The 54,945-nt window shown below is 74.5% G+C and carries 59 protein-coding genes (1 of these 59 only partly in view); 19 read left to right on the plus strand and 40 right to left on the minus strand.

Annotated features, from left to right (window positions below):
• Positions 1-132, plus strand: a 132-nt coding sequence (locus tag ACI8AF_RS21100; RefSeq protein ID WP_456541775.1) for an integrase core domain-containing protein, incomplete at its 5' end; no start/stop codon positions are given.
• Here the strand turns inward: ACI8AF_RS21100 and ACI8AF_RS21105 are convergent.
• Together ACI8AF_RS21105 and ACI8AF_RS21110 are read right to left on the minus strand one after the other, a co-directional pair.
• Complete coding sequence (locus tag ACI8AF_RS21105; protein ID WP_456541717.1) at positions 129-788, minus strand: response regulator transcription factor; 660 nt, start codon at positions 786-788, stop codon at positions 129-131. The genes ACI8AF_RS21100 and ACI8AF_RS21105 overlap by 4 nt on opposite strands.
• Positions 785-1,927, minus strand: a complete 1,143-nt coding sequence (locus tag ACI8AF_RS21110) for a sensor histidine kinase (protein ID WP_456541718.1) — start codon at positions 1,925-1,927, stop codon at positions 785-787. The genes ACI8AF_RS21105 and ACI8AF_RS21110 overlap by 4 nt, the downstream gene beginning before the upstream one ends.
• Positions 1,928-2,114: 187 nt before the next feature.
• Between ACI8AF_RS21110 and ACI8AF_RS21115 the strand changes: the two genes are divergently transcribed.
• Positions 2,115-2,990, plus strand: a complete 876-nt coding sequence (locus ACI8AF_RS21115) for an ABC transporter ATP-binding protein (protein ID WP_456541719.1) — start codon at positions 2,115-2,117, stop codon at positions 2,988-2,990.
• 56 nt (positions 2,991-3,046) lie between these two features.
• The gene (locus tag ACI8AF_RS21120; RefSeq protein ID WP_456541720.1) at positions 3,047-3,823 is read left to right on the plus strand and encodes a hypothetical protein; all 777 of its coding nucleotides are present in this window, start codon (positions 3,047-3,049) and stop codon (positions 3,821-3,823) included.
• A gap of 61 nt (positions 3,824-3,884) precedes the next feature.
• Here the strand turns inward: ACI8AF_RS21120 and ACI8AF_RS21125 are convergent, their stop codons facing one another.
• The 14 genes from ACI8AF_RS21125 to ACI8AF_RS21190 form a co-directional block, all read right to left on the minus strand.
• Positions 3,885-5,558 (minus strand): Na+/H+ antiporter, encoded by a 1,674-nt coding sequence (locus tag ACI8AF_RS21125; protein ID WP_456541721.1) that lies wholly within the window; start codon positions 5,556-5,558, stop codon positions 3,885-3,887.
• A 67-nt stretch (positions 5,559-5,625) separates the two neighbouring features.
• On the minus strand, positions 5,626-6,318 hold the full coding sequence (locus ACI8AF_RS21130) for a TcmI family type II polyketide cyclase (RefSeq protein ID WP_456541722.1): 693 nt from the start codon (positions 6,316-6,318) through the stop codon (positions 5,626-5,628).
• Complete coding sequence (locus tag ACI8AF_RS21135) at positions 6,315-7,256, minus strand: oxidoreductase (protein WP_456541723.1); 942 nt, start codon at positions 7,254-7,256, stop codon at positions 6,315-6,317. Before ACI8AF_RS21135 ends, ACI8AF_RS21130 begins: the two co-directional genes overlap by 4 nt.
• Positions 7,257-7,267: 11 nt before the next feature.
• Positions 7,268-8,527 (minus strand): cytochrome P450 family protein, encoded by a 1,260-nt coding sequence (locus ACI8AF_RS21140; RefSeq protein WP_456541724.1) that lies wholly within the window; start codon positions 8,525-8,527, stop codon positions 7,268-7,270.
• Positions 8,528-8,541: 14 nt separating this feature from the next.
• Positions 8,542-11,088, minus strand: coding sequence for an FAD-dependent monooxygenase (locus ACI8AF_RS21145; protein WP_456541725.1), 2,547 nt, complete (start codon positions 11,086-11,088; stop codon positions 8,542-8,544).
• Positions 11,085-12,320 carry a beta-ketoacyl synthase N-terminal-like domain-containing protein gene (locus tag ACI8AF_RS21150; protein ID WP_456541726.1) on the minus strand — a complete coding sequence of 412 codons (1,236 nt, stop codon included), beginning with the start codon at positions 12,318-12,320 and terminating at the stop codon, positions 11,085-11,087. Before ACI8AF_RS21150 ends, ACI8AF_RS21145 begins: the two co-directional genes overlap by 4 nt.
• Positions 12,317-13,609 carry a beta-ketoacyl-[acyl-carrier-protein] synthase family protein gene (locus tag ACI8AF_RS21155; protein ID WP_456541727.1) on the minus strand — a complete coding sequence of 431 codons (1,293 nt, stop codon included), beginning with the start codon at positions 13,607-13,609 and terminating at the stop codon, positions 12,317-12,319. Before ACI8AF_RS21155 ends, ACI8AF_RS21150 begins: the two co-directional genes overlap by 4 nt.
• Entirely contained in the window at positions 13,606-14,034 is a 429-nt protein-coding gene (locus ACI8AF_RS21160) for a cupin domain-containing protein (RefSeq protein WP_456541728.1), read from the minus strand. The genes ACI8AF_RS21155 and ACI8AF_RS21160 overlap by 4 nt, the downstream gene beginning before the upstream one ends.
• Positions 14,031-14,996 (minus strand): ACP S-malonyltransferase, encoded by a 966-nt coding sequence (locus tag ACI8AF_RS21165; protein ID WP_456541729.1) that lies wholly within the window; start codon positions 14,994-14,996, stop codon positions 14,031-14,033. Before ACI8AF_RS21165 ends, ACI8AF_RS21160 begins: the two co-directional genes overlap by 4 nt.
• Positions 14,993-15,484, minus strand: coding sequence for an SRPBCC family protein (locus ACI8AF_RS21170; protein WP_456541730.1), 492 nt, complete (start codon positions 15,482-15,484; stop codon positions 14,993-14,995). The genes ACI8AF_RS21165 and ACI8AF_RS21170 overlap by 4 nt, the downstream gene beginning before the upstream one ends.
• Before the next feature lies 1 nt (position 15,485).
• Positions 15,486-17,225, minus strand: a complete 1,740-nt coding sequence (locus tag ACI8AF_RS21175; protein WP_456541731.1) for an acetyl-CoA carboxylase biotin carboxylase subunit — start codon at positions 17,223-17,225, stop codon at positions 15,486-15,488.
• 10 nt (positions 17,226-17,235) lie between these two features.
• The gene (gene accB, locus ACI8AF_RS21180; protein WP_456541732.1) at positions 17,236-17,739 is read right to left on the minus strand and encodes an acetyl-CoA carboxylase biotin carboxyl carrier protein; all 504 of its coding nucleotides are present in this window, start codon (positions 17,737-17,739) and stop codon (positions 17,236-17,238) included.
• Between the two features lies 1 nt (position 17,740).
• The gene (locus tag ACI8AF_RS21185; protein WP_456541733.1) at positions 17,741-19,462 is read right to left on the minus strand and encodes an acetyl-CoA carboxylase carboxyltransferase subunit alpha; all 1,722 of its coding nucleotides are present in this window, start codon (positions 19,460-19,462) and stop codon (positions 17,741-17,743) included.
• Positions 19,463-19,498: 36 nt separating this feature from the next.
• A complete protein-coding gene (locus ACI8AF_RS21190) occupies positions 19,499-19,825 on the minus strand; it encodes a TcmI family type II polyketide cyclase (protein WP_456541734.1) in 327 nt (108 codons plus the stop codon).
• A gap of 379 nt (positions 19,826-20,204) precedes the next feature.
• Between ACI8AF_RS21190 and ACI8AF_RS21195 the strand changes: the two genes are divergently transcribed.
• From ACI8AF_RS21195 to ACI8AF_RS21205, 3 genes are all read left to right on the plus strand, one after another.
• Positions 20,205-20,927 carry a LuxR C-terminal-related transcriptional regulator gene (locus tag ACI8AF_RS21195; RefSeq protein ID WP_456541735.1) on the plus strand — a complete coding sequence of 241 codons (723 nt, stop codon included), beginning with the start codon at positions 20,205-20,207 and terminating at the stop codon, positions 20,925-20,927.
• 207 nt (positions 20,928-21,134) lie between these two features.
• The gene (locus tag ACI8AF_RS21200) at positions 21,135-21,893 is read left to right on the plus strand and encodes a response regulator transcription factor (RefSeq protein ID WP_456541736.1); all 759 of its coding nucleotides are present in this window, start codon (positions 21,135-21,137) and stop codon (positions 21,891-21,893) included.
• Positions 21,894-21,954: 61 nt separating this feature from the next.
• On the plus strand, positions 21,955-23,031 hold the full coding sequence (locus tag ACI8AF_RS21205; protein WP_456541737.1) for an alkene reductase: 1,077 nt from the start codon (positions 21,955-21,957) through the stop codon (positions 23,029-23,031).
• A 54-nt stretch (positions 23,032-23,085) separates the two neighbouring features.
• Here ACI8AF_RS21205 and ACI8AF_RS21210 read toward each other — a convergent pair whose 3' ends face one another.
• Genes ACI8AF_RS21210 through ACI8AF_RS21230 form a run of 5 tightly spaced genes read right to left on the minus strand, consistent with a single transcriptional unit; the run spans position 23,086 to position 29,006 of the window.
• Positions 23,086-23,739: an SRPBCC family protein gene (locus ACI8AF_RS21210; RefSeq protein WP_456541738.1), complete on the minus strand. Its 654-nt coding sequence runs from the start codon at positions 23,737-23,739 to the stop codon at positions 23,086-23,088.
• The gene (gene cutA, locus ACI8AF_RS21215; RefSeq protein WP_456541739.1) at positions 23,736-26,159 is read right to left on the minus strand and encodes an aerobic carbon-monoxide dehydrogenase large subunit; all 2,424 of its coding nucleotides are present in this window, start codon (positions 26,157-26,159) and stop codon (positions 23,736-23,738) included. Before cutA ends, ACI8AF_RS21210 begins: the two co-directional genes overlap by 4 nt.
• The gene (locus ACI8AF_RS21220) at positions 26,156-26,671 is read right to left on the minus strand and encodes a (2Fe-2S)-binding protein (protein ID WP_456541740.1); all 516 of its coding nucleotides are present in this window, start codon (positions 26,669-26,671) and stop codon (positions 26,156-26,158) included. Before ACI8AF_RS21220 ends, cutA begins: the two co-directional genes overlap by 4 nt.
• Positions 26,668-27,543 carry an FAD binding domain-containing protein gene (locus ACI8AF_RS21225; RefSeq protein WP_456541741.1) on the minus strand — a complete coding sequence of 292 codons (876 nt, stop codon included), beginning with the start codon at positions 27,541-27,543 and terminating at the stop codon, positions 26,668-26,670. The genes ACI8AF_RS21220 and ACI8AF_RS21225 overlap by 4 nt, the downstream gene beginning before the upstream one ends.
• 14 nt (positions 27,544-27,557) lie before the next feature.
• Positions 27,558-29,006: a uracil-xanthine permease family protein gene (locus tag ACI8AF_RS21230; RefSeq protein WP_456541742.1), complete on the minus strand. Its 1,449-nt coding sequence runs from the start codon at positions 29,004-29,006 to the stop codon at positions 27,558-27,560.
• A 183-nt stretch (positions 29,007-29,189) separates the two neighbouring features.
• Here ACI8AF_RS21230 and ACI8AF_RS21235 point away from each other — a divergent pair, with 183 nt between their 5' ends.
• Positions 29,190-30,689 (plus strand): FdrA family protein, encoded by a 1,500-nt coding sequence (locus ACI8AF_RS21235; RefSeq protein WP_456541743.1) that lies wholly within the window; start codon positions 29,190-29,192, stop codon positions 30,687-30,689.
• Positions 30,686-32,104 (plus strand): DUF1116 domain-containing protein, encoded by a 1,419-nt coding sequence (locus ACI8AF_RS21240; protein ID WP_456541744.1) that lies wholly within the window; start codon positions 30,686-30,688, stop codon positions 32,102-32,104. Before ACI8AF_RS21235 ends, ACI8AF_RS21240 begins: the two co-directional genes overlap by 4 nt.
• Before the next feature lie 85 nt (positions 32,105-32,189).
• Here the strand turns inward: ACI8AF_RS21240 and ACI8AF_RS21245 are convergent, their stop codons facing one another.
• Positions 32,190-32,945, minus strand: a complete 756-nt coding sequence (locus tag ACI8AF_RS21245; RefSeq protein WP_456541745.1) for a DUF2470 domain-containing protein — start codon at positions 32,943-32,945, stop codon at positions 32,190-32,192.
• A 65-nt stretch (positions 32,946-33,010) separates the two neighbouring features.
• Here ACI8AF_RS21245 and rpsD point away from each other — a divergent pair, with 65 nt between their 5' ends.
• Positions 33,011-33,613 (plus strand): 30S ribosomal protein S4, encoded by a 603-nt coding sequence (rpsD, locus tag ACI8AF_RS21250; RefSeq protein WP_456541746.1) that lies wholly within the window; start codon positions 33,011-33,013, stop codon positions 33,611-33,613.
• Between the two features lie 64 nt (positions 33,614-33,677).
• On the opposite strand, the gene ACI8AF_RS21255 is transcribed toward rpsD, so the two are convergent.
• Both ACI8AF_RS21255 and ACI8AF_RS21260 read right to left on the minus strand, forming a co-directional pair.
• Entirely contained in the window at positions 33,678-34,166 is a 489-nt protein-coding gene (locus tag ACI8AF_RS21255; RefSeq protein WP_456541747.1) for a beta-class carbonic anhydrase, read from the minus strand.
• A gap of 83 nt (positions 34,167-34,249) precedes the next feature.
• Positions 34,250-34,393 (minus strand): hypothetical protein, encoded by a 144-nt coding sequence (locus tag ACI8AF_RS21260; protein WP_456541748.1) that lies wholly within the window; start codon positions 34,391-34,393, stop codon positions 34,250-34,252.
• Positions 34,394-34,476: 83 nt separating this feature from the next.
• Here ACI8AF_RS21260 and ACI8AF_RS21265 point away from each other — a divergent pair, with 83 nt between their 5' ends.
• From ACI8AF_RS21265 to ACI8AF_RS21275, 3 genes are read left to right on the plus strand one after another with little or no spacing between them, the layout of a single operon-like run.
• Complete coding sequence (locus ACI8AF_RS21265) at positions 34,477-35,067, plus strand: ArsR/SmtB family transcription factor (RefSeq protein WP_456541749.1); 591 nt, start codon at positions 34,477-34,479, stop codon at positions 35,065-35,067.
• Complete coding sequence (locus tag ACI8AF_RS21270) at positions 35,064-36,302, plus strand: MFS transporter (protein ID WP_456541750.1); 1,239 nt, start codon at positions 35,064-35,066, stop codon at positions 36,300-36,302. Before ACI8AF_RS21265 ends, ACI8AF_RS21270 begins: the two co-directional genes overlap by 4 nt.
• Before the next feature lie 28 nt (positions 36,303-36,330).
• Complete coding sequence (locus tag ACI8AF_RS21275) at positions 36,331-36,885, plus strand: RNA 2'-phosphotransferase (protein ID WP_456541751.1); 555 nt, start codon at positions 36,331-36,333, stop codon at positions 36,883-36,885.
• Between the two features lie 43 nt (positions 36,886-36,928).
• Here ACI8AF_RS21275 and ACI8AF_RS21280 read toward each other — a convergent pair whose 3' ends face one another.
• The 10 genes from ACI8AF_RS21280 to ACI8AF_RS21325 all read right to left on the minus strand — a co-directional run bounded on the left by ACI8AF_RS21280 (position 36,929) and on the right by ACI8AF_RS21325 (position 43,065).
• Complete coding sequence (locus ACI8AF_RS21280; protein WP_456541752.1) at positions 36,929-37,189, minus strand: hypothetical protein; 261 nt, start codon at positions 37,187-37,189, stop codon at positions 36,929-36,931.
• 13 nt (positions 37,190-37,202) lie between these two features.
• The gene (locus ACI8AF_RS21285) at positions 37,203-38,210 is read right to left on the minus strand and encodes an SRPBCC family protein (protein ID WP_456541753.1); all 1,008 of its coding nucleotides are present in this window, start codon (positions 38,208-38,210) and stop codon (positions 37,203-37,205) included.
• The gene (locus ACI8AF_RS21290; protein WP_456541754.1) at positions 38,210-39,676 is read right to left on the minus strand and encodes a hypothetical protein; all 1,467 of its coding nucleotides are present in this window, start codon (positions 39,674-39,676) and stop codon (positions 38,210-38,212) included. Before ACI8AF_RS21290 ends, ACI8AF_RS21285 begins: the two co-directional genes overlap by 1 nt.
• 76 nt (positions 39,677-39,752) lie before the next feature.
• The gene (locus ACI8AF_RS21295; RefSeq protein ID WP_456541755.1) at positions 39,753-40,496 is read right to left on the minus strand and encodes a GvpL/GvpF family gas vesicle protein; all 744 of its coding nucleotides are present in this window, start codon (positions 40,494-40,496) and stop codon (positions 39,753-39,755) included.
• A 2-nt stretch (positions 40,497-40,498) separates the two neighbouring features.
• Complete coding sequence (locus ACI8AF_RS21300) at positions 40,499-40,939, minus strand: gas vesicle structural protein GvpA (protein ID WP_456541756.1); 441 nt, start codon at positions 40,937-40,939, stop codon at positions 40,499-40,501.
• Positions 40,936-41,238, minus strand: a complete 303-nt coding sequence (locus ACI8AF_RS21305; RefSeq protein ID WP_456541757.1) for a gas vesicle protein K — start codon at positions 41,236-41,238, stop codon at positions 40,936-40,938. The genes ACI8AF_RS21300 and ACI8AF_RS21305 overlap by 4 nt, the downstream gene beginning before the upstream one ends.
• Positions 41,235-41,432 (minus strand): gas vesicle protein GvpJ, encoded by a 198-nt coding sequence (gvpJ, locus tag ACI8AF_RS21310; protein WP_456541758.1) that lies wholly within the window; start codon positions 41,430-41,432, stop codon positions 41,235-41,237. Before gvpJ ends, ACI8AF_RS21305 begins: the two co-directional genes overlap by 4 nt.
• Positions 41,425-42,411 carry a GvpL/GvpF family gas vesicle protein gene (locus ACI8AF_RS21315; RefSeq protein WP_456541759.1) on the minus strand — a complete coding sequence of 329 codons (987 nt, stop codon included), beginning with the start codon at positions 42,409-42,411 and terminating at the stop codon, positions 41,425-41,427. Before ACI8AF_RS21315 ends, gvpJ begins: the two co-directional genes overlap by 8 nt.
• Positions 42,404-42,793: a gas vesicle protein gene (locus ACI8AF_RS21320; RefSeq protein WP_456541760.1), complete on the minus strand. Its 390-nt coding sequence runs from the start codon at positions 42,791-42,793 to the stop codon at positions 42,404-42,406. The genes ACI8AF_RS21315 and ACI8AF_RS21320 overlap by 8 nt, the downstream gene beginning before the upstream one ends.
• On the minus strand, positions 42,793-43,065 hold the full coding sequence (locus ACI8AF_RS21325) for a gas vesicle protein GvpO (protein WP_456541761.1): 273 nt from the start codon (positions 43,063-43,065) through the stop codon (positions 42,793-42,795). The genes ACI8AF_RS21320 and ACI8AF_RS21325 overlap by 1 nt, the downstream gene beginning before the upstream one ends.
• Before the next feature lie 261 nt (positions 43,066-43,326).
• Here ACI8AF_RS21325 and ACI8AF_RS21330 point away from each other — a divergent pair, with 261 nt between their 5' ends.
• Together ACI8AF_RS21330 and ACI8AF_RS21335 are read left to right on the plus strand one after the other, a co-directional pair.
• Positions 43,327-43,719 (plus strand): hypothetical protein, encoded by a 393-nt coding sequence (locus tag ACI8AF_RS21330; RefSeq protein ID WP_456541762.1) that lies wholly within the window; start codon positions 43,327-43,329, stop codon positions 43,717-43,719.
• 64 nt (positions 43,720-43,783) lie between these two features.
• Positions 43,784-45,322, plus strand: a complete 1,539-nt coding sequence (locus ACI8AF_RS21335) for a signal peptidase I (RefSeq protein WP_456541763.1) — start codon at positions 43,784-43,786, stop codon at positions 45,320-45,322.
• 1 nt (position 45,323) lies between these two features.
• On the opposite strand, the gene ACI8AF_RS21340 is transcribed toward ACI8AF_RS21335, so the two are convergent.
• Together ACI8AF_RS21340 and ACI8AF_RS21345 are read right to left on the minus strand one after the other, a co-directional pair.
• Positions 45,324-45,914 carry a hypothetical protein gene (locus ACI8AF_RS21340; RefSeq protein ID WP_456541764.1) on the minus strand — a complete coding sequence of 197 codons (591 nt, stop codon included), beginning with the start codon at positions 45,912-45,914 and terminating at the stop codon, positions 45,324-45,326.
• A 112-nt stretch (positions 45,915-46,026) separates the two neighbouring features.
• A complete protein-coding gene (locus ACI8AF_RS21345; protein WP_456541765.1) occupies positions 46,027-46,836 on the minus strand; it encodes a mycofactocin-coupled SDR family oxidoreductase in 810 nt (269 codons plus the stop codon).
• An 87-nt stretch (positions 46,837-46,923) separates the two neighbouring features.
• Here ACI8AF_RS21345 and ACI8AF_RS21350 point away from each other — a divergent pair, with 87 nt between their 5' ends.
• A complete protein-coding gene (locus ACI8AF_RS21350; RefSeq protein ID WP_456541766.1) occupies positions 46,924-47,511 on the plus strand; it encodes a TetR family transcriptional regulator in 588 nt (195 codons plus the stop codon).
• 46 nt (positions 47,512-47,557) lie between these two features.
• Entirely contained in the window at positions 47,558-48,607 is a 1,050-nt protein-coding gene (locus tag ACI8AF_RS21355) for a zinc-binding dehydrogenase (protein WP_456541767.1), read from the plus strand.
• A 60-nt stretch (positions 48,608-48,667) separates the two neighbouring features.
• Here ACI8AF_RS21355 and bar read toward each other — a convergent pair whose 3' ends face one another.
• Positions 48,668-49,771, minus strand: coding sequence for a barbiturase (bar, locus tag ACI8AF_RS21360; protein WP_456541768.1), 1,104 nt, complete (start codon positions 49,769-49,771; stop codon positions 48,668-48,670).
• A gap of 13 nt (positions 49,772-49,784) precedes the next feature.
• A complete protein-coding gene (locus tag ACI8AF_RS21365; protein WP_456541769.1) occupies positions 49,785-50,729 on the minus strand; it encodes a carbamate kinase in 945 nt (314 codons plus the stop codon).
• 187 nt (positions 50,730-50,916) lie between these two features.
• Here ACI8AF_RS21365 and ACI8AF_RS21370 point away from each other — a divergent pair, with 187 nt between their 5' ends.
• Positions 50,917-52,101 carry a sensor domain-containing phosphodiesterase gene (locus ACI8AF_RS21370; RefSeq protein WP_456541770.1) on the plus strand — a complete coding sequence of 395 codons (1,185 nt, stop codon included), beginning with the start codon at positions 50,917-50,919 and terminating at the stop codon, positions 52,099-52,101.
• Positions 52,102-52,110: 9 nt separating this feature from the next.
• Here the strand turns inward: ACI8AF_RS21370 and ACI8AF_RS21375 are convergent, their stop codons facing one another.
• Positions 52,111-52,638 carry an N-acetyltransferase family protein gene (locus ACI8AF_RS21375; protein WP_456541771.1) on the minus strand — a complete coding sequence of 176 codons (528 nt, stop codon included), beginning with the start codon at positions 52,636-52,638 and terminating at the stop codon, positions 52,111-52,113.
• Positions 52,639-52,679: 41 nt separating this feature from the next.
• Here ACI8AF_RS21375 and ACI8AF_RS21380 point away from each other — a divergent pair, with 41 nt between their 5' ends.
• Positions 52,680-53,246, plus strand: a complete 567-nt coding sequence (locus ACI8AF_RS21380) for a helix-turn-helix domain-containing protein (protein ID WP_456541772.1) — start codon at positions 52,680-52,682, stop codon at positions 53,244-53,246.
• Positions 53,247-53,250: 4 nt separating this feature from the next.
• Here ACI8AF_RS21380 and ACI8AF_RS21385 read toward each other — a convergent pair whose 3' ends face one another.
• Entirely contained in the window at positions 53,251-54,069 is an 819-nt protein-coding gene (locus tag ACI8AF_RS21385) for a PHP domain-containing protein (protein ID WP_456541776.1), read from the minus strand.
• An 82-nt stretch (positions 54,070-54,151) separates the two neighbouring features.
• Here ACI8AF_RS21385 and ACI8AF_RS21390 point away from each other — a divergent pair, with 82 nt between their 5' ends.
• Positions 54,152-54,945, plus strand: the 5' portion of a protein-coding gene (locus ACI8AF_RS21390; protein ID WP_456541773.1) for a DEAD/DEAH box helicase. Its footprint extends 1,438 nt past the window's final position; the window shows 794 of its 2,232 coding nt (coding positions 1-794); its start codon is at positions 54,152-54,154; its stop codon lies off the right edge, out of view.

Raw genomic sequence — 54,945 nt, forward strand, 5'->3', positions numbered from 1 at the left:
ACGACCGAGACCAACCGGCGAGCGGCCCTGTCAGGCTGGCTGCACCACTACAACCACCACCGGCCCCACACCGCCCTGGGCAACCTCCCGCCCATCAGCCGGTGCACCAACGTCTCCGAGCAGTACACCTAGCTCTCCAGCAGACCGGCCTCGTGCGCGAGGATCGCCGCCTGCGTGCGATTGGTGAGGTCCAGCTTGGTGAGCAGCCGCGACACGTAGGTCTTCACCGTGGCCTCGCTGACGTAGAGCTTGCGGGCCAGCTCGGCGTTGGAGTCGCCGCTGCCCAGCAGCTGCAGCACCTCGCGCTCGCGGTCGGAGAGGTCGGCGATCCGCCGCAACGCCTCGGCCTTGCGCGGGGCGGCGCGGCGGTCGACGTAGGACTCGATCAGCGCCGCGGTCACCTTGGGCGAGAGCGTCGCCGTCCCGTCGGCGACGGCGCGGACGGCGGCGGCGATCTCCCGCGGCGGGGTGTCCTTGAGCAGGAACCCGGCCGCGCCCGCGGCCAGCGCCGCGTACACGTACTCGTCGACGTGGAAGGTCGTGAGGACGGCGACCTGCGGCGGGTCCGGCAGCGCCAGGATCTGCTTGGTCGCCGCCAGCCCGTCCATGCCCGGCATGCGGATGTCGGTGAGGACGACGTCGGGCCGCAGCTCACGGGCGGCGGCCACCCCAGCGGCGCCGTCCCCCGCCTCGCCCACGACCTCGAAGTCGCCGGCCGCCTCGAGCACCGTGCGCAGCCCGAAGCGCACCAGCTCCTCGTCGTCCACCAGGAGCACCCGGATGGTCACGTCGGCAGCACCGCCTCCACGCAGAAGCCGCCGTCCAGCCTCGGTTCGGCGGTCAGCCGCCCGCCCAGGGTGCGCACCCGCTCACCCAACCCCACCAGGCCGTAGCCGCCGCTGGGCGCCCCGTCGGCCGGTGCCGTCGCCGGCCCGTTGACCACGCGGATCGACAGCGCGCCGGCGCCCCGGTCGACGGTCACCGTGACCAGCGCCCCCGGGGCGTGCTTGCCGGCGTTGGTCAGCGCCTCCTGCACGATCCGGTAGGCGGCCCGGCTCACCACCGGGTCGACCGGCTCCTGCGGCGGGCCGCTCAGCTCGACCGGCACACCGGCCTCCCGCGCCTCGTCGACCAGCCGCGGCAGCTCCGCCAGGCCCGGCTGCGGACCGAGCGGCGCGGCCTCGTCGACCTCGCCCGCCCGCAGCACCCCGACCATCTGGCGCAGCTCGTCGAGCGCCTGCCGGCCGGCGGCCTGCACCTGCCCGGCCAGCTGCTCGACCCGGTCGCGGTCGCCGGCGGCCATCTCGATCGCGCCGGCCTGCAGCACCATGAGGCTCACCCGGTGGCCGACGGCGTCGTGCATCTCGCGGGCGATGCGGGTCCGCTCGGTGAGGACGGCGTCGCGGGCCATGAGCTCCCGCTCGGCCTCGGCGCGGTCCGCCCGCTCACGCAGGGCCTCGAGGAGCAGGGCACGGGTGCGCTGCCAGATGCCGAGCGCCGCGGGCAGCACGATCGCCAGCGCCGTCCCGCCGATGGCCCCCACGGCCTCGTTCGCCGTCCCGATCGTCCAGGGCTGGATGAGCGAGATCGCGCCTACGACGCCGGCGCCGATCCGCAGCGGCCACCGACCCTCGTACCGGCCGACGGCGTACGCGGTGAGGGTCATCCCGAGTGACAGCGGCGGCAGGACGACGGCGAGCACAGCACTCACGGCGAACGGCACGAGCGGCGCCGACCGGCGGAAGAGGAACAGCGTCACCGTGGACAGCAGCCCGAGGACGAGCAGCGGCCCGTCGGGCAGCAGCTGCTCGGTCTCCGGGCTCGCGGCGCCGATGGCCACGGTGGCGGTGCTGAGCAGCGCGAGGACCGCCTCGAACCAGATGCTGCGCGTGGGCAGACCCGGCCAGAAGCGCGCCCGGATCCTCATGCGACGGAGCGTAGGTCGGCGCGGGCGCCCCGCGGATCGCCCGGGAGTGGATGACCGGCATCAACTATCGGATGACCGGATCGGACCGTAGGTGGACCCGGATCTCGGACCGTCGGCCGACGCGGCGACCCCGTCGTCCCCGGCAGATTTCTCGTCGGCAGAACGACGAACTCCCACGGAGGATCCGATGATCACGGTCAGCGGCCTGACCAAGCAGTACGGCACCCGGACCGTCGTCGACGACGTGTCCTTCACCCTGGAGCCCGGCACGGTGACCGGCTTCCTCGGCCCGAACGGCGCCGGCAAGACCACGACGATGCGGATGATGACCGGCCTGGTGCCGGCCACCTCCGGCACGGCGCTGGTCGACGGCAAGCCCTATCCCGACCTGCCCAACCCCGGAGCCGTCATGGGCACGCTGCTCGACGCCTCCGCCGTCCACCCCGGCCGGTCGGGCCGGACGCACCTGCGGCTGCTGGCCGACACCATCGGCGTCCCGGCGACGCGGGTGGACGAGGTGCTGGAGCTCGTCGGCCTGAAGGAGGCGGCCCGCCGACGCGTGGGCGGCTATTCGCTGGGCATGCGGCAGCGGCTCGGCATCGCCGGCGCCCTGCTGGCCGACCCGCCGGTGCTGGTCTTCGACGAGCCGGCCAACGGTCTGGACCCCGAGGGCATCCGCTGGATGCGCGACCTGCTGCGCGGCCACGCCGCGCGCGGCGGCACGGTGCTGCTGTCCTCGCACCTGCTCGGCGAGGTCGAGCACACGGTCGACCGGCTGCTGGTCATCGGCTCCGGCCGGATCGTCGCCGACGGGCCGGTGGCGGCGCTGCTCGGCTCGGAGGGGACGGCGGTGCGTGCCGTCGACGCCGCCGCGCTCGCCCGCGCGCTGCGAGCCGCCGGCTTCGAGGTCCAGGACGGCGGCGACGGCGCCCTGGTGCTGCCCGGCGCCGAGCCGGTCGCCGTCGGCCAGGTGGCCGCGACCGCCGGCATCGCGCTGACCGACCTGCGGCCGCTCGAGCGCGGCCTCGAGGACCTGTTCTTCCAGCTCACGGCGGCGGCGTGATGACGACCCCGCCCGCCCACCACCCGCCCTTCGTCCCCGTCCAGGAGGAACCCGACATGACCGCCACCCTCGAGCGCCGCGCCACCGCCGTCGCTCCCACCCCCGCCCGTCCGCCCGTGCGCCGGACCGGTCCGTCGCTGCCGAAGCTGGTCGGCATCGAGATGCACAAGTCGCTGTCCACCCGCTCGGGCAAGTCGCTGGCCGTGGCCGCGACGCTGCTCGGTCCGGCCGCCGTCGCCCTGATCGCGACCGCCAGCTCCGAGGAGCTCGGCTCCGTGACCGGCCCGATCTCGGTGATGGGCCTGCTCACCGGCTACCTGCTGATCACCCTCGGCGTGCTGTCGACGGCGGGGGAGTGGAGCCACAAGACGGTGCAGACGACGTACCTGCTGGTCCCGCACCGCGGCCGGGTGCTGGCCGCCAAGGCCGCCGCGGTCGGGCTGCTCGGCGCTGTCTTCGCCGCCGTGTCGACGGCGCTGGTCGCCGGCGTCCTGGCCGTGACGGAGAGCGGCATCGAGTGGGACGGCGCCGGCCGGGCCATGGGTGTCGCGGTGGCCGCGGGTGCCGCCTTCGCGGTGGCTGGTGCCGGTGCGGGTGCCGCCTTCGCCAACACCCCGGCGGGGCTGACCTCGATGTACCTGGCGCTGCTGGGGGTCATCCCGATCCTGTCGAGCTTCAAGCCGGAGATCGCGGAGAAGATCGACCCGGCGAACTCGGTGCTCAACCTGGCGCAGGGGCTCGAGCAGCCGCAGTCGATCGCGATCATCGCCGGCTGGGTCGTCGTCCCCGCGGTGGCCGGCTGGATCCTCACCCACCGCCGCGCCGTCCAGTGACCGCTTGACCAACGCACGCCGAGGGCCCTCTCGATCCGTCGAGAGGGCCCTCGGCGTGTGCTCAGCCCGCCGGCCGGGCGGGGAGCAGGTTCTCCTGGTGGTCGAGCTCGCGCTCGAGCACCCGCAGGCCGGCGTCGGGGAGCCGGCCGCTGTCGCGCAGCCGCAGCAGCGCCTCCCGCTCGGCCTCCAGCACCGACCGGGAGATCCGCACCGCCGCCTCGTACTGCGGGTTGTGCGGGATGTCCGTGTCGGCGCTCTCCAGCGCGTCCAGCCGGCCCTGGTAGCGCACCAGCCGGGTCTCCAGCTGGCTGCGCAGGGCGTGGATCGCGCGGTCCTCGACGTCGTCGTGGCGCTCGTGGTCCAGCTCCTCGAGCCGCCGGAGGCCCGCCTCGACCGCCGCGATCCGGCCACGGTTGCGCAGCCGCGCCTGGTCGGCGGCGTTCGCGCGCAGCCCCAGCCGGCGCACCAGCGGCGCGAACGTCACCCCCTGCCCGACCAGCGTCACCAGGACGACGAGCAGCGCGCAGAACTGCAGCAGCTCGCGGTCTGGGAACGGCTCGCCGGCGTCGGTCAGCCGCGGCAGCGTGAAGATCGCCGCCAGGCTGATCACCCCGCGCGTCCCCGCCCAGCTCAGCGCCACCAGCTCGCGCCCGGTGAGGCGCTCCTCGGCGTGCCGACGCCGGGCACCGGGCTGCTCCTCCTCGTCCGAGGCGTCCTCCTCCCCGCCGCCCAGCCGCGTGTGCAGCGACCCCGGCAGCACCTGCGTGAGCACCAGCCACACCGGCCGGAGCAGCAGGACGACGCCGGCGCTCACCACCGACGCGATCACGATCGTCGACGTCTCGTACGCCGCCAGCCCTTCGAGCAGCACCGGCAGCTGCTGGCCGATCAGCAGGAACACCAGGCCCTCGAGCAGGAAGTCGACCAGCCGCCACACGGCGTTGACCTGCAGCCGGCTGACCCCCGACACGAACCGCGAGCTGTCGTGCCCGATCACCAGCCCGGCGACCACCACGGCCAGGACGCCGGAGACGTGCAGCTCCTCGCCCAGCAGGTACGCGGCGAACGGCGTCGCCAGCGAGATCGCCGTCAACGACATCGGGTCGGTCCGCCACCGCCGCAGCCACCGGACGGCGTAGGCGACCACGAGCCCGACCACCACCCCGCCGGCCGCCGCGAGCAGGAACTGGCCCACCGCACCCCAGGTGGAGAAGCCGTCACCGGTGGCGGCGGCCACCGCCACGGTGAGGATCGTCAGCGCCGTCGCGTCGTTGAGCAGCCCCTCGCCCTGGATCAGGGTGATCAGCCGCGGCGGCAGGCCGACCCGCCGTCCCACCGCGAGCGCCGCCACCGGGTCGGGCGGCGCCACGGCCGCCCCCAGCGCCACCCCGGCGGCGAACGTCGCCCCGGCGACGAACAGGCTGAAGCCCCAGCCCACCACCAGCGCCGTCGCCAGGACCAGCGACACCGAGAGGCTGACGACGGTCCGCAGGTTGCGCCTGATGCCCAGCAGCGAGGAGTCCAGCGCCGCGCTGTAGAGCAGCGGCGGGATGACCAGCGTCAGGACCACGTGGGGATGGAGCTCGACGTTCGGCCCGGGCAGGAACGCGTAGACGATGCCGGCCACCGTCAGCAGGGCGGCCTCGGGCAGTCCGGTCTTCTCCGCCACCCAGTGCAGGACGACGACCACGGCGACCGCGGCCAGGACGAACAGCAGGACGGCCTCGATCTCCACCCGCCCATCCTCGCGGGGAGGGCGGTGGGGGGCCTCCGGACCGTCCGGAGGCCCCGGGACCTGCCTCTCAGTCCTCCGGGTGCCAGTCGTCGGCCTGCCAGCGGTGGAACACCTTGGCGACGGAGTCGCGCGGGGTCTGCCACTTGGCCGGGTCGTACGGGCCCACGTACGGGCTGAGGTCCTGCATGATCTTGGCGAAGGCCGGGCGGTGCGACTCGTGGTCGGCCCGGACCTGGGCGGCCTTGACCGGGTCCTGCTCCAGCAGGTGCACGAAGACGTCCTCCATCGAGTACAGCCAGCGCCCGGTGACGCCCGTCTCGACCGGCAGCGGCCCGGCGTCGGAGTCGGCGAAGACCCGCGCGATGTCCTCCTCGGCGCCCGGCTTCATCCGCTGCACGATGACGGTCAGCTCGCGCTCGGCCGGCACGTCGCCGTCGGGCACCCAGCGGTAGAACTCCTTGGCCACCGAGTGCGACGGGTTCTCCCAGTAGCTCGGGTAGGGCGTCACGTACGGGGCGATCTTCTCGGCGATCTGCTGGAACGCCGGCAGCCCGCGGCGCTGGCCCGAGATCGCCGGGTCCTCCTTGCGCTCGATGACGTGGATGTAGAGGTCCTCGTACGACAGCAGGTACCGCCCGATGACACCGAGGTCCTGGGGTCTGGTGGTCCGGTCGTAGTACGCGAAGACCGGGCCGACCTGGTCCTCGCTGCCGGGCACCATGCGGCACACGATCACGTTGCGGAACGGTCGGAAGGTCACGGCTCCTCCTCGGGGGTGGGGTTCGGTCGGGCAGCGGCGAGGCCGTCGAGCTCCGCCAGGTCGACGGCGTCCAGCTCGAGCGCGGACGCCGCGGTGTTCTCCTCCAGCTGCGCCACCGACGTGGCGCCCGGGATCAGCAGCAGGTTGGGCGAGCGGGCGAGCAGCCAGGCGATGGCCACCTGCTCGCGGGTGGCCGACGCCCGCTCCGCCACCGCGTCCAGCACCGCCGACTGCGCCGGCGTCAGCTCGCGGACGCGGAACGTCTGCGTGTACGAGAAGCCCTGCATGCTCAGGTAGGCGATCCCGTCCCGCGCCAGCTCGTCGAGCAGGGCGTCGTCCCCGCGGCAGACCAGGTTGTAGTCGTGCTCGACGCACGCGACCGGGGCGATGCGCCGGGCCTCGGCGATCTGCCCTGGGGTCACGTGGGTGACCCCCAGGTGCCGGACCAGCCCTTCCTGCTGCAGCTGGGCCAGCGCCTCGAACGGCTCGGCGAGCGAGCTCTCGGCCGCCCGGTGGTCGGCCCCCGGCATGCGCAGGGCGGCGACGTCGAGCACGTCGACCCCGAGCCGGTCCAGGTCCTCCTGCACCGCCTGCCGGAGCTCGGCCGCCGTCAGCGCCGGCACCCAGCCGCCGTCCGGCGTCCGCCGCGCCCCGACCTTGGTCACGATGACCAGGTCGTCGGGGTAGGGGTGCAGCGCCTCGCGGACCAGCTCGTTGACCACGTGCGGGCCGTAGTGGTCGCTGGTCTCGATGTGCTGCACGCCGAGCTCGACGGCGCGGCGCAGCACGGCCAGCGCGGCCGCCCGGTCGGCCGGCGGGCCGAGCAGCCGGGGTCCGGTCAGCTTCATGGCGCCGAAGCCGAGGCGGTTGACCTCGCGGTCGCCCAGGAGGAACCGCCCGGACAGCTCGGCGCCGGGGAGCTGGGCCAGCTCGGACATTGCGCGCCTCCTCAGCCGGCGGGGGTCGGGGTGAACCGGAGCGGCAGCTCGAGCAGGCCGCGGAAGGCCGACGCGGCAGGCAGCCACTGCAGCTCCTCGACGGGGACGTCGAGCCGCAGGTCGGGCAGGCGGACGAGGACCCGCCGCAGCGCGGTCGTCGCCTCCATGCGGGCCAGCGCGGTGCCCAGGCAGTAGTGGATGCCGTGGCCGAAGGACATGTGCGCCACGTCGCCGCGCGTGACGTCCAGCCGGTCGGGGTCGGCGACCAGGGCCGGGTCGTGGTTGGCCGCGCTGAGCACCACCGTCACGATCGAGCCGGCCGGGATGGGCACGCCGCCGATCTCCATGTCCTCGGTGGCGAACCGGAAGCTCGACACCGGCACCGAGCCGTCGAAGCGCAGCAGCTCCTCGACGGCGTCGGGGATGCGGTCGGGCTCCCGGCGCAGCAGGTCGAGCTGGTCGGGGTTGGTCAGCAGGGCCACGACGGCGTTGCCGAGGAAGTCCGAGGTGGTCTGGTAGCCGGCGAACAGCAGCAGGAAGGCGGTCGACACCAGCTCCGCCTCCGACAGCCGGCCCTGCTCGTCGCGGGCGGCGATCAGCGAGCTGACCAGGTCCGTCCCCGGCTCGCGGCGCTTGGCCGCGACCAGGCCGGTGAAGTAGGCGTGCAGCCGCTGCTGGGCCTCCCCGATCGCCGCCCGGTCCTCCTGCGGGCTGCGCCCGCCGGTGCCCACGGTCCGGATCACCTGGGTGCCGGCCAGGATCGCCTCGTGGTCCTGCCGCGGGATCCCGAGCAGGTCGCCGATGACGGCCAGCGGCAGCCGCAGGGCGAAGTCGTCGACGAAGTCGGTCCGCCCGCGCGGTGCGATCCGGTCGAGCAGGCCCTCGACGATCTCCTCGACCCGGGGGCGCATCGCCTCGATCCGCCGCGGCGTGAACGCCTGCGTCACCAGCCGCCGCAGCCGGCTGTGCTCCGGCTCGTCGGAGTTGAGCATGTTCGTGTTGATCTGCCGGGCCTTCTCGCCGAAGACGGCGAGGTAGGTGTCGCCGGCCCGGTACAGGTCCTTGGACAGCCGCGGGTCCGACAGCGCCGCCCGGGCGTCCTCGTACCGGGTGACCAGGTAGGAGTCGAAGCGCGGCGTCCGCACCTTGACCACCGGGCTGTCGGCGCGCAGCCGGGCGTAGACCGGGTACGGGTCGGCGCGGAACGCGGAGGTGTAGATCTCGGCGCCGGGGACCGGCTCGGTGGCGGGCCGCTCGCTGGTGAGTGACATGGCTTTCCCTCGGGTCAGGGCGCGAACACCCGCGCCAGGTGCTCCTGCAGGGCCCCCTCCACCACGGGGCGGGTCCGGAACCCGACGTGGCCGTCCGGGCGGACGACGTAGGCGGCCGTGGCGGCGTCGGCGATGCCGTACGCCTCCCGGAACGCGCCCGGGTCGCGCAGCACCGGCAGGTCCACCAGCGCCGGGAGCTGCGCGTCGCCGGCGGCGAGCAGGTACGGGTGCACCTGCCCGCGGCTGGCCTGGCGGACCGAGACGGCCAGCTTCTCCAGCGCCAGCACGAGCTCGTCGGACACGTCCGGGCCGACGGCGAGCAGCAGGGTGGTGTGCGTCCCGCGGGTCAGGTCGAACAGCCGCAGGTCGTGGGCGATCCCGAACCGGCGCAGGCCGTGGACGTCAGGCGCCCGGTGCCCCGGCTCCGGCCCGCCGGCGAACCCCGCGGCGTCCTCGGTCTGGCCGACCAGCGGGCTGCCCGCGTAGTTCATCGTCATCTGCATCTCGAGCAGGAACTGCGCCTTCTCGTCGTCCATGTCCATCTCGTCGGTGAACGCGATGGCCACGGCGCGGTCGACGATCGCCTTGCCCGCCGGCCGGCGCTCGGCGTCGTAGCTGTCGAGCAGCCCGGGCGCGGCCAGACCCCGGACCGCCAGGGCGAGCTTCCAGCCGAGGTTCCAGGCGTCCTGGATCCCGGTGTTCATGCCCTGGCCACCGGCCGGCGGGTGCAGGTGCGCCGCGTCGCCGGCCACGAAGACCCGGCCGACGCGGTAGCGGTCGACGATGCCGTGCTTGATCCGGAAGATCGACGACCAGCGCAGGTTGCTCGCCGTCGTCCCGGGCGGGCCGAGGTCGTCGACCGCCGCCTGCAGGTCGGCCAGCGTCGGCGGCTCGTACTCCTGCCAGAACCCGGCCGGGACGACGCCGGAGCCGATGGTCTTCTGCAGTCGCTCCGGGGCCAGCGTGGCGATCCGGTAGCGGTTGCGGCCCTTGAGCGGGACGCAGACCAGCATCCCGGTGAACTCGCCGCCCTCCTCGATGCGCACCCAGCGCAGCAGGTGCCCGGCCGGCATGTCCCAGTCGACGTCGACGTCCCCGAGCATGAACAGCTGCGGGAACATCGACAGCCCGCCGACGAACGAGAGCCCCAGCCCGGAGCGGACGGCGCTGTGCGCGCCGTCGCAGCCGACCAGGTACCGCGCCCGGGTGGTCTCCACCTCGCCGGAGGCACGCCGCAGCTGCGCGGTGACGCCGTCGTCGTCCTGGGCGAAGCCGACCAGCTCCACCCCGCGCTCGACGGCGACCCCCCCGGCGCGCAGGCGGTCGGTGAGCAGCCGCTCGGTCTCGTACTGGGGCAGTCCCAGGTGGGCGTAGGGCAGCTCGTCCAGCCCCGCCCAGTCGACCTGGTGGGTCTGCACGCCGTTGACGAAGACCGTCTGGCCGTGCAGCCAGATCCCGGCGTCCACCGCGTCGGCGACGATCCCCTGGTCCTCCCAGATCTCCATGGTGCGGCAGTGGATGCCGATCGCCTTGTCCGCCTGGGTGGCCGCCTGCTCCCGCTTGTCCACGATCCGGACGGCGATGCCGCGGCGGGCCAGCTCGATGGCGTGCGTCAGCCCGGCCGGGCCGGCGCCCACGACCAGCACCTCGACGTCGGTCGGGCCGTGGGGGACGGGCGGGGTCGGGGACGGCGGCGCCACCGGCCGCGTGGTCTCGGGCTTCGCGACGAACTCCTGCACCGTCGCGCTCGGCACCGGCACGTCCGCTTCCGGCGCCGGAACCGGAGCCGCTTTCGGCGCGGAAAGCAGGGCCGGTTCCGGTGCGGAAAGCGGGGCCGGTTCCGGTGCGGAAAGCGGGGCCGCTTTCGGTGCGGGGAGCGGAGCGGACGGAACGGTCCGGCTCGGCGGCGGGGCCTCGTAGCCGCCGTCGCCGCCGACGTGGTCGGGCGGCCGGTAGCGGATCTCGTACAGCTGCCGCTCGAAGTCGACCGACAGCCAGCGCACCAGCGACGCGGTCTGGTCGGCGTGCGAGGGGTCGTCGACCCAGTTGGTGAAGTCCTGCTCCGACTCCCACTCGGCGAAGATGTGGAACACCGGCGCGTCCGGCTCCTTGAGCAGCTCCTCCCGCACCAGCCCGCGGGTGCCGTGCAGCCGCTCGACCGTCTTGCGGTAGCCGCGCTCGAAGGCCTCCTCCTCGCCCGGCCCGACCACCGTGCGGATGTCGACCCGCACGTGCGGGCCGCGCTCGCCCGGCACGGTGCACAGCACCTCGTAGGTGCTGCGGGAGGCGTCCTCGCGCAGGTCGCGCAGCGCCGCGGTGAGGGTCTCGCGGGCGCTGCTGCGACCGAACGCGTCGACCGACGCGCGGTCGGCCCAGTCGGCCGTGATCAGGAAGGTCCGCGGGTCGTCGGCGTCGCGCACCAGCTCCTGCCGCAGGTTGCCCGGCACCCGGCTGATCTCCGCCGCGGCCCGCCGCCAGGCCTGCTCGAACTGCGCCTCGCACCCCTCCCGCGTGCGCATCCGCAGCAGGGTGCGCACGCCGCCGCCGTCCACCGTCGTCACGCCGCCTCCTCGACCCGGCGCAGCACGAGGCTGCTGTTGAAGCCGCCGAATCCGCGGGCCAGCACCACGACGGTCCCGACGTCCTGCACGCGGGGGTGCCGGAGGAGCTCGACGCCGGGGGCGTCGACCGGGTCGTCGAGGTGCGCGGTCCCGGGCGCGATCCCGTCGCGCATCGCCAGCAGCGCCGTGGCCACGTCGAGCGCCGATCCGCCGGCCATCAGCCGGCCGGTCCAGGACGACGGCGCGGTCACCGGCACCGGCGTCGAGCGGCCGCCGAACACGTCGGCGAGCGCCTGCAGCTCCAGGGCGTCGAGCTCTGGCGTGCCGGCGCCGTCGGCGATCACGAGGTCGACCTCCTCGGGCCGCACGCCGGCGTCGACCAGCGAGAGCCGGATGGCGCGGGCGTACTGCACGGCGTCGGGTGCGGGGTCCTCGTGGTGGTGGGCGTCGTGCGTGGCGCCGTAGCCGGCCACCTCACCCCACACATGACGGACCCCGCGCGCCCGCGCGGCACCGGGCTCCTCGAGCAGCAGGATCGCCCCGCCCTCGCCGATCACCGAGCCGTTGGCCCGCCGGTCGAACGGCCGGTAGGCGTCCTCCGGCCGGGTCGCCGTCGACAGCCGGCCGCTCGTCGCCTGGCAGAGCACCGCGTACGGGCAGATCCCGGCCTCCGTGCCGCCCACCAGCACCGCCGGCGTGCCGCGGCGCACCACGCGCCGCGCCCAGCCGATGCTGTCCAGGCCGCCGGCGCCCTCGCTCACCACGACACCCGACGGGCCCTTCCAGCCGTCGCGGATGGAGATCTGGCCGGTGCTCGCGGCGTAGAACCAGGCGATCGACTGGTAGGCGCCGACCGACCGCGGTCCCTTGGCCCACAGGCCCTGGATCTCGTGCTGGCTGAACTCGTTGCCGCCCGAGCCGGCGGCGAGGAACACCGAGGTGGCGTAGACGTCCTCGGGCGGCTCGTAGCCGGCGTCCTGCACCGCCAGCGTGGCGGCGGCCAGCGACGTCCACGTCCACCGGTCGGTCTGCACCATCAGCTGCGGCGCCACGTGGTCGCCGGGGACGAAGTCGCGGACCTGCCCGGCCAGGGTCACGCCGTAGCGCGCCGCGTCGAAGCCCTCGATCGGCCCGATGGCCGACCGCTCGGCGAGCAGCGAGGACCAGTGCGCCTCGGCGCCGATCCCCGTCGGGGCGACGACGCCGATGCCGGTGACGAGCAGCCCGCTCACGGCATCCGCCGCGAGGGGTGCGCCAGCACGATCGCCGACTGGAACCCGCCGAAGCCGCTGCCGACCGACACCGCGACGTCGACCTTCTGCTCCCGGGCGGTGACGGGCACGTAGTCGAGGTCGCACTCGGGGTCGGGGACCTCGTAGTTGGCGGTGGGCGGGACGACGCCGCGCTGCACGGCCAGCGCCGTCGCGGCGATCTCGATGGACCCGATGGCCCCCAGCGAGTGCCCGACCATCGACTTGATCGAGCTCATGGTGATCCGCCGCGCGGTCTCGCCGAGGCTGAGCTTGACCGCCGCCGTCTCGTGCCGGTCGTTCTGCTTGGTCCCCGAGCCGTGCGCGTTGACGTAGCCGACCTCGTCGGGGTCGGTGCGGCCCTGGTCCAGGGCCTGGCGGATCGCCTCGGCCATCTCGGTGCCGTCGGGCTTCAGGCCGGTCATGTGGAAGGCGTTGCAGCGGTTCGCGTAGCCGGTGATCTCGCAGTAGGGCTCCGCGCCGCGCCGCCGGGCGTGCTCCAGCTCCTCCAGGACCAGGACGGCGGCGCCCTCCCCCATCACGAACCCGTCCCGGCGGGCGTCGAACGGCTTGGCCGCGTGCTCGGGGTCGGCGTTGTTGCCCGTGGTCGCCCGGATGGTGTCGAAGCAGGCCATCGAGATCGGCGAGATGGGGGCGTCGCTGGCCCCGGAGACGACCACGTCGGCGTCGCCGTCCTCGATCAGCTGGCTGCCGTAGCCGACCGCGTCGATCCCCGACGTGCAGCCGGTGGAGACGACGGTGGCCGGCCCGTGGGCGCGGAACCGGACGGCGAGCTCGGTCGCGCCGCAGCTGGGCACCAGCGCGTGGTGGAGGAACCGGGAGGCGTAGCGGGGGTCGACCAGCCAGTGCCGCCCGGCGTCGCTGACCGCGACGTACTCCTGCTCCAGCCGCATGGTGGCCCCGACGGCGCTGCCGAGGGTGACGCCCACGCGCTCGGGGGGCGGCGCGTCGTCGGCGCCCGAGCCCAGCGCCAGCCCGCTGTCGGCGACCGCCTCGTCGGCGGCGACCAGCGCCATCTGCACGAAGCGGTCGTTGCGGTGCACCTCCTGGGCGGTGAGCCCGAGCAGGCGGCCGTCGAAGTCCACCTCCGCCGCCACCTGCGAGCGGAACCGGCTCGGGTCGAAGAACGTGATCCGCCGGGTCGCCGTCCGCCCGGCGGTCAGCATGTCCCAGAAGCCCTCGCGGCCCATCGAGCCGGGCGCGACGACGCCGATCCCGGTGACGACGACCCGGCGCCCGCCCGTGCTCACCGGGCGCCGTTCGACGCGGCGGGGACCTCGGTGTCGACGTGCCCGAGCTCGGGGCGGGGCGCCAGCGGGCCGCAGAGGAAGACGAAGAACGCCGTCGTCGTCCCGTCGTTGACGATCCGGTGGCGCACGCCGATCGGGATGTGCACCGCCGACTCGGCGACCAGCCGCCGCTCCTCGCCGTCCAGGGTGACCAGGACGTCCCCGCGCTCGCAGTAGAGGTACTCCTCCGAGTACGGGTGCCAGTGCTCGGTCACGACCTCGCCCGGCTCGAGGGTCAGCGTGCCCATGAACCCGGCCGTGGCCCCGACGCTCGTGGGGGACAGCAGCACCCGGATGTCGCCGCCGCGGCGCCGGTTGGGGACGACGTCGGCCCGGTGCACGGTCGGGCCGCAGCGGACCGCCGGGGCGGACTGGATGGTGGTCATGTCTCTCCTCGGGTGGGGACCGGGCTGGCGAGGGCGGGCTCCCGGGGTGCGACGGGGACGGGCAGGTGCGGGCCCGAGGCGAGGCAGACCGGGAGGTCGGGGTGGACCTGCCGGACCAGCGGCCCCAGGACGGGCACGCTGCCGACCTCGACGACGGCGGTCGCGCCGGCCGCCACCAGCGCGGTGGACGTGCCCTCCCACTGCACGGGGGAGGTCAGGTGGGCCCGCAGGCAGGTGCCCAGCCGGTCGCCGTCGCGGGTGGGCACCGGATCGGCGTTCGGCACCACGGGCACGGTCGGGTCCGACCAGTCGAGGTCGGCCAGGGCGGCGGCGAGGCGGACGGCGACCGGCCGCATCAGCGGGCCGTGGCAGGCCGCGCGCCCCGGCAGGCGGACCATGTCCAGGCCGGCCGCGAGCACCGCCCGCCGGGCGCGGGCCAGCTCCTCGCGGGTGCCGGAGAGCACGACCTGCCGCGGGCCGTCGACGCACGCGATGGCCAGCGTGCCGGAGCTGCCGGCCTCGGCGACCAGCATCCGGGCGACCGTGCCGGCCGCCGGGCCGATGACGGCGGCCATGCCGGCGCAGGACGGCCGGGGGGACAGGCTCAGCAGGTCGGCCCGCCAGTGCACCAGCTCGACGACCTGGTCCAGCGGCAGGGCGCCGGCGGCCACCAGCGCGGCGTACTCGCCGACCCCGTGCCCGGCCACGACGACCGGGCGCAGGCCCTGCGCCGTGAGGCTGCGGACGGCGGCCACGCCGGTCACCACCACGGCCAGGTGAGCGGCCGCGGCGTCGGCCATGGCCAGCGGGTCCCGCCACCAGTCGACGACGTCGCGGCCGATCACGGAGGAGGCCTCGTCCAGCACCTCGGCGGCCGGGTCGTCGAACCGCCACGGGGTGGCCAGCCCGGCGAAGGCGCCGCTCTCGCCGGGCAGGACGACCGCGACCGGCCCGGTGCTCACGTCTCCTGCTCCCGCGCCCGGGCCGCCGCCTCGACCTTGTCGCGGATGACGGCCATCTGGACCTTGCTGTTGGTGTCGATCCGCCGGGTCATCCCCGCGGTGTCGATCGGTGCCTCCGGGCGCATCCGGAAGTCCTGGACCCACCGCATCCGGGTGCCGGTGCCCTCCGGCGCGTAGGTCCAGCGGATGTCCATGAACTCGAACGGCCCCGGCTCGAGGCGGCGGGCCACGACCTCGTGGGCGGCCTCGTCGAGGGTGCGCTCCGACACCCAGCTCCACACCCGGCCGGACTCGTCGGGGTGCATCTTGAGCCGGAAGCGGAACGTCGACCCGGTCCGGGCGAGGATCTCCACCTCGGCGTACTCGGTGAACAGCTGCGGCCACGACTCCAGGTCGTTCGTCATCCGCCAGACGTGGTCGAGGTCGGCGTCGATGAAGATCGAGTTGTCGGTGTGGCCGATCGTCTCCCGCTCCAGGGTGCTGCTCATGTCAGGCCATCCCGGCCGGCGCGGAGCCGCGGACCGTGGCGACGATCTCGCCGAACGTGTAGCGGCCCGGGCTGTCGTCGGGCATCTCCACGCCGTAGCGGTCGTGCAGCTCGGTCTGCATGGACAGGAAGGCCAGCGAGTCCAGGCCGATGTCCTCGAACCGGGCGTCGGGGTCGTCGGTGCGGTCCGCCGGGGGCAGGCCCGCCTTCTGGGTCAGCAGGTCCATGAGGTCGTCGAGGGTGAAGTCGGGGTGGGGCACGGCAGGGGTCCTTTCGCGGGGAGGGAGCGGCTCCGGTCGGTCCGGGGCCGCGGGACGGACGAGCTGCAGCGAGCCGCGCGCGTCGGGGAGGGCGGGCGCCGGCTCCTCGCCGAGCGCGGCCGTGCGGGCCAGCAGCTCGGGCAGGGTGCGGTCGAGGAACTGGACGTCGTGCCGGTCGGCGAGCACGTCCGGGTGCCGGAGCAGCGCGCGGTGCAGGTCGGCGGTGGTGTGCACCCCCGGGCCCTCGACCCGCAGCTCCGCCAGGGCGCGGTCCATGCGGCGGACCGCCCGGTCGCGGTCGGGGGCCCAGACGACGAGCTTGCCCAGCAGGGAGTCGTAGTGCGGGGGGACGTCGTCCCCCTGGCGGTAGCCGGTGTCGAAGCGGGTCCACGGCCCGTCGGGCACGCGCAGGACCTCCAGCCGGCCGGGCGCCGGGGCGAACCCGCGGGCCGGGTCCTCCGCGTTGATCCGGCACTCGATCGCCGCGCCGCGGGGGACGACGTCCTCCTGGCGCAGCTGGAGCCGGCGGCCGGAGGCGACCAGGATCTGCTCGCGCACCAGGTCCACCCCGGTGAGCAGCTCGGTGACCGGGTGCTCCACCTGGATCCGGGCGTTCATCTCCATGAAGTAGGCGCGCCCGGCGCCGTCGACGAGGAACTCCATCGTCCCGGCGCCGGTGTAGCCCACGGAGAGCGCGCCGTGCACGGCGAGGGCGCCCAGGCCGCTGCGCTGCGCGGGGGAGAGGTGCGCGGCCGGGCCCTCCTCCAGCAGCTTCTGGTGCCGGCGCTGCAGCGAGCAGTCGCGCTCGCCCAGGTAGACGCCGTTGCCGTGGGTGTCGCAGAGCACCTGCACCTCGACGTGCCGGGCGCCGGGCAGGAACCGCTCCACGTAGACGGCCGGGTCGCGGAACACGGCACGGGCGGTGGCCCGGGTGGCGGTGAAGGCCTCGGCGAAGTCGCCGGGCGCCGCCACCACGGTCATGCCACGCCCGCCGCCGCCGGCCGCGGCCTTGATGATCACCGGGTAGCCGATCCGGTCGGCGATCTCCCGGCCCTCGTCGGCCGTGCGGACCGGCTCGACCACGCCCGGCAGCAGCGGCAGGCCGGCGTCGGCCATGAGCCGGCGGGCCGTGGCCTTGTTGCCCATCTGCTGCATCACGGTGGGTGGCGGACCGACGAAGGTGAGCCCCTCGGCGGCGCAGATCTCGGCGAAGTCGGGGTCCTCGGAGAGGAACCCGTAGCCGGGGTGCACGGCGTCGGCGCCGGTGCGCAGCGCCGCCTCGACGATGTTGGGCACGTGCAGGTAGCTGCACCGCGGGGCCGGCGGCCCGATGTGCACAGCCTCGTCGGCCATCTCGACGACGGCGGAGTGCCGGTCGGCGGTCGAGAAGACGGCGACCACCTCGATGCCGAGCTCGCGGCAGGCACGGGCGACGCGGACGGCGATCTCCCCGCGGTTGGCGATGAGCAGGCGGCTGATCACCGGGACCACCTCACGATGGCCGCCGCAGCAGCATGAGCACCTGGTCGTACTCCACCGACTCCGCGTTCTGCACGAGGACCTCGGCGACCACGCCGGCCTCGTCGGCGAGGATCGGGTTCATCAGCTTCATCGCCTCGACGATCGCGAGGGTCTGGCCGACCTCGACCGCCTCGCCGGCGCGGACGAACGGGTCGGCGTCCGGCGACGGGGCCGAGTAGAAGGTGCCGACCAGCGGCGCCCGGACGGCGACGAGGTCCTCGGACTCCTCCTCGGCCGGGGGGTCGGTCCGCTGCGTCGGCGCGGCCGGCGCGGAGGCGGCGGGCGTGCCCGGTGCCCACTCGATCTCGATCGCCCGGTCGCCGCTGCGCACGGTGAGCCGGCGCAGGTCGCCCGGCAGCGCGCGGGCCAGCTCGACGACCTCGTCGCGCAGCGCCCGGGCGGGGTCGGCCTGGGGCGAGGGGTGGCCGGACGCGCCGTTCATCGCCGTCCTCGGGGGCTGCTCGGTGGCGGTCACGTCAGTCACCGCCCGGGACGGCGGGCCGCACGGCCCGCAGGAAGAGGGCGTCGTCCCCGCCGATGCGGGACAGCCGCCGGCAGCGGGACCCGACGAGGGTGTCGGGGTCGAGCAGGGACAGCTCGTCGAGCTCGCGGAGCAGCGCCTCGCGCAGCGCCTGCGCGGTCGCGTCCGGGTCGGTGTGCGCCCCACCGGCGGGCTCCGGCACGACGGCGGTCGCGATGCCCGTGCCGTAGAGGTGCGCGGCGCCCAGCCGCATCGCCCGGGCCGCGGTGGGGGCCGCCGCGGCGGTGCGCCAGAGGATCGCGGCGCACCCCTCGGGGCTGATCACCGACAGGTAGGCGTTCTCGAACACGAGCAGCCGGTCCGACGTGCACAGGGCCAGCGCCCCGCCGCTGCCGCCCTCGCCGGTGACGACGGCGACGACCGGCACGCGCAGCCGGCTGCTGCGCTGGATGATCTCGGCGATCGCGTGCGCCTGCCCGCGCTCCTCGGCCTCCGGCCCCGGGTGCGCCCCCGGGGTGTCGACGAGCGTGACCACCGGGAGGCCGAACGTCTCGGCGTGGCCGAGCAGGCGCAGCGCCTTGCGGTACCCCTCGGGGTGCGGCATGCCGAAGTTGCGGGCGACCCGGTCGCGCACCGAGTGGCCCTTCTCGTGGCCGATCACCACGACCGAACGCCCGCCGATGGAGGCCACGCCCCCGACGATCGCCGGGTCGTCGGCGAAGGCGCGGTCGCCGTGCAGCTCGACGAAGTCGTCGAACGCGGCGTGCAGGTGGTCCAGCGTGGTCGGCCGCTCGGGGACCCGGGCCCGCTGCACGACGTCCCACGGGTCCAGGTCGAGCAGCGCGCCGGGCCCGTGCCCCGGCTCGGGCCTCCGGCGGGCCGGAGGGGACGGCGGACGGCGGCGGTGCAGCGCGATGAGCCGCGCCAGCAGCGGGCGCAGCTCCGCGCGGCTCTCGACCCGGTCGACCAGCCCGTGGGCCAGCAGGAACTCCGCCGTCTGGAAGTCGCCCGGCAGCTCGGCCCGGATCGTCTCCTGGACGACCCGCGGGCCGGCGAAGCCGACGTGCGCGCCCCGCTCGGCGACGAGGACGGAGGCGAGGGTGGCGTACGAGGCGGAGACGCCGCCGTAAGTGGGATCGGTGAGGACGCAGACGCTGAGCAGGCCGGCCTCGCGCAGCCGGGCGAAGGCGGCGCTGGCCCGCGCCATCTGGAACAGGGAGAAGACGCCCTCCTGCATGCGGGCGCCGCCGCTGGCGCAGACGGTGACCAGCGGGAGCCCACGCTCGAGGGCCAGCTCGGCGGCGCCGGAGACCCGCCGACCGACCTCGGTGCCCATGCTGCCGCCGAGGAAGCCGAAGTCCATGACCGCGACGACGGCCGCGTGGCCACCGATCGCGGCGGTGCCGACGACGACGGCCTCCGACTCGCCCGAGCGCCTGGCCGCGTCCTCGAGCCGGTCGGGGTAGGCGCGCAGGTCGGTGAAGGCCAGCGGATCGCGGGGGCCGGGCGGGAAGACCGTCTCGGCGAAGCTGCCGGCGTCCACGAGCTGCCCGATGCGCTCCCGGGCGCCGAGCCGGAGGTGGTGGTCGCACTCGGGGCAGACCGAGAGGTTGCGGTCGAGCCGCTTGCGGTAGAGCAGCCACCCGCAGGCCGGGCAAGGGAGCCAGCCCGCCTGGTCGGCCGGCGTCGCGGGGCTCGCCGGGGCCGTCGTCGTCATCTCGTGCCTCTCAGCCGTGTCCGCCGGGTGCCGGCGTCACTCGGGGCGGGACGTCCAGTGGTAGAAGCGCTGCGCCATCGCGTCCTGCGGGGAGCGCCAGTTCGGGTCGTAGGCCTCGATGTAGGGCCGGAGCTCGTCGCTCACGGCGCGGAAGGCCGGCAGCGACTGGGCGATCCGCATGGCCTCGGGTGCCGGGCGGTCGAAGTCGATGAGGTGCACGTAGAGGCTGTGGAAGCGGAACAGCGACCGGCTGCGCACGCCGATCTCGTGCGGCATCGAGGTGGCGTCGTAGCGGCCGAAGACGGCGGCGACGTCGTCGGCCGAGCCGGGCGCCATCTTCGCGATGATCATGGTCTGGTGCACGGGGTCCTCCGCCGTTCCCCCCGGCCGGATCGGGGATGCTGCGGAACGCTAGGTCGGCGCCGCCGCCGGCCACATCGGCCGGGCGTCGAGTTCGGCGGCGCGCCCCCGGGTGCGTCGCCGGCGGGTCCCGGGGAGCAGGTCGGTCATCCTCGGGGAGCGCGACCCCCCTCCGGAGGAGGCCGTCCCCGACCCGCGCCGGGACCCGGGCGCGCGTCCCGGAGGAGGAGACCCCCTACCCGGGTATGAACCCGGCCGCTGACCGGCCGCGTCGCGCCGAGTCCTGTGGCGGCTCGGCAAGGGCATGGCCTAGCTTCCGGTTCCACCACACTGGCGGCGCCGCTGAACGGGGGCGGCTGGGCCGGGACGGGAGCTGGCGAGCATGGTCGGCGAACCGCACCACGACGTCCCCACGGGAGCCGCGGTTGAAGGCGATGTGCCGTTGCGGGTGCTGATCTGCGACGACGCGGAGGTGCTCCGCCACGGTCTGCGCACGGTGCTGCGGTGGTCCCGCGACCTGCTGGTCGTGGCCGAGGCCGCCGACGCGGAGGAGGCGCTGCGGCTCGCCGCCCTGCTGCAGCCGGAGGTCGCGCTCGTCGGCCTGGGGGCGCGGGGGCCGGCGGTGCACGCCCTGGTCCACGCGCTGACCGGGCTGGGGTGCCGCGTGGTCCTGCTCGGCGAGACGGGTACCGGCAGCGACTACGTCGACGCGCTGCGGGCGGGGGCGCGCGGGTACGTCCACGCGTCGGCGAGCCCGGAGCGCCTGGTCGAGGGCGTGCGCGCGGTCGCCCACGGCGGGACCGTGCTGGACGCCGCCGTCACCGGCGAGCTCCTGCACCAGCTCGACGAGCCGCGGGGAGGGCTGCCGGACGCCGAGCGGCCGGGCACGGGGGCGTTGACCGCGCGGCAGCAGGCGGTCTGCGGACTGGTGGCCGAAGGGCTGACCAACGCCGAGATCGCCGACCGGCTGCAGGTCAGCCGCGCGACGGTGAAGGGCCACGTCACCGTGGCGCTGCGCCGCCTCGGCCTGCGGGACCGGACCCAGCTGGCGATCCACGTCCACCGCCGCGGGCGACCGGGCGACGCCGGTTCGCTGAGTGGCTGAGCCGGTACGGGAGGTGAGGCCGCGTCGGGACGCGCCGATCCGCTGTGGATTGGCTGGGGAACCGGTGGGAGTTCTCTGGACAAGACCGATGGATTGCGCGCTATCGTTTCGCACGGAGCGTCAGGACTGACAGGTGCCGGAACCGACTCGGTCACCGTTCTCGGAGCCGACGGCCGGTGGCCCGAGCCGGGCAGGGGGCTTCTTCCCATGAGCCATGACCACAACGGCACCGGACCCGGGCGCGTCCGCCCGCTCGCCGCGCCGTGCAGCCGGGCGACCAGCAGGCCGGCCCCGCGCCCCGACGCCGTCCGCCCGCCGACTTCCCTGGTGCGGGTGGTGCTCTGCGAGGACCAGGAGGTCTTCCGCGTCGGGTTGCGGGTGGTCCTCGAGGCGGAGCCGGACATGGCGGTGGTCGCCGAGACGGCCCAGCTCCCGGAGGCCCTCGCGGCGACCGACGCGATCGGCACGCAGGTCGTCGTCGTCCGGCAGGGCCTGGTGGGCGGGCCCACCCTGCCCCTCCTGCGCGACCTCTGCCGCCGCGGGACCGCCGTGCTCGTGCTCGCCGAGCCGGGCGGGGAGGCCGCGGAGAGCGAGCTCGTCGAGGTGCTGCAGGCCGGCGTGCGGGGCTACCTCCCGCGGCGGTCGTGCGCCCAGCGCCTGGTCGACGGCGTGCGGGCGCTGGCGCGCGACGAGGCGGCGCTGGACCCCGCCGCCACCAGCCGGCTGGTGCGCTACCTGGCCGAGCCCGACCCGGGCCGGGGCGTGCTCGACCAGCTCACCGAGCGGCAGCGCGACGTCGCCGAGCTGGTGGCGCAGGGGCTGAGCAACGAGGAGATCGCCGGCCGGCTGTTCCTCAGCCTGGCGACGGTCAAGAGCCACCTGACCGCCTCGATGCGCCGCCTCGGCGTCCGCACCCGCACGCAGCTGGCGATCCTGGTGAACAGGGGCCGGTCACCCGCCGCGTGACGCTCGCCGCAGTCGTTCCCGTTCCGGAATCCGGCGCGCGCGAGGGCCGGTTGCCCCTCGCATGGACCTCTTCACGCCCATGACCCTCGGCGACCTGGAGCTGGCCAACCGCGTCGTGATGGCGCCGCTCACGCGGATGCGCGCCGGGCGGTCCGGCGTCCCGAACGAGCTGCTGGTCGAGCACTACCGGCAGCGCGCGGGGGTGGGGCTGGTCATCACGGAGGGCACCTACCCGAACCACGAGTCGCAGGCCTTCGTCGGCCAGCCCGGCATCGTCACCGACGAGCAGGTGGCGGGCTGGCGCCGCGTCGCCGAGGCGGTGCACGACCGCGGCGGCCGCATCGTGATGCAGGTGATGCACGGCGGCCGGGTCACCCACCCCGACGTCAACGGCGGGCGCCGCGTCGTCGCCCCGAGCGCGATCGCCGTCGACGGCGAGGGGCACACCGAGAGGGGCAAGCAGCCCTACCCGGTGCCGCACGCGCTGACCGCCGACGAGGCGCGGGCCGCGCTGCGCGACTTCGTGTCGGCGGCGGAGCGGGCGGTCGAGGCCGGCCTGGACGGCGTGGAGATCCACGGCGCCAACGGCTACCTGCTGCACGAGTTCCTGTCGCCGGCGTCCAACCTGCGCACCGACGAGCACGGCGGCTCGCCCGAGAATCGGGCGCGGTTCGTCGTCGACGTCGTCACGGCCGTCGCCGAGGCGATCGGTCCCGGTCGCGTGGGCCTGCGGATCTCGCCCGAGCACAACATCCAAGGCGCGCTCGAGACCGACCGGGACGACGTCCGCGCCACCTACGGCGCGCTCGTCGACGCGCTGCGGCCGCTCGGGCTGGCGTACCTGTCGGTGTTGCACGTGGAACCAGCGGGGGAGCTGGTGCAGGAGCTGCGCGAGCGCTTCCGCGGCCCGCTGATCGCCAACAGCGGCTTCGGCACCGTGACCACGCGCGCGGAGGCGGTCGCGCTCATCGAGGCCGCGCACGCCGACGCCGTGGCCGTGGGCCGGCCGATCATCGCCAACCCCGACCTGGTCGAGCGCTGGCGGGGCGAGCACCCCGAGAACGAGCCCGAGCCGCGCCTGTTCTACGCCAGCGGCGCCGAGGGCTACACCGACTACCCGACCCTCGAGGCCGGCTGAGTGTGCGCGCGGTGCCCTTTCCCGTGAGCGGAAAGGGCACCGCGCGCACAGCGGTCAGCGGCGGCGGCCGAGCAGGTAGCCGATCGCGACACCGAAGGCGGTGAGCAGGGCGCCGACGCCCGCGCCGAGCAGGAACGTCTGCGTGTCGCTCGGCGCGGCCGCGGCGGCTTTGCCGGTGAACACCTGCGGCGCGGCAGCGGCCGGCGGCGCACCCACCTCGGCCTCGGCCGGCACCCGCGCCGAGGGGGCGGCCGCGATCGGCACCACGCGGCCGGTCAGCTCGTCGTCGATGGCCTTGAAGAACTGGCCCGCCATGCGCTTGGCGACGCCGGTCATCATCCGCTGCCCGACGCCGGCCACCGGCCCGCCGACCACGGCGTCCGCCGAGTAGGTCAGCGTGGTGGCGCCGTCCTCCGACGGCGCCAGGTTGATGGTCACCGTCGCCCGCACCTGACCCGGCGCACCGGCGCCGGACGCGTGCATCACGTAGGACGACGGCCGCTGCTGGTCGGTCAGCCGCACCTCGCCGGCGTAGGTCCCGCGGATCGCCCCGACCCCGACCGAGACGTTCATCCGGTACTCGTCATCGCCGGTCTGCTCCAGCGACTCGCAGCCGGGGATGGTGCGGGCCAGCACCGCGGGGTCGGTGATCACCGACCACACCTTCTCCGGGTCCGCGTGCAGCACCGCCGAGCCGTCGAGGTTCACGCCATCGCTCCTGTTCCCCCGCGGCGGGCGAACGCCGCGGTCGTCTCGGCGGACTCGTTCCGCATCAGGTCGTACAGCTCCGTCGGCGAGATCGGCATCGACGCGATCCGCCGTCCCGTCGCGTCCTCGATCGCCGAGGCGATCGCCGCCGTGCCCGGGATGACCCCGGCCTCGCCGGCGCCCTTGATCCCCAGCGGGTTCAGCGGCGACGGCGTCTCCTGGTGGTCGATCGCGATGTCGGGCACCTCCGACGCGTACGGCATCAGGAAGTCCATGAACGAGGCGTTCTGCAGCTGCCCGTCGCGGTCGTAGGCCATGCGCTCGTACAGCGCCCCGCCGACGCCCTGCGCGACTCCGCCGTGCACCTGTCCCTCGACGATCATCGGGTTCACCACGTTGCCGCAGTCGTGCACCACGGCGTAGTCGACGACCTCGATCTGCCACGTCGCCGGGTCGATCTCCACCACCGCCGCGTGCGCGCCCGACGCGAACGTCGACCGGATCGGCGAGTAGTAGTCCCGGTGCTCCAGCCCCGGCGCGTCCCCGACCGCCACCGGCGGCTCGTCGTCGCGCGAGGAGACCGCGAACTGCGTCGCCTGCTTCGCCGCCTCGTCGAACGCGTACCGCAGCGGGTTGGACAGCACGGCGACCGTGCGCAGCGGCACCGAGGCGCCGGGCGTGCCCTTCACCTGCACCACGCCGTCGGCGATCTCCAGGTCGCCCGGGTCCGCCTCCAGCACGTCGGCCGCGATCCGGATCGCCTTCTCCCGCACCCCGCGGGCGGCCAGCGCGATCGCGTTGCCGCTCATCACCGCCGCGCGCGAGGCGAAGGTGCCCACCGCGTAGCCGAAGCGCCGCGTGTCTCCCGTGGTCACCTCGACGTCCTCGATCGGCACCCCGAGCTCCGAGGCGACGATCTGCGCGAACACCGTCTCGTGCCCCTGGCCCTGCGAGGTCAGGCCGGTCGAGACCAGCACCTTGCCGCTGCCGAGCACCTGCACGTGCCCGCCCTCGTACGGCCCGGGCCCGGTGCCCTCCACGTACAGCGCCATGCCGACGCCGAGCAGCTTGCCCCGCGCCGCGGCCTCGGCCCGGCGGGCCTCCACCGACTCCCAGCCGACCAGGTCCTTGAGCTTGGTCATCAGACCCGGGTAGTCGCCCGAGTCGTAGATGACCGGCCGGCCGTCCTGGAACGTCAGCTGGTGGTCGTAGGGGAACATGTCGGGCTGGATGAGGTTCCGCTCCCGGACGACGGCCCGGTCCAGCCCCAGCGCGTCGGCGATGCGGTCCATCGTCCGCTCCATCGCGTAGCAGCCCTGCGGCCGCCCGGCGCCACGGTACGGCGTCACGATGACGGTGTTGGTGTAGACGCTCTCGACCCTCACCCGGTACACCGGCAGCGCGTACGGCCCCACCAGCTGGGTCGCCGTCACGATCGGCACGATGATCCCGTAGGGCGTGTACGCGCCGTTGTCGTGCCAGATGTGGACGTCGAGCGCGGTCAGCCGGCCCTCGTCGTCGTAGCCTGCGGTGATCTCCTGCCGCTGCTGCCGCTCGTGGGCCGACGAGATGAAGTGCTCCCGGCGGTCCTCGGTCCACTTCACCTCCTGGCCCAGCGCGATCGCGGCCATCGGCACGAGCAGCTCCTCCGGCCACGGGTGCACGATCTTCACGCCGAAGCCGCCGCCGACGTCGGGCGCGATCACCTCGACCTTGTCCAGCGACAGCTCGAGCTTCGCCGCGATCGCCGCGCGCACCGACGTCGCCGCCTGGGTGCTGGAGTAGACGCGCAGCGACCGGTCGTCGGCGTCCCACCGCGCGTGCACGCCCTTGCCCTCCATCGGCGTGCAGGCGCTGCGCTCGATGTACTGGGTGAAGCTCAGCGTGTGCGGCGACGCGGCCAGCGCCGCCTCGACGTCGCCGGTCTCCTGGTGGTGGACGGCGGCCACGTTGTCCGGCACGTCCGCGTGCACGGCGGCCGCCGCCTCGCGGGCCGCGTCGACCCCGACGACGACCGGCAGCTCCTCGTAGGTGACGACGATCTTCTCGGCGGCGTCCTCGGCCAGGTAGCGGTCGGTGGCCACCACCATCGCCACCGGCTCGCCGACGTGGTTGACCACGCCGTCGGCCAGCGGGTAGCCGGTGCGCGGCGCGTGCAGCTGGGGGTGGGGGATGAGCACCGGCAGCGGCTCGGCCATCGGGCCGGTGAGGTCCTCGTAGGTGTAGATCGCCACCAGGCCCTCGACGTCCAGCGCCGCGTCGACGTCGATGCCGGTGATCCGCGCGTGCGCGTGCGGGCTGCGCACGAAGGCCGCCGCCAGCGCGGAGTGCCCGATGTCGTCGAGGTAGCGGCCCCGGCCGGTGATGAGGCGGGCGTCCTCCCGCCGGCGGACGGGCTCGCCGAACAGCTTCGTCGTCACGCGGGGTCCTCCATCGCGGCGGCGGCGTGCCGGACCGCCTTCTTGATGTTGGCGTAGCCGGTGCACCGGCAGAGGTTGCCGCCGACGATCTCCTCGACCTCCTCCTCGGTGATCTCCGCCGTCCGGTCGCGGTCCTCGAGCCCGGCCTTGATCGTCATGAGGAAGCCCGGGGTGCAGAAGCCGCACTGCAGGGCGTGGCACTCGCGGAAGGCCTCCTGGACCGGGTGCAGCACCTGCCCGCCCTGCCCGTCGTCGCGGGCGAGGCCCTCGACGGTCTGCACCTCGTGCCCCTCGGCCTGCACGGCGAGCACCAGGCACGAGCGCATCGGCGTCCCGTCGACCAGCACGGTGCAGGCGCCGCACACGCCGTGCTCGCAGCCGACGTGCGTGCCGGTGAGCCCGAGGTCGTGGCGCAGCGCGTCGGACAGCAGCCGGCGCACCGGCACGGTCACCTCGTGCGGGACGCCGTTCACGGTCAGCGTGATGTCCCGCTCGGTGTCGACGGAGGTCATGCGGTCCTTCCTGCGGCCTCGGCAGCGGCGGAGGCCAACGTCCGCTCGGTCAGGACGCCGACCAGCAGGCGCCGGTAGTCGGCGCTGGCGTGCAGGTCGGTGTCCGGCTCGACCAGGCTCTGCGCCAGCTTGGCGGCGGTGGCCCAGTCGGCGGTGTCGACCGGCGCCCCGGCGACGGCCTCGGTGAGGTCGTGCACGTCGGGCACCAGGCCGACGGAGATGTAGGACGCCCGGACGGCGGACACCCGGCGGTCCGCGTCGAGCGTGACGACGACGCCGGCGCCGCACACCGCGTAGTCGCCCTTGCGGCGGGCCACCTCGGCGAACGCGGTGCCCGAGCGCTCCGGCAGGGCGCCGAAGGTGGCGGCGGTGACCACGGCCGGGCCGTGCACCGAGGTCTCCAGCGGGCCGACGAAGAAGTCCCGCCAGGAGACGGTCTCCACGCCGGAGGGGGTGGCGACGCTGACCGAGCCGTCGGTGAGGGCGAGGACGGAGGTCATCTCGCCCGAGGGGTCGGCGTGCGCGATGGAGCCGACCGTCGTCCCGCGGTTGCGGATCGCGGGGTGGGCGACGTTCGCCGTCGCCCGGGCCAGCAGCGGCTGCACCCGGGCGGCGGCGTCGTCCGTGAGGAGCTGGTTGTGCCGGACGAGCGCACCGACCCGCACGCCGTCCCCGGTGGCCTCGACGGTGTCGAGGCCGGGCACCCGGTTGATGTCGACCAGGGTCGTCGGCGCCGCCAGCCGCATCGACAGCAGCGGCAGCAGCGACTGGCCCCCGGCCAGCACCTTGGCGCCCTCACCCTCGGAGCCGAGGACCGCGAGGGCCTCGTCGAGGGTTCCGGGGTCGGCGTAGCGGAACGGTGCCGGTTTCACTTGTGGAGCATGTCCTATCGCTTGCGCGGGGTGCCGGAGCGGCCCACCTCGTCGACGGACGACGGGTCGGGCGAGACCTCGTCACCGTGCACGTGGCCGAACGTCGTACCGGCGGCGGGGTGCGCGCCCTCGCGGAGCAGCGCTTCCTTCATCTCCGCCGGCGCGAGGACGCGGGCCAGGTGCCAGGCGCCGACCGCGACGATCGAGCCGAGCGCGATGCCGGTCAGGGAGAACGTGTCGGTGAACTCGAGCGTGACGTTGCCGATGCCGATGATGATGCCCGCGGCCAGCGGCACCAGGTTGATCGGGTTGGCGAAGTCGACCCGGTTCTCCTTCCAGATCTTCGCGCCGAGCAGGCCGATCATCCCGTAGAGCACCACGGTGATGCCGCCGAGCACACCGCCGGGGACGATGTTGATCAGCGCGCCGAACTTCGGGATGAGCCCCAGCAGGATCGCCACGATGGCGGCCACGTAGTACGCCGCCGTCGAGTAGACGCGGGTCGCGGCCATGACGCCGATGTTCTCGGCGTAGGTGGTGGTCGGCGAGCCGCCGACGGAGGAGGCCACGACCGTGCCGACGCCGTCGGCGAAGACCGCACGGCCCATGACCGGGTCGAGGTCGCGCTTGGTCATCTCGGCGACCGCCTTGACGTGGCCGGCGTTCTCGGCGACGAGGGCGATGACCGCGGGGAGCACCAGCAGCGAGAAGTTGACCGAGAAGCTGGGCGCGGTGAGGTCGGGGAGCCCGAACCAGTCGGCGTCGCCCACGGAGTCGAAGTTGATCCGTTCCCGCGTCACGACGGCGCCCGTGGCGTCCGGCGAGGTGATGTCACCGGCGGTGGCGTCGAGCAGCACCGACAGCAGGTAGCCGAAGACGAGGCCGAGCAGGATCGAGATGCGGGCCAGGAAGCCGCGCAGCGCCAGCGCGCAGACGATGACGAAGACCATCGTGGCCAGCGCCACCCACTGGTCCTGCGGCCAGTACACGTTCGCCGCGACCGGGGCCAGGTTGAAGCCGATCAGCATGACGACCGCGCCGGTGACCGCCGGCGGCAGCACCTTGTTCACCACCCGCACGCCGGCGAAGTGGATCACCAGGCCGACGAGGGCGAGGACGACGCCGGAGACCAGGATGGCGCCGACGACGTCGCTCGAGTCGCCGCCCTGCGCGCGGACGGCGGCCACGCCGCCGACGAACGAGGCGCTGGTGCCGAGGTAGCTCGGGACCTTCCCCTGCACGATGAGCAGGAAGATGATCGTCGCGATCCCGCTCATCATGATGGCGAGGTTGGGGTCCAGGCCCATCACGATGGGGAAGACGAAGGTGGCGCCGAACATGGCGACCACATGCTGGGCGCCGATGCCCACGGTGCGGGGCCAGGACAGGCGCTCGTCCGGAGCGACCGCCTCGCCCAAGGGCGGCGTCTTGCCGTCCCCGTAGAGCTTCCAACCGAACGCCATGAGTGCCTCCTCGACGTGCACCTACGACACGATCCGGTCCCGGTGACACGGGCCGTTGCCACACCGGGCCGGAGAACTGTGACACCGTGCACGGTTCCGGCGGAAGTACCTCAGTGCTAAATCGTTATTGCCGCAAGATCTCGATACTTCACCGCTGAGACATCTCTCGGTACGGTCGTGCAGGTGGTCGCCACACCGACGAACGCCCCCGAGGGCGTCCGATCCGTCATCCTCCGTTCCGGCGTCTACGCCGACTCCGTGCGGCTCATGCAGGTCAGCCGGGACATCGGCGCCCGGGACGGCGTCACCGCCGTCCTCGTCGCGATGGCCACCCCGCTGAACCTCGAGCTGGCAGCCAACATGGGCCTGGCGCCGGCCGAGGACGCCTCGCCCGAGCAGCTCCTCGTCGCGATCAGGGCCACGGACGACGACGCGCTGGCCGCCGCCACCGCCGCGGTCGACGCCGCGCTGGCCGAGCGGGAGCGCACCAGCACCAGCGCCGCCACCATCCCGCTGCGCACGATCGGCGCGGGGCTCGACGAGGTCCCCGGCGAGACGCTGGCGATCGTCAGCGTCCCCGGGCAGTACGCGGTGGCCGAGGCGGCCGACGCCGTCGCGGCCGGCCGCAGCGTGCTCGTGTTCTCCGACGGCGTCCCGGTCGAGCACGAGGTGCTGCTCAAGCGGGCCGCGCACGACGCGGGCGTGCTCGTGATGGGCCCCGACTGCGGCACCGCGATCGTCTCGGGCGTCGCGCTGGGCTTCGCCAACGTCGTCCGCCCCGGGCCGGTCGGGCTGGTCGCGGCCAGCGGCACCGGCGCCCAGCAGGTGTCCTGCCTGCTCGACATGGCCGGCGTCGGCGTCTCGCACGTCCTGGGCGTCGGCGGCCGCGACCTCAAGGCCGAGGTCGGCGGGCTGGCCACGCTCGACGCGCTCGCCGCCCTCGACGCCGACCCGGCCACCGAGCGGGTGCTGCTGGTCTCCAAGCCGCCGGCGCCGGCGGTGGCCGAGGCGGTGCGGCGCGCGGCCGACGGGCTGTCCGTCCCGGTGCGCTCCGCCGTCCTCTCGCCCGAGGCGCCCGACCTGACCGCCGCGGTCGAGGGGCTGCTGGCCGACATGGGCCTCGACGTCCCGGTCTGGCCCTCGCGGCCCGGCCCGGCCGAGGCCCCGGTGCCCGGCGCGGTGCTCAAGGGCCTCTACTCCGGCGGCACGCTGGCCGACGAGGCGATGCTGCTGGCCTCCCCGGTGCTCGGCGACATCCGGTCCAACATCCCGCTGCGGCCGGAGCTCGACCTCGGGGCGGACCTGTCCGTCCGCGGCCACGTCGTGGTCGACTTCGGGGACGACGCGCTGACCGTCGGCCGCGCGCACCCGATGATCGACCCGACCCTGCGGCTGGAGGCCATCGCCGCCCTCGCCGAGGAGGGCGAGCCGGCGGTGCTGCTGCTCGACGTCGTCCTCGGGTACGGGGCCGATCCCGACCCGGCCGCCGCGCTGGCGCCGGCGCTGACCGCCGCCCGTGCCGCCCGCACGCTGCCGGTCGTCGTCGCCCTGATCGGCACCGAGGCCGACCCGCAGGGCTGGAGCCGGCAGGCCGACGCCCTCGCCGCGGCCGGCGCCGCCGTGTTCGCCTCCAACGCCGCGGCCACGCGGTACGCCCTCGACCTGCTGGGAGCAACCCGATGAGCCTGGGCGATCTCCTCGCCGCGCCGCCGAGCATCGTCGCCGCCGGCGTCGACGTCTTCTCCGACGCGCTGCGCGCGCAGGGCGCCGACGTGCACGACGTCGACTGGCGCCCGCCGGCCTTCGGCGACCCGGCCGACCTCGCCGCGCTGGCGCTCGACGTCCGCCGCGCCGCGGCCAACCGCACGGCGGTCGAGCGGGTGCTGGCCGCCGGCTCGCAGCTGGTCGACGTCCGGCCGGCCCGCGAGGTGCTCGGCCTGCCCGACCGCACCCTGCTGCACGCCGGGCCGCCGATCGAGTGGGCCGACGCCTCCGGTCCGCTGCGCGGGGCGCTGATCGGCGCCTGCCTGTTCGAGGGCTGGGCCGACTCCGTCGAGGACGCCGAGCGGGTCCTCGCCGCCGGGGAGATCACCCTCGACCCCTGCCACCACCACCGCGCCGTCGGCCCGATGGCCGGCGTGACCAGCCCGTCGATGTGGATGTGGTGCCTGGAGGACCCGGTGCAGGGCGGCCGGGCCTTCTGCAACCTCAACGAGGGCCTCGGCAAGGTGCTGCGGATGGGCGCCTTCAACGACGAGGTGCTCACCCGCCTGGCCTGGATGCGCGACGTGCTCGGGCCGGTCCTCTCCGCCGCCGTCCGCGGGGGGCTGGACGCCGGCGGCGAGCCGATCGACGTCAAGGCGATCCTCGCCCAGATGCTGCAGATGGGCGACGAGGGCCACAACCGCAACCGGGCCGGCTCGCTCATGGCCCTGCGCGACCTCTCGCCGCTGATCGTGGCGGTCGACGCCCCGTCGTCGGACATCGCGGCGGTGCTGAAGTTCGCCGGCGGCAACGAGCACTTCTTCCTCAACCTCGGCATGCCGACGGCGAAGCTGGCCATGGACGCCGCCCGCGGGGTCCCCGGCTCCACGATGCTCACCGTCATGGCCCGCAACGGCACCGAGTTCGGCATCCAGACCGCCGGCACCGGCGACCGCTGGTTCACCGGCCCCGCGCAGACCCCGGTCGGCCTCTTCCTCGGCGACTACGGCCCCGAGGACGCCAACCCCGACATCGGCGACTCCGCGATCATGGAGACCTACGGCGTCGGCGGGTTCTCCATGGCCGCGGCCCCGGCGATCGTGCGGTTCGTCGGCGGCACCGTGCCCGATGCCCTGGCCACGACCGAGCGGATGTACCAGGTGACGCTGTCGGAGAACCCGGCGATGGCCATCCCGATCCTCGGCTTCCGCGGCTCGCCGACCGGCATCGACGTCCTCGCCGTCGCCCGCACCGGCTGGCTGCCGCAGATCAACACCGGCATGGCCGGGCGGGTCGCCGGCACCGGCCAGGTGGGCGCGGGCCTCGTGCAGCCGCCGCAGGACTGCTTCGAGAAGGCCCTCGCCGCCCTGGCCGACGAGGCCCGCGCCTCCTGAGGGCCCCTCCCCTCGCGCCGAGATCCCGTGATCTCGGCGCGTGAGGGGTCCCTCGGCGTCGAGATCCCGCGATCTCGGCGGGGGGTCAGCCGACGCAGGCCAGCAGGGCGGTCAGCGCCGGGCCGACGTCGGCCCGGCCGCTGACCGGGGCTGGGAACGGCATGCGGACGTCGTAGCAGCTCGCCGGGCACTCGACCCGGAACAGGACGCCGAACCGGTCGACGGCGAGCACGTGCACGCGGTCGTCGGTGCCCGCCCACAGCCGCACCCTGCCGCAGAGCACGCCCAGGTCGTCGGCGTGGTCGCGGAGCAGCTCGTCGGCGTCCAGCGGGTCGGGCCGGGCGGCGGCGTAGTCCTCCGGCTCGACGTCAGCGCTCGACCCGGCCTCCTCGAGCTGGATCTCGGCCACGTCCAGCCGCAGCAGCGTCGCGGTCAGCCCGACGTCGAGCAGCACGTCGTCGGGGCAGGACTCGGCGAAGGCCAGCGCCAGGTCGAGCTCCTCGTGGGCGGCCACCGGGGTGAGCCAGCCGACCACCTCCAGCCGGCCGCGCACCGGGTTGCGCAGGGGGAGCGGGGCGCGGTCGGTGACGGTCACCCGCACCGGCAGGTCGCCGAGCGGCGAGCTGCGCACCGCCGTCACCAGCCCGCCGTCCCGGGGGACGACGAGGAGCACGTCGCCGTCCGCGGTCGTGGTGGCCGCCAGCAGGCGGCTGCTGCCCATGCCCGGGACGTGCACGTACGCGGTGCCGCGACAGGCGATCGTGCGGGCCCGCTCGGCCGCGGTGGCCTCGGCGGCGATCGAGTGGCTGACCGTCGGCTCGGTGCTTCTGGGAAGGGGCATCGCGTCACCTCGGCGTGGGATCGTAGAGTGGAACTAAGGTAAGCCTTACCAAATACGGAGGCTCGGTGAACACCCCTCGTCCCAAGATCCGGCTCAGCCGCAGGCTGGGTCTCCCGCTCACGCCGAAGGCCGTCCAGTACTTCGAGCGGCGGCCGTACCCGCCCGGCGTCCACGGCCGCAAGCGCCGCACGCCCAGCGATTACTCGACCCGGTTGCTGGAGAAGCAGCGGCTGCGCGCCCAGTACGACATCAGCGAGACCCAGCTGCGCCGGGCCTTCGACCGCGCCCGCCGCACCGGCGGCAAGACCGGCGAGGCGCTGATCCAGGACCTCGAGTCGCGCCTCGACGCGACCGTGCTGCGCGCCGGCTTCGCGCGGACCGTCTACCAGGCGCGGCAGTTCGTCACCCACCAGCACGTGCTGGTCAACGGCAGGCGCGTCGACCGCCCGTCCTACCGGCTGCGCCCGGGCGACTTCGTGCAGATCGCCGAGAAGTCGCGGACCAAGGAGCCCTTCGTCGTCGCCGCCTCCGGTGCGCACGCCACGCCGCCGGCCTACCTCACGGTGACGCTGGCCGACCTGGTCTGCCGGGTCGAGCGGACGCCGGCCCGCGACGAGGTGCCGGTCGTCTGCGAGGAGCAGCTGGTCGTGGAGTACTACTCCCGCTGACCGCTCTCCCCCCGCTTTCGTCGCCGAAAGCAGGACCGCTTTCGGCGCCGAAAGCGGGAGAGGCTCAGACCACCTCGTCCAGCTTCCCCGTGGCGACGTCGAAGACGAAGCCGCGGACGCTGCCCTTCTCGGGGATGAACGGGCTGTCGGTGATCCGCCGGATCGACGCCCGGACGTCGTCCTCCAGCTCGGGGAACGCCTCGGAGTGCCAGTGCGGCCGCACCCCCGTGTCCTCCTCGATCGCGGCGCGGAAGTCCTCGTCGGAGAAGGTGAGCATCCCGCAGTCGGTGTGGTGGACCAGGATGATCTCCCTGGTCCCGAGCAGGCGCTGGCTGATCGCCAGCGAGCGGATCTCGTCGTCGGTGACGACGCCGCCGGCGTTGCGGATGACGTGCGCCTCGCCCTCCTGCAGGCCCAGGGCCCGGTAGACGTCGATGCGGGCGTCCATGCAGGCCAGGACGGCGACCTGCTTCGCCGGCGGCAGCGGCAGCGGGCCGGAGAAGGTCTCGGCGTAGCGGGCGTTGTTCTCGAGCAGCTCGTCGGTGACGGACACGGAGGTCTCCTGATCTGATCGGTGAAGTAGGGATTCCATCCGGGGCGGCCGCGACCGCGCGGCCCCGCCACCGGGGAGACTGATCAGGGACGACGGGATCGGCTCGGACCGCCGGCGGCGCGCAGCGGCGCGGCCGGTCGACAGAGCCCGTCGAACGCGTAGAGCCGGCGGCTAGGCCAGAAGCCCTCGAGCTCGGCGGCGCGCACGTGGCCAGCTTGCACCGCCATTTCCGTCCTGACCAGTGGCCCCGGCGGACAACGGTTTCCCGAAAGTTGTTTGCAAAGAAGCCTTGGAGAAGTAGGCTCACGTCGTGCCCGTCCGCCGCCTGGAGCTCGACGCTCCGACCCTCAAGGCCCTCGCGCACCCGTTGCGGGTGCGGATCCTCCAGGCCCTCGAGCTCCGGGGGCAGGTGAGCGTGACCGGCCTGGCGGAGGAGCTGGGGGAGTCGACCGCGGCCGTCAGCTACCACCTCCGGCAGCTGGCGCGGCACGGGTTCGTGGAGGAGACGGGCGGCGAGGCCCCCGGGCGGGTCCGGGCCGTCGGGCGGCGCCGCAAGAACTGGCGGATGGCCGTCGACGAGGTCCACATGACCGGCACGACCCTGCTCCGGGACGCCGACACCCGGGAGGCGGCGGGCTTCCTGCTGCGCGAGCTGCAGTCGAGCCGCAGCCGCCGGCTGGCGCACTGGTTCGAGACCTCCACGACCTGGCCGGAGGAGTGGCAGCGGGCCGCCAGCGACATGGACGGCTACCTGACCCTCGACCCCGCGCAGACCCGCGCGCTGGCCGACGAGCTCAAGGCCGTGATCGACCGCTACCGCGAGCAGCCGCCGGGCAGCGGGGCCCGCCGGGTCGACGTCCAGTACGCCGTCTTCCCCGCCGCCGGGTCGGAGACCCCGTGAGCGCGCTCGGCTCGCGGTTCTGGCGGTTGTTCGCCAGCAGCGCGACGTCCAACCTCGCCGACGGCATCGGGCGGACGGCGCTGCCGCTGCTGGCCGCCTCCTACACGCGCGACCCGGTCCTGGTCTCCGGGCTGGCCACGTTCGCCTTCCTGCCCTGGCTGCTGTTCGCCCTGCTCAGCGGCGCGCTGGTGGACCGCGTCGACCGGCGGTACGCGATGTCGGCGGCCAACGCCGTCCGGGCGCTCTCCCTGGGCGTGCTCGCCCTGCTGGCCGCGTTCGACGCCGGATCGGTCCTGGTGCTCTACGTCGTCGCCTTCCTGCTGGGCACCGCGGAGACGGTGTACGACAGCGCCACCCGCGCGCTGCTGCCCCAGGTCGTCGACCGCCGCCGGCTCGACCGCGCCAACAGCCTGCTCACCGCCGAGGAGTCGCTCGGGCAGCAGTTCCTCGGGTCGCCGCTCGGCGCGGCCCTCTTCGCGCTGGCGATCGCGCTGCCGCTCGCGGTGAACTCGGTCGGGTTCGCCGTCGCGGCACTGCTGGTGCTCACGATCCGCGGCGTGCGCCGCCCCGAGCACCCGGTCGGCCGGCGGTCGGTCCGCACCGACGTCGCCGAGGGCGTCCGGTGGCTGTGGCGGCACCGGCTGCTGCGCGGGTTCACCCTGGTCGCCGGCGCCACCTGCCTGACCAACAGCATGATCGACGGCGTCCTGGTGCTCTACGTCCTCGAGGTGCTCGACCTGCCCGAGGCCGGCTTCGGCCTGGTCGTGCTCACGGCCGGCGTGGGCGCCCTGCTGGGCGGCCTGGTCGCGCCCACCGTCGGGCGCCGGCTCGGACGGGCCCGCGCGCTGACCGCCGGTGCGGTGCTGAGCGCCCTCGCCATCGGCGCGATGGGGTTGGTGCACCACGGGGTGGTGGCCGCCGCGCTGTTCGCCCTCTCCGCCGTCGGCGTGATGATCTGGAACGTCCTCACCATGTCGGTGCGCCAGGCGCTCATCCCCGAGCACATGTTCGGCCGCGTCCAGGGCGCCTACCGCACCGTCGTGTGGGGCGCGATCCCGCTCGGCGCGCTGACCGGCGGCGTGGTCGCCCGGCTCTTCGGCGTGCCCGCGGTGTTCCTCGTCAGCGGGACCGGGCTCTTCGTCCTGGCCGGGGTGCTGTGGCTCCTGCTGCGCGCGCACGCCGGCGCGCTGACCGACGAGGCGCTCGCCGAGCAGCCGCCCGCGGTGCCCGTCTGAAGCGCCGCCGTCCGGGTACCGGGGGGCCGTGGACACCGTCCGGGTGAGCAAGCGCCTGTCCTACGTGCTCCGGCACCGGCCCGAGAGCGTCGGCCTCCGGCTGGACCCGTGCGGCTGGGCCGACGTCGACGCCCTGCTGCGGGGCCTGGCCGCGCACGGTCTGGCGCTCGACCGGGCGGACCTGAAGCACGTGGTGGACACCGACGGCAAGCAGCGGTTCGCCTTCGACGCCCCCGGCACCCGGATCCGCGCCTGCCAGGGGCACAGCGTGGCGGTGGAGCTCGGCTACCGGCCGGTGCCGCCACCGCCGGAGCTGTTCCACGGCACGGTCGAGCGCGCGCTGGCGGCGATCGGCCGCGAAGGCCTGCGGCCCGGCGGCCGGCACGCCGTCCACCTGAGCCCCGACCGGGAGACGGCACGCGCGGTGGGCGCCCGGCGCGGGGATCCGGTGGTGCTGCGGGTGGACGCCGCCGGCATGGCCGACGCCGGCTACCTGTTCAGCCGGTCGACGAACGGCGTCTGGCTGGTCGACGCCGTCCCGCCCGGCTACCTGACGGTCGAGAGCGGGGAAGTCGGGCCCTGAGCGTCCGCCCGGAGCCCGACCTCCCCGATCTCACCTCCGCCGATCAGCTCGACAGGCGGAGCACCCGCTCGATCAGGTGCCGGCTCGGGTACCGGTCACCCCGGATCTTGTCCATCAGGACGTCGGCGTAGTCCTGCCGCCGCCACGGCGTGAGGATCCGCTCGATGTCGTCGAGCATCGCCGAGGACGGGTAGCGGTCGTTCTCGACCTTCTCCAGCAGGAGGTCGAGCACCTGCTCCCGGACGGTGAGCGTGCGCTCGAACTCCGACTCCGGTGACAGGAGGTCGCCGTCGGTCTGGGTCATGTCTCAGCTCCTCTCACCGCGCGCCGGCGGGTTCGGGTTCGGGTTCCTCTTCTTCCTGCTCCGCCGGCTCCTCCTCGGCCTCCTCGCCGGGCTCCTCCTCGCCTTCCTCCTCGTACTCCTCGTAGTCCTCGTCGACCCGGCCGTCGCCGGCCTGCCGCTCGCTGCCCTCGAGCTCGCGGGGCTCCTGCTCCTGGCCCTCTTCCTCGTCGGGACCGCGGACGACCTCGCCGTCGCGGATCTCACCGCGCCAGCTCCCGGTGGCCTCGCCGCGCATCATGATGAAGCGGCGGAAGTGCTTGAGGTCCAGCCGGGTGCGACGGCCCTGGGCCCGCCAGATGTTGCCGGTCTTCTCGAACAGGCCCTGCGGGTAGTACTCCATCACCAGCAGGATCTGGGTCAGGTCGTCGGCGAGCGGGTGGAACGTGACGACGCCCTTGACCGTGCCCTTCGCACCCTCGGTGGTCCAGGCGATCTTCCGGTCGGGGATCTGCTCGGTCACCGTCGCCTTGAAGTTGCGACGGGACTTCGCCACCTTGACCCGCCAGTTGCTGCTGACGTCGTCGGACTGGTCGACCGAGTCGACGCCCTTCATGAAGCTGGCGAACTCCTGGAACTGGGTCCACTGGTCGTACGCGACGTTCACCGGCACACCGACCGAGATGTCCTCGACGATGTTCATGAACTTCTTGTTGCCGCTCCCCCCGCTCTTCTTGCGGCCGAAGAGCCCGGAGACCTTCTCCTTGATCCCGGCGCCGACGCCGCCGAGTGCCGCCTTGACCGGGCTGTCGCCCGAGACCAGGCGCTGCACGGCCGTGCCGGCGGCGGCGGCCTTGAACCCGCCCCCGTCGGCGGTGTCGTTGAGGGACCCGGTCACGCCGGTGACCTTCTCGCCGACCTTCCGGGCGGCGTCCTGCCCGCGGGCGACGGCGTAACCCTTGGCCGCCTCCCCGAGCTTGGAGACCGCCCCACCGAGGAGGCCGCCACCACCCTGCTGGTTCTCCTGCTCACCGCTGCTGGTCATCAGCGGGCTCCTTCCTCGACGGAACGACGGGGGCTGCGTCCGGCCGGTGCCGCCCGCTTGCTGGGAGCCGGGACGGCCGTCGGGTCGGGCACGCGCTTGCGCGGCGCCTGGCCCTGCCCGGCGCCGGCCCGCTGGGGCTCGGCCTTCCGCGGCGCGGCCTTCTTCGCCGCCTTCTTGCCGGCCTTCTTCGCAGCCTTGCGGGGCGGGGCCTCGGCGCGCGCCGGTTCACCGCCGCCGGCCTCGGCCTCGTCGCCCTCGGGCTGCTCCTCGGCCTGGTCGGTCTCGGCGGTCGCGCCTTCCTCCGCCTCGGCCTCGGCTCCGTCGCCCTCGGGCTCCTCCTCCGCCTCGTCGGCCTCGGCCTCGGCGCCCTCGGGCTCCTCCTCGGCGGTGTCGGCCTCGGCGGTGTCGGCCTCGGCGGTGTCGGACTCGTCCTCCTCGTCCTCGTAGTCCGCGTCGGCGTCCTCGTCCTCGTCCTCGTAGTCCTCGGCCTCGTCGGTGTCGGACTCGTCGGTGTCGGACTCGTCCGCTTCGGCGGTGTCGGCCTCGTCGGTCTCGCCCTCGGCCTCCTCGCCCTCCGGCTCCTCCTCGGCCTCGCCGGCTTCGGCGGTGTCGGCCTCGTCGGTCTCGCCCTCGGCCTCCTCGCCCTCCGGCTCCTCCTCGGCCTCGCCGGCTTCGGCGGTGTCGGCCTCGTCGGTCTCGCCCTCGGCCTCCTCGCCCTCCGGCTCCTCCTCGGCCTCGCCCTCGTCGGTCTCGGCGGTGTCGGCCTCGTCGGTCTCGCCCTCGGCCTCCTCGCCCTCCGGCTCCTCCTCGGCCTCGCCCTCGTCGGTCTCGGCGGTCGCGCCCTGGGGCTCGTCCGCCTCGCTCTCGAAGGTCTCGTCCTCGGCCCGCGCCGACTCCTCGTCCGCCTCACCGGAGTCCTCGGCGGGGGCCTCCTCCTCCGGCTGGGCCTTGGACTTCTTGCCCCTGCCCAGCAGGCCGGTGACCTTGCCGACGCCGCTGGACAGAGACGACGCCTTCTTCCCGGTCTCGCCCGCCGCGCCCTGGGCGGTCTTGCCGGCCTGCGCGGCGGCTTCCTGCGCGGTGTCGGCCGCCTCCTTCGCGCTGTCCGCGGCCTTCTCCGCGGCCTGGCCGGCCTGCTGGACGCCGGCCGCGAGCGCGGCCGTGCGCTTCTCCAGCGCCGAGGTGAGAGCGGCCACCTGGCTCTCGATGGTGGCACCCGCGGCCTTCTTGCCGGCCTCGAGCATCGGTCCGCGGAGCTGCGTCAGCAGCTCCTTGCCCTCGTTGGAATTGGCGATGGACAGCAGCCCCTGGCGGAGCAGCTCCTTCGGGTCCATCTTCACGCCGGCGGCCCACATGGCCAGGCCCACCGCCGCCTTGCCCTTCTTCATGCGCCCGAGCAGATAGGCGGCCAGGGCCACACCACCGAGCTTGAGCACCCCTGGGTTGGGGATGGGGCTTTCGGTCATTGCACTCCTCCTCTGGAGTTCGGGTACGTCCGTGTTCCCGTGACGACGTCGGCCCCCGTGCCGACGGTGTGGCTGCTCACCACCCCCATCTCGACCGCGGCTCGGGCTCCGGGCCCGCCGGCAGGTCGTCCAGGAAGCTGTAGATCGGTAGCGGGCCCACGTACTCGACCTCGGCGCGGCCGGCGGCCGCCTCGCGCAGCCGCGCCACGGCGGCGTCGGCGTCGGCGATGCGGTCGCGCCGCACGCACCACGCCGTGCGTCGCGCCTGCTCGTCGGCGGAGAGGACGGCGGAGCGCTCGGCGACGCCGGCCAGCTCCGCGGTCCACTCCTCGGTGAGCGCGGCCTGGGCGTCGGCGACCCGGGCGGCCACCGCCTCGCCCAGGGCCATCCGCTCGCCGAACCCGGCGCCCGGGGCGCGGCTGCGCGCGGCGAGGTGCTCGATCTCCGGGTCGTCGGCGGCGATGTCGGCGACGAGGGCGTCGGTGTCGAACAGGAGGTCCAGCCGCAGCTCCACCAGGTCGGCGACCGCGGCCAGCTGCTGCTCGAGCTGGTCGGCGGCGGGCGTGAGCACCTCCTCCCGGACGGCGTCGTCGTCCGGAGCCGTGGTGCCGAGCGGCAGCGGCAGCACCGGGACGTCGGCGGCCAGGGCCACCAGCAGGTCCAGGTGGGCGACCGCGTCGTCGGCCGTGAGGCCCGACTCGGGCGCCTCCGAGACGGCGGCGGCGAGCCCACCGGCGGCGACGACCCGCACGGGGCCGGCCTCCACCCGCTCGAGCACGTCCCGGTCGTGCTCGCGCAGGAGTCCGTGGACGAGCAGCACGATCAGCCCCGCGACGGCGCACGCCGCGATGCCGGGGCCCCGCGCTCCTCGCGCCGCCCGCCGCCGCCACCGCCCTCGTCCTCCTCGTCGTCCCCGCGCCCGGTGATCGACCCGATGACCTCCCGGGCCTTCTCGCCGGCGCCCGACAGCGCGCCACGGGTCTTGGCCTTGGAGCCGCCCTCGGACAGCTCGCGCATGAGGCCGGGCAGGCCGGCGACCTGGTCCTGCGGCTGCAGGTCGAGCCGGTTCACGGCCTCGGCGAAGCGCAGGTAGGTGTCGACGCTGGCGATCACGATGCGGGCGTCGATGGTCAGCAGCTCGATGCCGACGAGGGCCACGCGCACGTACGCGTCGATGACGATGCCCTTGTCGAGGACGACGTCGAGGACGTCGGCCAGGCTGCTGGGCCGGGGAGCGCGGTTGACGCTGCTGGCCATGGTCATGGGGTTCTCCTCATCGGATCGGTGCGGGCGAGGCTTGCCAGGTCGAGCGGCAGGTACAGGTCGTTCGGGACGACGCCGAAGTGGTCGATCAGCTCGTCGAAGGTGTCCTCCAGTTGCATCAGGGCCTGTCCCAGGCGCTCCACCTGCTCATCGGAGAGGTCGCCGGACTCCACCCGGCGCAGCGCCTGGCGCTCCACCACCTGGCGCACCGCCTCGAGGAGGGTCACGACGAGCCGGCCGAGGCTGCGGCCGACGTCCTCGCCCGTGCCGGAGAGCCGGGTGCTGCGGGGACCGGTCACGACCGCACCTCCCCGGCCGAGTCGGCGACGGCGGTGAGCAGCAGGCGCAGGTCGAGGCGGACGAGGTCGATGCCGGCGAGGCAGATGGTCACGTCGCCGCTGACGTACGCGCCGCGGTGCACGACGCGGTCGAGCAGCTCCACCAGGCTGGTGCCGCCGGAGTCGCCGCCGAGGATGCCGGGCTGCTCACGCATCGCCGTCCTCCAGCGCGGCGAAGGAGTACGGCGGCCAGGGTCCGCTCACCTCGACCTCCAGGCCGTCGGGCTCCAGCCGCTCCCGCAGCTCCGCCGCTGCCGCGAGGAACGCGGTCTCGCCCTGCGGCGGGACGAGGAAGGCCATGTCGAGGAGGAGCGAGGAGCCGGGGGCGCCGCCCCGGCGGAGGGACTCGGTGACGTGCGGTCGCAGCGCCTCCTCGAGCAGCTCGGCGGCCTGCTCGGCGGCGACCTCCGCCTCGTCGTGCCGCCGCAGCGCCTGGCGGCGGCGGGCCAGGTACTCGGTGCCGGTGACCCCTGACCGGTCGGCCGGCCGGGGCCCGGCCGGCACCGGCTCCGCGTCGAGCCGGCGGACCAGCTTGACGCCCCACTCACGGGTGTCGCCGATGCGCCCCAGCTGCGCCCGGGCGGCCGGGCCGTGCGCCTCGAGCAGCCGGTGGGCGCCGGTCTCGTCGGGGACGACGGTCCCGAACCGCAGCGGCAGCACCGGCCCCACTCCGGCGGCGGCCCGGACGACGGCGTCGTGGCCGCGGGCGAGCGTGGCCAGCCGGCCGCTCTCGGACAGGTCGTCCTCGTCGATCCGCAGCTGGTCGGGTGTGACCCGGCTGACCAGCAGGGCCAGGTCCCCGTCGGTCACCCGCTCCAGCGGCGCCCCGGTGAGCGCCGGCACCTCGGCCGGCAGCGGCAGGGCGGCGAGGGTGATGCCGTACGCGTACAGCGCCTCGCGGGGCCCGTCGTCCACCCGGTCGTCCGGAAGGGAGGCCGGTCCCGGGGGCGGTGCCTCCGGCGGCCGGGGCGCCGGGGTGGCCGTGGGGACCGCCCCGGCCAGGGCCTGGGCGACGATCGCGTCGGTCAGCAGGTCGGCCAGCCGGGCGACCGCCCGCTCGCGGGCGCGCTCGAGCGCCGCCGCCAGCACGTCGGGGACGGCGTCGCAGGCCAGCCGCTCGAGCTCGTCACCCACGGTCGCCCTCCTCGGGGAGGGCCTTCGGGGCGGCGGCGTCCTCCAGGCCGGCGCGGCGCACGAGCTCCTCGAGCTGCGCGACCCGCTCGCGCAGCGCGCGGGTCTCCTCGTCGTCCCGCTGCTCGACCGCGGCCTGCCCGGAGAAGAACGGGTCGCGGCTCCACCAGTCCATGCCCATCTCGCGGGCGGTCTCCGCGGAGGAGACGAACAGCCGCAGCTTGAGCGTGAGCAGCTCGATGTCCAGGACGTTCACGACGATGTCGCCGGCGATGACGATGCCCTTGTCGAGCACGCGCTCGAGCACGTCGGCGAGCGAGTCGGGCTGCCGGCCCAGGGCGCCGGAGCCGATCCCGCCGGCGCGGCGGAGGGCGGGTTCGCTCATCACTGGTCCACCGATCCGCGCACGAAGCGGCGCAGCCGCTCGTACCCGCAGAGGTCGCCGTTGCCGTCGAGGTCCACCCGGTAGGTGGCCATGACGCTGGTGGTGGACGGGATCCGCTCCAGCTCGACGACGTCGACGAGCACGGACCAGCCGTCCTTCTCCCGGCGCACACCTGTGGCCGCCGCCGGCTCCAGCTGAGTGAGCTCGGCGAACTGTTCCAGCGCACTGCGGACCGCGCTGACGATCCCCCCGTTGTCTCTGCTCTCCGCCACGAGACAACCCATTTCCGGTCGGCTTCCGAATCGTGGGGTCGCCTACCCGGAGCGACGTGCGGGCCAAACGAGCAGGTCGCCCGAAAGTGCGACCGGTACGGAGCAGCACCGTCCGCTACCCCTCCGCGACGTCCCCTGTGGTCACTCAAGTACCACCCGCACCGTGCCGATGACGGTGTGTCAGCACAGGAGCGCAGGCGTCACCGGACCGGGTGAAGGACCCGGCCAGCCGTGCGCGACATCCCACGGAAGGGAACCCCCATGATGCGCACGTCCAAGCTCGTGCTCGCGGGCGCCGGCATCGCCGCCGCCACCGCGGCCGGCTCGGCCTTCACCGCCAGCAACACCGTGCCGGCCAGCGTCGCCGGTTACGGCCAGGGCACCGTCACCGGTGCGACCGTGACCGACATCGACTACACGCCGCTGTCCTCGGACAACTCGAAGCTGGACGTCATCGTGTTCACGACGAGCACGAACGTCACCGGCCGGGTCGCCACCCTGACGCTGAAGAGCGGCAGCACCCTGGTCGGGTCGCCGCACACCTGCACGCTGGGCACCTACACGACCGACATGACGATCACCTGCGACGTCGTCGGCGACCCGCTGTTCACCGCCTTCGACGCGGTCGGCCTGACCGTCGTCGACAACGACTGATCCCATCCCGCCTCCGGGGCGGGCGGTCCGCCGCCCGCCCCGGACCTTCCCTACGGAGCCTCTCGTGCGCAGGATCGTCGGCCTCGGCCTCGGGGCCGTGCTGCTGGCGGCCGCCTGGCTGTTCTGGCCGGCGGCGCTCGGCGGGAGCACCAGCTACCTGAGCACGCACGGCGAGAGCATGGCGCCGCGCTTCGAGACCGGTGACCTGGCGGTGCTGCGGGCCACCGGCGACTACCAGGTCGGCGACGTCGTCGCCTACGACAGCCCCTCGCTCGGCACCACCGTCATGCACCGCATCGTCGAGCTCGACGGCGCCGGATTCGTGACCAAGGGCGACAGCAACGACTGGCTCGACCCCGACCACCCCACCGCCGCCGACGTGATCGGCGAGCTGTGGCTGCACGTCCCGCAGGGCGGCGAGGCGCTCAACCTGGTCCGCTCACCGTGGGTCCTCGCGCTCGCCGCGCTCGCCGCGGTCGGCGTGCTGTGGCCGACCCGCCGTCCCCGTGGGCGGCACCGGGGCGCCCGGCGCCCGGCGCGCAGCCCGCGCCAGGTGGCGTCCTCCCTCTCCCTGTCCCCGGCCGCCCGCGCGCACCTGCACCGCGCCGCGGCCGGCGCCGGCGCCGTGACCGCCCTCGCCGCGGTCGGCTCCGCGGTCCTGTTCGCCCTGCCGTCCACCGCGACCGAGACGTGGTCGCTGCCGGTCACCCAGCAGGGCACCTTCGACTACGCGGGCACGGCGGCCCGCAGCACCACCTACCCGGACGGGACCGTCGGCACCGGTGACCCGGTCTTCGTGCGCCTCGCCGGCCCGCTCACCGTCACCTTCGCCCACACCGTCAGCGGCGAGGCCCTGGCCGCCACCACCGGCAGCCTCCGGCTCGACCTCGCCCTCACGGCGCCCGACGGCTGGAGCGCCCCGCTCGCCTCCGGTGCGGCCGTCCCGCTCCAGGACGGCGCGGGCACCGCCACCGTCGTCCTCGACCCCGCGGCTGCGGCGACGCTGCTCGACCGGCACAACGACGAGATCGGTGCGGGGAGCGCGGGCGCGACCCTCACCGTCACGCCGGTCGTCGAGGCGACAGCGGTGGTGGCCGGCGCCGACGTCCCCCTGGCCCCGCTGCCGGCCCTGTCCTTCTCCCTCGACGGCACCGCGCTGCGCGTGTCCGGCGACGCCGCCCTGCTCGCCCCGTCGACCCAGGCGTCGGCGCCCGCCGAGCGGGTGGTGCCGCGCGCCTTCGACGTCTTCGGCGTGGTCGTCCCCCTGCGCACGGCCCGCATGGCCGCCCTCGGCCTGCTGGCCGCCGCCGCGGCGGTGACCGCCCTGGCGCTCTGGTCCGGCCGCGCGCCGTCCGCTCTCGCCGGCCTCGACGAGCGCCTGGTGCCGGTCGGCTCGTTCACCCCCACCGGCACCGTCGTCGACGTCGCCGACCTCGCCGCCCTGCGGCGGCTGGCCGAGCGGTTCGACACCGTGGTGCTGCACGGCAGCGGTCCGGACGGCGAGACCTTCGCCGTCCAGGACGGCGGGACCACCTACCGCTGCACCGTGGCCGCCCCGGTCGCCCCGGTGGCCGCGCCGCGGGCGCGGCTGCGGGTCGCCTGACCTACCAGAGGTCGTAGGTCACCTGCACGTGCGCCGGGGCGACGGTGAGCCGGTAGACGACGTCGAGGGCGAACTCCTCGCCGAACCCGCCGACCGCGCGCAGCACGTGCTCGCCCAGCGGCAGGCCGGGCACCAGCCCCCACAGCCCCCAGACGCGCATCTCCACCGGCTTGGTCCGCGACGTGATCGCGTTGAGCGCCTTGCCGGCGACGGGGAACGGCACCGGCGTGGAGATCTCCTGCGGCTCGTACGCGACCCCGTCCACCGCGAGGGAGCCGGTGCCGCCCTCCGCGCGGAGCTCGCCGTCCTTCGCCCGGGCCCAGAAGTTGAGCAGCGGGATGAACAGGTCGCGGCCCTCGGGGACGACGCAGGCCCGCTCGACGCGCTTGCCGTAGGAGCCGGCCAGGAACCAGACGTCGTCGGGCTGGTTGGCGGCGGCGAACTCACCGGTCCTGTCCTGGATCGGGTCGTCGATGCCGCCCGCGGCGACCCACTGCACCCAGCGGGCGGCCAGCCCCTCGGGCGAGCGGGGGTCGTAGGGCAGCACCGGCGCCTCGCCGGCGGCCTGGCCGCGGCGCGAGAAGAGCGACATGGCCGCGGAGGTTAGGAACTGCCCCGGCCCGCGCGCGGCAGGCGGGCGGTGGCGGGGTCCCAGGGGTCCCGGGGGTGCCTCCCCGCACCAGCCGTCCGCCGGCCGCGCCGGGTCAGCGGGCCAGCGTGCCGAGGTCGACCGGCAGCTGGATGCCGGTGACGTGCCGCGACTCCTCGGAGGCCAGGAACGCCACGGCGTGGGCCATGTCCTCCGGCGTGGAGATCGGGTCGGGCAGCGACCCCATGAAGATCGGGCCGAGCGTCGCCGCGTACTCCTGGGTCAGCTCGAACATCTCGCTGGGCTGCATGCCCGTGGCCACGCCGTGCGGGTGCAGGGTGTTCACCCGGATGCCGAACTGCGCCAGCTCGTTGGCCATGGTCTTCGCCAGCCCGACCACGCCGTGCTTGCTGGCGGCGTAGTCGGCGAGGAAGGGCAGCCCGCGCAGCCCTGCGACCGAGCTGGTGATGATGATCGAGCCGCCGGTGCCCTGCTCGATCAGCGTCGGCACCGTGGCCTTGACCGTGAAGAACGTGCCGGTGAGGTTGGTGTCGATCGTCTCCCGCCACTTCTCCACGGGGATCTCCCACGACATCGCTGCCGAGCAGATGCCCGCGTTGGCCACGACGACGTCGAGCCGGCCGAGCTCGCCGACCCCCTCCTCGACGACCGCGGACAGGCCCTCGAAGTCGCGGATGTCGGCCGGGCGGGCGACGACCCGGCGGCCCTGCTCCTCGACCAGGCGGGCGGTCTCCTCGAGGTCCTCGACGGTCGGGCCGGGGTAGGACGTCGTCTCGGCGTCCCGGCAGATGTCGAGGGCGATGACGTCGGCCCCCTCCGCGGCGAGCCGGACGGCGTGCGCGCGCCCCTGCCCCCGCGCCGCGCCGGTGATGAAGGCGACCTTGCCCTCGAGACGTCCCGCCATGTGCCCGCTCCCGTCGCTGATGTTGCACTGAGTGCAACGAACTTTAGGAGCACGTTCCGGTCCGGGGAAGCGGCTACCGTGACCGGCGTGCCAGCGCTGCCGGTCCGGGAGGCGAAGCGGCGCGAGAGCTGGCGGTCGCTGCAGGCGGCCGCCGTCGAGCTGGTCGGCCGCCGGGGCTTCACCGCCGTCACGGTCGACGACATCGCGGCGGCGGCCGGGGTCTCCCGGCGGACCTTCTTCAACCACTTCGCCACCAAGGCCGCTGTCCTGTTCGACCCCGATCCCGAGGACGCGGAGCGGCTGGAGCGGCTGCTCGCCGAGGCGGACGGCGCCGCCGACGTGTGGGCCGCGCTGGGCGGGGTGTGGCTGTCCTACCTCACCGGCCACCGCCACCTGCTCGCCGTCCGCCGGCGCCTGGTGGACGACCCGGAGCTGTCGGCCTACCAGCGCACCGCCTACCGCCACGTCGAGGCGTCGATCGCCGGCTGGATGCACCGGCAGCTGCCCGGCGACGCCTACCTGGCCGCGCTGGTCGCCTACGCGTCGGGCGCGGTGGTCGGCGCGGCCTTCACCGCGTGGTCGCCGGACCAGCCGCCGGAGCAGCTCCTGGAGCTGGCCGGCCGCGGCTTCCGCCAGCTGGCCGGCGCCGTCGTCCCCACCTCCGACCGCAGCTGACCCGCCGCTGACCGGCCGCCCCGTCGCGGCTGACACAGTGGCGGGCATGGCGGCGACGATGCGTGCCCAGCGCTTCCGCAAGGCGACCCGCGAGTGGGCGGTCGAGGACGTGCCCATCCCCGAGCCCGGCCCCGGCGAGGTGCTGGTCGAGGTGGAGTACTGCGGCATCTGCCACTCCGACCTCAGCCTGATCGACGGCGTCTTCGGCGGGCCCGGCGTCCCCGACGTGATCACCCAGGGGCACGAGGCCTCCGGCACGATCGCCGAGCTCGGCCCCGGCGTCGTCGGCTGGGCCGTGGGCGACCGCGTGGTCCCGGCCGCGGGGCGGCCCTGCGGCGTCTGCGAGTTCTGCCTGCACGGGCGCTTCGGCGAGTGCTCGAACGTGCGCCTGATGGCGTTCGCCTACGACGGCGCCTGGGCGGAGTACACGGTGGCGCAGGCGTTCGGCCTCACGCGGGTGCCCGACGGCGTCCCCATGGACCAGGCCGCGATCCTCGCCGACGCCGTCTCGACGCCGTTCGGCGCGGTCGTGCACACCGGGCAGGTCCGCATCGGCGAGGCGGTCGGCGTGTGGGGGATCGGCGGCGTCGGCACGCACGTCGTCCAGCTGGCCCGCCTCGTCGGCGCCCACCCGATCGTCGCGTTCGACCTCGACGAGGAGGTCCGGGCGCGGGCGCTGGAGGTGGGCGCCGACCACGCCTTCGACTCCCGTGACCCGGATCTGCAGGCGCAGGTCGCCGCGGTGACCGGGGGCCGGCTGCTCGACGTCGCCTTCGACGCCGTCGGGCTCAAGGCGACGTTCGAGCAGGCCCTGCAGCTGATCCGCCCCGGCGGCCGGCTGGTCGGCGTGGGCATGAGCGGCCAGGACGTCTCGCTCGGCCCGACGATGGTGTTCAACCTGCTGCGCAAGCAGGTCCTGGGCCACCTCGGCTACAAGAACGAGGACATCGGCACGCTCGCCGGCCTGGTCGCCGCCGGCCGGCTGGACCTCTCGCGGTCTATCAGCGCGGTCGTCGGCCTGGAGGACCTCGGGGAGGGGATCCGCCGCCTGCACGAGCGCGACGGCAACCCCATCCGCATCCTCGTCAAGCCCTGAGACGACGACGGCCTGTCCCGCTCTCGGCGCCGAGAGCGGGACAGGCCGTCGTCAGGGAATTCAGGCCTTGACGATCGCGGCGACCGGGCCGCCGCCGGACGGGCCCTGGTGCACCGCCGCGACGGAGACGAACACCGCCGGGTCGCCGGTCACCGAGGCGGCGACACCGCCGACGGTGGCCTTGATCTGCCGGTGCCAGAAGACGTCGGAGTCGTCCAGCATCGCGTTGCGCCGGCCGCGGACGTAGCCGGTCGGGTCGGCCTCGCACTTGAGGAAGACGTTGACCAGCCGGTCGCCCAGGTCGCTGACGTGCGGGCGCTCGGGCAGGTCGAGGCCGGCCTGGCGGATGGCGTCCCAGATGCCGTCCTGGTCGAGGGCGTCCTTCATCACCGAGTGCCCGATCCGGTAGTTGCCGCCGTGGCCGCGGGCGTTGCCGACGACGACGATCTGCGCCCGGTCCAGCTCGACGCCCGAGGAGCAGGAGGCGACCGCGCTGTAGAGCGACAGGTCGCGCATGACCTGCTCCTGCTTCGGCATCTCGATCTCGCCGAGGGCGACGGCGATGCCGAGCGCCGTGGTGCCGTTGGACAGGTCCATCGAGCCGTGCGGCTCGTCGTAGTAGGTGTCCTTGCCGCGGTTCTTCGCGTCGCGGATCGTCTCGATGGTCAGCAGCGGCGTCTTCGTCTGCACGTAGTGGACGTCGGCGGGGTCGGTGATGCCGGCCTCGGCCATCGCCCGGCGCACGCCCTCGGCCACCTTCTCGACCATGGAGATCCGGCCGATGTCCTCGGGCAGGAGGACGTCGCTCATCGCGTACCCGACGGTCAGCCGCGGCTCGTCGGTCTTCTCGACGGCGTCCTCGGGCAGCGTGGCGAAGATCGTGGCGTGCGGGCTGATGACGCCGTCGGTGCCGCCCGACCACACGATCGGGATCTGCGCGACGTCCTCCTTGCTGCGGGTGCCCTTCTCCAGCAGCACCTCGCGGAAGGCCCGGTCGGCGATGATCCGCGTGTAGTCGTTGACGCCGCCGTTGCCCTCGGTCTTGCCGATCACGGCGATGACCCGGTCGGCCTCCATGACGCCGTCGTCGATGAGCTTGGCGAGCTCGGAGGCGTCGCTGACGTTGTGCAGCGGGACCTTGCGGACCTCGATCGGTGCGGGCATCGGTTTCCTCTTCCTAGGCGGTCAGGACGGTGCCGGCGTCGTCACCGGAGACGGCGTCGGCGATGTGCTCGAGGGACGTGATGACGGAACGGGCCCCTGCCCGCTCCACGAACCGCAGGGCGGCCGCGACCTTGGGGCCCATGCTGCCCCGGGCGAACTGGCCGGCGGCGGCGTGCTCCCGCAGCTCGGCCGCGGTGACCCGGCCGAGCGGCCGCTGCGCCGGCGTGCCGAAGTCGACCATCACGTTCGGGACGTCGGTGGCGATGACCAGCGTGTCCGCGCCCAGCTCGTGCGCCAGGATCGCCGCGGTCAGGTCCTTGTCGATGACGGCCTCGACGCCGCGCAGGGCACGGGTGCCGCCGTCGTCCACCACCGGGACCCCGCCACCGCCGGCGCAGACGACGACGAAACCGGCCTGGGCGAGCGCGTGGATGGCCGGGTAGTCGACGACCGACCGCGGCTCGGGGGAGGCGACGACGCGGCGCCAGCCGCGCTCCCCGCGGTCCTCCCAGGTCTGGCCCAGCGCGGTGAACCGCTCCGCCTGCTCGCGCGGGAGGAAGCGGCCGACCGGCTTCGACGGCTCGGCGAACCCGGGGTCGTCGGGGTCGACGAGCGTGCGGGTGACCAGGGCGGCGGTGCGCCGGTCGAGACCGCGGGCGGCCAGCGCCGCGTCGAGCTCGTCGCACAGGGTGAAGCCGATCGTGGCCTGGGTCTGCGCGACGTTCCAGTCCAGCGGCACCGGCGGGACCACGTGCGCGGCGAGCTCGTTCTTGACCAGGAGGTTGCCCACTTGCGGACCGTTGCCGTGGGTCAGCACCACCTCGACGCCGGCGGCGACCACCTCGGCGACGTGGTCGGAGGCCGCGGCGATGGCGTCCCGCTGGGCGCGCGGGGTGGCCGACCCGTCGGGGCCGGTCATCGCGTTGCCGCCGAGGGCGATGACGACGCGCGCGGACACGGGGGAGACCCTAGCCGCAAGTTCCTTAGCGGTGAAGTACTTCGTCCGAGACCGCCAGGGACCGCAAGGTGGTGGTGTTCGGCCGCCGTTCGGTACAGACTCCCGGGACAGAGCCGGCTCCCTACGTCTCGCTGTCGGGACGGCTCGGCCCAGCAGCGGCGAGCCGGTAGGGAGGCGGAGCGGACCTGTGTCTGCCCCAGCAGGGAGCGTCCTGGACCGCATCGTCGGCGACCCGTGGGTGACCTGGCTGCTGGACACCGCGCGCGAGCGGGTCGGCACCGATGTCGCCTACCTGGCCGACTTCACCGACCAGGAGCAGCGCGTCCGGCTCGTGGCCGGCCACCTCGACACCGTCGACATCGCGGCCGGGCTCTCGGCTCCGATCGAGGGCACGTTCTGCGTCCGCGTCCTCTCCGGGCTGGTGCCGCCGGTCGTGAACGCGGCCGGCCGTGACAGCCGCACCCGCGACCTCGCCGAGCCGGTCGGCATCGGCGCCTACGTGGGTGCCCCGATCCGGGCCGCCGACGGCCGGGCGGTGGGCATGCTCTGCTGCCTCAGCCAGAGCGAGCGCGCGCAGCTCGACGCCGACTCCGCCCGCTTCGTCGAGTTCCTCGCCGAGCTGGTCAGCCAGCGCATCGGCGTGCTGGACGACGAGGAGCGGGCCCGCGACCGGTTCGTCGATGAACTGCCGGGCCGGGGCATGCGCACGGTCTTCCAGCCGATCGTGGAGATCGGCAGCGGCCGGACCGTCGCCTACGAGGCGCTGACCCGGTTCGACGGCGCCGACACGGCGACGGTGTTCGCGCAGGCGGCGCTCAGCGGGCGGGGCACGGTCATCGAGCGCGTCGCGCTGGCCGCGGTGCTCGACGTCCTGGACGCGCGGCCGCTCGACGTACCGGTCTCGGTGAACCTCTCGCCCGACGCGCTGGTCGACCCCGCCGTCCTCGACCTCCTGCTCACCGACCGTCCTCAGGTCGTCGGCGTGGAAATCACCGAGCACCGCCCGATCCGCGACTACACCGCCGTCCTGCGGGTGCGTGAGCGGCTGCGGCGGGCGGGCCTGCCGGTCAGCGTGGACGACGCCGGCGCCGGCTACGCCTCGCTGCGGCACGTCCTGCGGCTGGAGCCCGACACCATCAAGCTCGACGCCGGGATCGTCAGCGGGGTGCACGCCGACCCGGCCCGGCAGGCGCTGGTGACGGCGATGGTCGGCTTCGCCGAGGGCATCGGCGCGTCGGTGGTGGCGGAGGGCGTCGAGGTCCCCGCCGAGCGCGACCTGCTCGCCGCCCGCGGGATCCGGCTCGGTCAGGGCTGGCTGTGGGGTCGCCCCGGTCCGCTGCCGGCCGAGGAGGAGCTGCCCCAGGCCGGCTGAGCCGGCGCGTCAGCGGGGCTCGGCGGGCGGGTCCTCGCCGTCGGTCAGCGTCTTCTGCAGCCACGCCACGTCGTGCCAGCCGCCCAGCTTCCAGCCGATGTGGCGGTAGGTGCCGACCGGCTCGAAGCCCAGCGCTCGGTGCAGCCCCTCGCTGGCGGGGTTGGGCAGCGTGACGCCCGCGACGGCGGTGCGGTACCCGCGGGCCACCAGCCGGTCGAACAGCGTCTCGTAGAGCGCCCGGCCCGCCCCGGTGCGCCGCCGTCCCGGCTCGATGTAGACGCTCACCGCGCAGGCCCACCGGTAGGCCGCGCGCTCGTTCCACGGGACGCCGTAGGCGAACCCGGCGACCCGGCCGCCGTCCTCGAGGACGAGCCAGGCGTGGGCCTGCCGGGCGCGGCCGATCCGGGCGCTCATCTCGGCCGCCGTCGGCGGCTCGTACTCGAAGGTGATGACGGTGTCGGTGACGTACGGCGCGTAGACGGCGGCGCAGGCGGCGCCGTCGCCCGGCGAGGCGTCCCGGATCGCGAAGGCGCTCACGGGATACGAAAGTAGCCGCTCCTGCTCCTATGGTGAACACCGTGGCCGATCCACTGACCGAGTCGTTGGCCGGGACCCTGCGCGGCGCCCGGCGCGCACGGGGCTGGTCGGCCGCCGTCCTGGCCGACCGGTCGGGCGTCTCGCGGGCGATGATCGGCAAGGTGGAGCGCGGGGAGGCGCAGCCGACCGCGGCGCTCCTCGGGAAGCTGTCGGGGGCGCTGGGCATGACCCTGTCCGAGCTCGTGGCCCGGGCGGAGGGCGGCGCTCCCCGCCGGCTGGCGCGGCGGGCGGAGCAGCCGACCTGGACCGATCCCGCCACCGGCTACCTGCGCCGCGCGGTCTCGCCGTCGACGGGCGGACCGCTCGAGCTGGTCGAGGTCACCCTCCCGGCCGGGGCCGAGGTCGCCTACCCCGCCGACTCCTACGCCTTCACGCACCACCAGATCTGGGTGCTCGAGGGCCGGCTCGCCTTCCGGGAAGGGGAGGTCGTGCACGAGCTGGCCGTCGGGGACTGCCTGGAGCTCGGCGAGCCGCAGCCGTGCGCCTACCTCAACACGGGCCCGGCGAGCTGCCGCTACCTGGTCGCGGTGACCCGCCGGCCGGCCTGACCGGTCAACGGCGCCAGAAGTCGAACCGGTCGCGGCCGGGTCGGAAGCCGGCGGACTCGACGACGTCGACGGCGAGGTCGAACCGCTGCCCGACCGACCGCGGCTGGTGCGCGTCGCTGCCGAAGCTGACCGCCTCCCCGCCCTCCTCGCGGAACCAGCGCAGGAGGTCGGCCGAGGCCAGCGGGCTGCTCGTGTTGACCTCCAGCGCCCGCCCGGTGCCGGCGAGCGCGCGGAACACCGCCCGGTACTCCTCCTCGAAGTCCTTCTCGACGAACCGGTGCGTCCCCCCGGGCCAGTAGCGGCGCGGGAAGTCCACGTGCGCGAGCACCTGGAAGACGTCGCTGGACTCGACCATGTCCACCACCTCGGCCAGGTAGCGGCGCATCGTCCCGTCGGGGTCGGACCACAGCAGCCGGGTGACGCCGACCAGGTGACCGTCGAGCTCGAGGGAGTGCAGCGAGCCGAGGACCCGGTCGACCGGCGACTGCTCGAGGTGCCGGCCGATGCTGGCGGCGAACAGGTGCGGCTCGCCGGCCTCGATGCCCGACCAGATCCGCAGCTCGGGGAAGCGCTCGCGGCACTCGGCGATGTCGGCGAAGTAACCCTCGACGTCGATGGGCAGCTGCTGGCCAGGGTGCCGGCCGAGGAGCCCGGACGTCGTGGCGAGGTCCTCGTCGTGCCAGACGGTGAAGTCGAGGTGCTCGGTGAAGGCGATCGCCGGCAACCCCTCGGCGACCGCCCGCGTGCAGGCGCTGACCATCGAGGCCGAGTCGGCGGTGTCCCACGACCACTCGGTGTGCACGTGGTTGTCCGGCGGTCGCATCACGGTCGATTCTGCTCCCTGTCCACAGCTCGTGGCGCCGGGCCCCCGCTCCCGTCGGTGGCCGTGCCTACTGTCGGACCCCGTGAGCACCGCTGTCGCGCCGTCCGGGCTGTCCACCTCCGTCGGGGAGGAGGCCCTCGCCGTCCTCCGCGAGCTGACCGGCCGTCCCGACGCAGTCTTCCGCGAGGGGCAGGACGTCGCCGTCGCCGCGCTGGTCGAGCACGGCCAGCGGGCCCTGGTCGTGCAGCGCACCGGCTGGGGGAAGTCGGCGGTCTACTTCGTCTCCACCGCCCTGCTGCGCCGCCGGGGCACCGGCCCGACGCTGCTGGTCTCCCCGCTGCTCGCGCTCATGCGCGACCAGGTGGCGGCCGCGTCGCGGGCCGGCATCCGGGCCGTCGAGATCTCCAGCGCCAACGCCACCGAGTGGGACGACGTCGCCGCGCGTCTGGCCGCCGACGAGGTCGACGTGCTGCTCGTCTCCCCGGAGCGGCTCACCAACCCGAGGTTCCGCGAGGAGCAGCTGCCCGACCTCGTCCGCCGCTGCGGCCTGCTGGTCGTCGACGAGGCGCACTGCGTCTCCGACTGGGGGCACGACTTCCGGCCGGACTACCGGCGCATCCGCGACCTGCTCGGTTCGCTGCCCGCGGGCACCCCCGTGCTGGCCACCACCGCCACCGCCAACGAGCGCGTCGTGGCCGACGTGGCCGAGCAGCTCGGCGCCGGCGGCGTCGAGGTGACGACGGTGCGCGGCCCGCTGGCCCGCGACTCCCTGCGCCTCGGCGTGCTGCGGCTGCCCACCGACCGCGCCCGGCTCGCCTGGCTGGCGGCCCACCTGGGCGACCTGCCGGGCAGCGGCATCGTCTACACGCTCACCGT

This window comes from Blastococcus sp. SYSU D00669 (assembly GCF_054050715.1).

Coding starts and splice junctions, on each gene's coding strand:
- ACI8AF_RS21110 (WP_456541718.1), bottom strand. CDS start 1,927: ATGAGGATCCGGGCGCGCTTCTGGCCGGGTCTGCCCACGCGCAGCATC.
- ACI8AF_RS21115 (WP_456541719.1), top strand. CDS start 2,115: ATGATCACGGTCAGCGGCCTGACCAAGCAGTACGGCACCCGGACCGTC.
- ACI8AF_RS21120 (WP_456541720.1), top strand. CDS start 3,047: ATGACCGCCACCCTCGAGCGCCGCGCCACCGCCGTCGCTCCCACCCCC.
- ACI8AF_RS21135 (WP_456541723.1), bottom strand. CDS start 7,256: ATGTCCGAGCTGGCCCAGCTCCCCGGCGCCGAGCTGTCCGGGCGGTTC.
- ACI8AF_RS21140 (WP_456541724.1), bottom strand. CDS start 8,527: ATGTCACTCACCAGCGAGCGGCCCGCCACCGAGCCGGTCCCCGGCGCC.
- ACI8AF_RS21160 (WP_456541728.1), bottom strand. CDS start 14,034: ATGACCACCATCCAGTCCGCCCCGGCGGTCCGCTGCGGCCCGACCGTG.
- ACI8AF_RS21170 (WP_456541730.1), bottom strand. CDS start 15,484: ATGAGCAGCACCCTGGAGCGGGAGACGATCGGCCACACCGACAACTCG.
- ACI8AF_RS21185 (WP_456541733.1), bottom strand. CDS start 19,462: ATGACGACGACGGCCCCGGCGAGCCCCGCGACGCCGGCCGACCAGGCG.
- ACI8AF_RS21195 (WP_456541735.1), top strand. CDS start 20,205: ATGGTCGGCGAACCGCACCACGACGTCCCCACGGGAGCCGCGGTTGAA.
- ACI8AF_RS21200 (WP_456541736.1), top strand. CDS start 21,135: ATGAGCCATGACCACAACGGCACCGGACCCGGGCGCGTCCGCCCGCTC.
- ACI8AF_RS21205 (WP_456541737.1), top strand. CDS start 21,955: ATGGACCTCTTCACGCCCATGACCCTCGGCGACCTGGAGCTGGCCAAC.
- ACI8AF_RS21220 (WP_456541740.1), bottom strand. CDS start 26,671: ATGACCTCCGTCGACACCGAGCGGGACATCACGCTGACCGTGAACGGC.
- ACI8AF_RS21230 (WP_456541742.1), bottom strand. CDS start 29,006: ATGGCGTTCGGTTGGAAGCTCTACGGGGACGGCAAGACGCCGCCCTTG.
- ACI8AF_RS21240 (WP_456541744.1), top strand. CDS start 30,686: ATGAGCCTGGGCGATCTCCTCGCCGCGCCGCCGAGCATCGTCGCCGCC.
- ACI8AF_RS21245 (WP_456541745.1), bottom strand. CDS start 32,945: ATGCCCCTTCCCAGAAGCACCGAGCCGACGGTCAGCCACTCGATCGCC.
- ACI8AF_RS21260 (WP_456541748.1), bottom strand. CDS start 34,393: ATGGCGGTGCAAGCTGGCCACGTGCGCGCCGCCGAGCTCGAGGGCTTC.
- ACI8AF_RS21280 (WP_456541752.1), bottom strand. CDS start 37,189: ATGACCCAGACCGACGGCGACCTCCTGTCACCGGAGTCGGAGTTCGAG.
- ACI8AF_RS21285 (WP_456541753.1), bottom strand. CDS start 38,210: ATGACCAGCAGCGGTGAGCAGGAGAACCAGCAGGGTGGTGGCGGCCTC.
- ACI8AF_RS21290 (WP_456541754.1), bottom strand. CDS start 39,676: ATGACCGAAAGCCCCATCCCCAACCCAGGGGTGCTCAAGCTCGGTGGT.
- ACI8AF_RS21300 (WP_456541756.1), bottom strand. CDS start 40,939: ATGACCATGGCCAGCAGCGTCAACCGCGCTCCCCGGCCCAGCAGCCTG.
- gvpJ (WP_456541758.1), bottom strand. CDS start 41,432: ATGCGTGAGCAGCCCGGCATCCTCGGCGGCGACTCCGGCGGCACCAGC.
- ACI8AF_RS21320 (WP_456541760.1), bottom strand. CDS start 42,793: ATGAGCGAACCCGCCCTCCGCCGCGCCGGCGGGATCGGCTCCGGCGCC.
- ACI8AF_RS21330 (WP_456541762.1), top strand. CDS start 43,327: ATGATGCGCACGTCCAAGCTCGTGCTCGCGGGCGCCGGCATCGCCGCC.
- ACI8AF_RS21340 (WP_456541764.1), bottom strand. CDS start 45,914: ATGTCGCTCTTCTCGCGCCGCGGCCAGGCCGCCGGCGAGGCGCCGGTG.
- ACI8AF_RS21345 (WP_456541765.1), bottom strand. CDS start 46,836: ATGGCGGGACGTCTCGAGGGCAAGGTCGCCTTCATCACCGGCGCGGCG.
- ACI8AF_RS21355 (WP_456541767.1), top strand. CDS start 47,558: ATGGCGGCGACGATGCGTGCCCAGCGCTTCCGCAAGGCGACCCGCGAG.
- bar (WP_456541768.1), bottom strand. CDS start 49,771: ATGCCCGCACCGATCGAGGTCCGCAAGGTCCCGCTGCACAACGTCAGC.
- ACI8AF_RS21385 (WP_456541776.1), bottom strand. CDS start 54,069: ATGCGACCGCCGGACAACCACGTGCACACCGAGTGGTCGTGGGACACC.